The sequence below is a fragment of the Legionella maceachernii genome (genome assembly GCF_900167045.1).
Taxonomy (GTDB): Bacteria; Pseudomonadota; Gammaproteobacteria; order Legionellales; family Legionellaceae; genus Tatlockia; species Tatlockia maceachernii.
This window is the reverse complement of the sequence record NZ_FUXJ01000014.1, coordinates 57,672-113,919: the sequence shown is the minus strand read 5'-3', so window position 1 is coordinate 113,919 and position 56,248 is coordinate 57,672. Positions and strand designations below refer to the sequence as shown.

The window sequence follows — 56,248 nt, the reverse complement described above, 5'->3', positions numbered from 1 at the left end:
GCCACTGGAGCGTTGCTGCGGGACTAAACCAAGCCAAGCCGCTACCTCTCTACCATTCCTAAAAACAGTTGGATCACCAATAGTAGCTACTATAGCCGAAGCTGTTATAGGTCCAATACCTTCTATACTTTGAATTGCTACACAGCGAGGGTCGGTCTTTGCTTGTTCACGTATTTCTTTATCGTAGTACTTTGCCTGCTCATCATAAATTTTGAGTTGTTCGTATAGCTGTAAAAATATCCTTTTTGAACAAGAACTTATTTTATCTTCATTAGAATCTAATATTTCAGGTAGTTTCCAAAGGCGGTGGATACCCTGAGCAACGATAATTCCGTATTCTGCTAAAAAACCACGAATTTGATTTGCTTGAGCTGTTCTTTGTTTGACTGCAAGCTCTTTGGCTCGGTGGAGTAATAATACATCCTGTTGGGCCATTTTTTTTATAGCTACAAAGCGCATCGTTGGTCTTGTTACTGCTTCAGCTATCGCTTCGGCATCATTAGCGTCATTTTTATTCGATTTTACATAAGGTTTCACAAATTGTGGTGACATCATCTTTACCGTATGCCCCATTTCTTCAAATAATCGAGCCCAGTAATGTGCTCCTCCGCATGCTTCTATTCCGACAAGACATGATGATAAATTAGACATAAATTCAACTAGCTTTTCGCGGCTTAATCGTTTACGTAAAACACCTTCTCCATTGCTATCTGTACCATGAAGTTGAAAAACATTTTTTGCTAGATCTATCCCTAATACCTTAATATTATCCATTATGGATCCTCCACTTTTTGAATGAATCTAAACAATCTCATTCTGGCTCATTACGAAGCCTCGTTAAAGTGGCAGGGTCCATACTATTACGTCACTTGATGGTTGAAGCAGAAGTATTTAAATATTTGGCAAATACAGCTTGGCTCACTTGTTCTTTTAAGCGAATCAATTTAATTTCTTTTGCTGTAAATTCCTTTACTTGCGGTAAAGCATAACTCATCAAACTTATGCATTGTTGTCGCATCAACAAGTCCTACATTATATAGGTCTTGATGTATTTTTTGTATAATTTGAATTTTTTTGGTACAATTCGAATTTAAATAAATTACCTTGTTTCCAAATGCGCTACTTTGCTGTTCGTGATAGTGAGAAAAAATACCCTTTAATGTTGGAATTAAGGGATTTCACTCAACCTTGGTTTTTCCAATTTTGTCTGCGCTGGTTTAACCTTTCTTTACCAATGCTTGCTAGCCTACAATCAAAATTACCAGAAGAATCATCCATAGAAACAGTGCTCCCTGTATTAGCTAACGCTAAAAAAGAGATCGAATTATTACCTCAATCACTTCATTTTCTCCCTGATTGGCTATTATTTCGACCTCTAAATAATTGGATTAGTCAGTTTTTTAGAGTTCAGAAAAGCGAACTTGAACGTTCATTAGCAACCAAAATTACAGAAGCAACGCTTAAAAGTCCCCAGGTATTGCAGCGAGATAATAAAGCAGACGAGACTATCTCCCAATGTATCGAGCGCCACAAAAAAGAAATAGCCGCACAACCTTCGGTGCGATATGGCAAAACCTATCAACAGCTTAAAGAAGAAAGAAATGAATCTTTAGGCAAATCGAAGCATTTACGCGAACATCGTGCATGGGTAGTTGAAAAAGAAGGTCCCAAAGGAGAACCCATTGTCATTCAATTTGCAGAACACACCCACGTTATTTATGGGACTCCTAGCCATCAAGCACAAAGGGATTTTGAACGGTCTCGTTTGGCTCGTATTGATGCCGATATTGAAAGAGAAGAAAGAAACTTAAGTCGAATTAACGTGGAGCGTGAGCGGTTCTTTCTGCCAGCAAAGTATGACAATCCTGCTGAATACAAGGAACTGCTTGATCAGCGCACACAAGCAACACTTGCACCAATAAAGCTGTACCCTAATAGTTGAGAACGATAAGGGATTCCTACTGGGCGAATTCTTCTAAAAAGGTATCCACTTTAGCAAAATGCTCTTCCCAAGTAGGATTTTTAAAATGTTGAATGCGCATGAGTTGATTAGCTCTGCTTGCACTGCTGGGTTGTGTGTACTCCACAATTAGTTCTTCCCATCGTTTTCCGTCCAAAGAATCCACATAGTCAGGAACATCCCCTGCAATTTCCCGAAAGACAGGCAAGTCACTGGCAATAACAGGAACACCTAATGTTAGTGCTTCGATCAAGGGCAAGCCATACCCTTCTATAAAAGAGGGGGTAAGTAACGCTTGACTATGATGAATATAATTTAATAAATCAGCGTCAGTACAATAAGAAATCTCAGTAACAACTCCTTTTAAGAATTGGCAACGCTCTAGCATATCCAATACGTTCTCGCATTCCCACCCTCGATGACCAATCAAGAAGAGATGTGGGGTTCGTTCACCTAAACGCTGAGATAAACTGCGCCATATTTGTAGCATTAATAAATGATTTTTTCGTGGCTCTATGGTGCTCAAAATGACAAAATAAGGCTTATCAATAGGACGCTTTTGAGGAGATCCTTCTGTAATACCTGATGCTAATAAAGCCGTCTTCGCCCGAGGCATGGCTTGTCCAGTGAGCTGGGAATACTGAATTAAATCTTGAAGCGTTGCTTCAGAGTTAGTTATTACACCACTAGCAATCTTTAAAATATAATTCATCTTTTCTTTGTGCCTTGCATCCTCCCCAGGATCACAAAATTCAGGATAAGTAATTGCGATAAGATCATGAACAAAAAAAATGGGTTTAACATTTAGCTTGCGAATCATCCGTAAATAGTCTGTCTGGCCAAGACCAATATGTCCTGTATTGACCAAGAACGTATTCCCTTCACTTCCACTCGTTGAAAATGACAAGATTCCTCTAGCAATAATTATCCTCACTGCAAGCTTTGATCGAGGCGCTATTAACCATTCAAATAATGCCTTTGATGCAGCCTGGGATAACACCCAGCTACGCCCACTCCAACGCACAAGAGCCCGGCCAGTATGGCGATAATGCTGAATATAAGCCATTGCAACACGATCAATACCAGTGAGAGTTTTTCCTTTTAGTGAACGGCGAACCACACGAGTCACATCGATAATAATGTTCATAAAGTCCTTTATGTACTAATTAAACTAGACCACTATTCATTATGCTGCGATTGCAATTGGGAATACTTTTTTATCAGCAGCACAATCAGCAGATTAAACACATTTGAACTCAGAGTAGATGATATTTGCTGCATAAGGCTAGTCATTAGGAAATATAAAGTCAATCCATTATTGCCGCCCTTTTTCCCGCAACTTATAACATTTTGACTACCCATGGTGTAAACACCGAGGTGATAGTTTACCTCTGTGAATATTGTAAGAGCGCCCAAATAAGGTTATAATTTGCACAATTTAATTATTTGTAAAGCTTTATGGGCAATATTAAAGAACACATAAAGAAATTAAGTCAATTTTCCGAATTCAAAAATATTTCTGAGCTCGTAAAAATATTGGAAACCCTCTCCAAAGAGACGCCTATTGCAGTCATTGAATCACTGAGATCCGATCTTAAAAAGCATCTAACAGAGGAAATGAGAATAAAAGACAATGTTTCATTGGCGGATGCTGCCATGGGTTGCTTATTGGCTTTGGCCAAATTAAAACCAATTAATGAAGAGGATCCTATTCTGCAAGAAAAAATAAAGAAAAAGAATCGTCTATTTACTGCTGCCGACTACCAATTTTCGTTACCAGCCTTATTGGAATTTCACAACAAACGCCTTTGTAGAGCTGGAGAGACACCCACCAGTAAAAAGTTAATCAATCCTTCAACTAATCTTCCCTTTGACAAATGGGATATAAAACACATTGTTAACACTGCCAAAGCCAAAGGCATTCAAATCGATAATTTAGATACAGAAGAACCCATTGCCATAATCCGTACTCCTTCCTGGAGAAGAGTAGATGATCATGGAATGCTCGAGTTTCAAAATCTTAATGCAGCGCATGTGAGCACCCTCCATTTAAATCAAAACCTAGACGGCTCTTTCAGCATCACAATGAATGCAGGTACTTGGAACTCAACCTCTTTTCCTTGGTCTTATTTTTGGCCTAATGAACAGTCAGCTAGGCTGACTTCCACTCCTACGCTGAATCAAAATTTAGCTGATGCGCTGCGCGCCCGCGGTTTTACCGTAGACACAATCAATGTTGAATTTTTCCCGAATCCTTTTAACTGCCGCTTCTCCTTTCGCGGAAATCATGAAGAGATTAGGTTTGCCCTGAATAACTTGTTGCAAGTGATAAAAGATCTGGAAGGAGAGCATTGTCTTGACGCTGTTGAAACTGAAATTCGTAATGCCTTTGAACAAAGACTTGCAATGGAATCACAAGAGCTGACAGCAAGCGATACCTCAAGCCTATCTTCTTTAGAAGAACAATCTGAATCCACCTTATCGGATATGGATTCTTCTTCCGGTGACGCTGAATTTAATGAACAGTCTCAAGAGATTTCTGCATGGGGAAAGGGGTATTTTAACAATTGGCAAATCCATGATCATGGGGACAACATTAATCGGGTGCTTGATTTTCAAAACTTCAATGCAAAAGCGATTTGCACTATCAGCTTATATGGGTATGTTGATGATACTTTCGGGGTAGATATTACGGCAGGTACCTCTCAATCTTTACCTGGTTTTTGGGGGAAAATGCCGGACTATCGAATTGCTGAGTTGAATCAAAAATTTGCCGAGGCTTTACAAGCAAAAGGCTTTACCGACCAGTTACCCGGGGTCGCTCTTTTTCCTCAATCTCATTTTTCTGTTTTTTCCTTCCGCTCTAATTTATTAGAGGTTAAGAAAGCACTGGAGCTCATTTTGCAAGTGATAAAAGAGCTTGAAGGAGAACACAGCCTTGATTCAATTGAGGCCGAAATTCGTAATGCGTTTACTGAAGTATCACTTGCCGTGGAAGTACCTCGTTTAACTCGCGTATAAGCCTAGGATAATCGATTATTTGTGTCCAAAAAAATATCTTATTGCAATATTAAAACCCTTTTTCCTATAGGAACTCCTCTATGTTTGAATCTCTTGTTGTGTTGCATTGTGAATTAGATAGTAAAAAGAAACTTTCTGGTATTTTTCAAAATATTGAAGAAAGAATATTCTGTTTCAGACCTGTAACTTGTACTCGTCAAGTTTTTATTTTTGATAGTTTATCAGAAGCAGAAAAAGAAATTTTCGATAAAAATTGCGCTACCTTAGCGACGATAGGTCAACACTATGAGCTTTATACCGGCTTTGATGCCTTCGAATTTCTCTTAAAATGGGCTGTAGGATTATTAAATCCCAGATACAACTACAATGATCGATTTGTCTTGGGGAAATGTCGGGAACTTTGGACTTCTTTTTGTGAGTCAAAAGGAACTGTGCTTAAAGATAGGCCAATGGCAAAATTAATTCCTATGCTCTTAGAGGATGCAAGCCTTATTCGCAGCACTATCGAAAACCGAATGGAGGAGGAAAAAATTTCTGCTTCAGCAAGAATTAAAATAATGACGGATATGTGTCATGCGCGACGGGTGCGCAGAGAACGGCAAGAAACGCTCGGGGCCTTGCGATTCTTTGATTCCTATTGGAATGAAGAGGCTGCCAAGGCGACAAAAGAGGAAATGGGTAAGAGCATTGATGTATTAGGCAAAAAAATTCAGAATTTACAAAAAAGGGCTGAGATAAAAGAGGAAACGGTCACATTAACATGTGGTAGCAAAGAAGCAAGGGCAAGGCTGACCATTACTCAATCCGCCATTGTATCCTGTTGGATAAAAAGACAACTTGAACACGCAAATCAAGCTATAGAAGACTCAGAGCAGTCCCCATTTTCTTCCCTAGCTTAAAATGCTGAGATCACTTGCAAGCCACCTAAATAAGGCTGCAACACAGGTGGGATATGGATATTCCCTTCTTTATCTTGGTAATTCTCTAAAATGGCAACTAAGGTTCGCCCCACAGCGAGTCCAGAGCCATTTAAAGTATGAACTAATTCCGTCTCTTGCCTTTCTGGATTTCTGTAGCGCGCTTTCATTCGTCGAGCTTGATAAGCTTCGGTATTAGAACAGGAGGAAATTTCCCTGTATCTGTTCTGACTGGGCAACCATACTTCGATGTCATAAGTTTTTGCAGCACCCGCTCCTATATCACCGGTGCATAATGTGACCACACGATACGCTAAATTTAAGCGTTGCAAGATAACTTCGGCATGTCGTACCAATTGTTCAAGCGCTTCATAGGACGTTTCTGGAGTAGTAATCCATATGAGTTCGACTTTCTCAAATTGATGCTGTCTAATCATTCCCTTTGTGTCTTTGCCATATGAACCCGCTTCACTACGAAAGCAAGGGGAATGACATGCATAGCGTAACGGCAATAGTTCAGCAGCCAAAATGGTATCGCGAACAGTGTTGGTGACTGAAATTTCAGAAGTTGAAATCAGGTAATAATCTTGCTCACCCCTGAGCTTAAATAAATCATCTTCAAATTTAGGTAACTGACCTGTCCCGATCAAACTGTCAGCGTTCACAATATAAGGGACATAAATTTCTTGATACCCATGTTCCTGAGTATGGGTATCCAACATAAATTGAATTAAGGCTCGATGAAGCCTTGCTAACTGATTTTTCATCACTACAAAACGTGAACCCGTGATTTTTGCAGCTAACCCGAAATCCATTTGCCCTAAAGCTTCTCCTAATTCATCATGCGATTTAACTGGAAAATCAAAATAAGGTATTGTTCCCCAACGCCTAACCTCGAGATTTTCGTTCTCATCTTTGCCTGTCGGAACTGACTCATGGGGTAAATTCGGCAAGCTTAATGATATAGCCTCTATTTGTTGTAACACATGCTCAAGTTCTGCTTTATTTTTATCTAATTCTTGACCAAGCCGATTGACTTCTTGGCGCATAGACTCAATATCTTCACCACGAGCCTTAGCTTGGCCAATAGCTTTCGAACGCTGATTTCGTTCGTTTTGCAGTGCTTGCGTTGCAACCTGAAGTGTTTTTCTTTTTTCTTCCAGATAAGTAAATGCTCCAACATCAAAAAGAAAACCGCGTCGTTTCAATTGCTCAGCAACGTACTTGGGATTATCACGCAATAATTGAGCATCTAACATGCTTACCTCACAATACCTCGAGTTGATTGGTTTAAGGCATCAATCATAGGAATCACTTCAGGACAATCATTCTGCATCAGCTCTAATTCCGCAACCGCTTGTTGCACAGTCAAGCCTTTACGGAAAATGATTTTATAGGCGCGCCGTAAATGCTCTATAGCTGATGGCGAGAATCCTCGACGCCGCAAACCCACCGTATTGAGACCACAAGCCGCAGTCGTATGCCCGGCAATCATGACGTACGGAAGCACATCCTTAGTGATATAAGTTGCTCGAGCGATAAAGGCATACGCACCGATATGACAAAACTGGTGTATAGCAGCATAGGCTCCTATAATCGCATAATCATGAACAATAACATGCCCGGAAAGTGCTGCATAATTTATCATGGTTACATTATTGCCCACTACGCAGTCATGGCCAATATGAGAATAAGCCATCAAATAATTCTGGTTGCCTATACGGGTAATCCCTCCGCCTTTCACAGTACCACGGCTGATCATGCAGTACTCACGAATGACATTGTTATCCCCAATTTCCAAACGAGTAGCCTCACCTTTATAGGTAATATCTTGTGGCTCGTCACCAATTGAGGCAAACTGGAAAATTTTATTGTTTTTACCGATAACAGTTGGGCCTTGAATTACCACATGAGGGCCAATCCAGGTGCCTTCACCAATTTCAACCCCAGCACCAATCACGCTGCCAGGACCTATTGATACCCCTGCTGCCAGTTTGGCTGTGGGATGGATCATTGCACGTTCATCTATCACTTTTTATTTCCTTTGCTGCACTCATTAAGTCTGCGGAGCAGGCAAGCTTGTCACCCACAAATGCTTCACCATGCATTCGCCAAAAATCTCGTTTTTGACCAATTAGTTTAACCTCTAAACGCAACTGGTCACCAGGAGTCACTACATGCTTAAATTTAGCATTATCGATCCCTGCAAAAAAATACAGGAATTCATGACCCTCTTTGGGGCTACGCGATAAGTTAGATAATATCGCACTTGCCTGTGCTAAAGCCTCGAGCATCAACACACCTGGCATAATGGGATTTCCAGGAAAGTGCCCCATAAAAAAAGGCTCATTAATTGTCACATTCTTCGTCGCAATTAAATAGTCGAATGCGGTATATTCCAAAACTCGATCAACCAAAATAAATGGATATCGGTGCGGCAATAAATCAAGAATTCGGATTATATCAACAGGTTCACTCATAAGTTAGCTCTCATTTAATTCATCATTTAATCACTTTGGTCTATTCTAACAGCTCCCTTTTCTTTCTTACCTCCCGCTTCCCCGGTTTGACCGCGGGAGCGGGGCGTAGAGATGAGCTATATCAAAGATTACAAAGCAGTTAATTCTGGGAGATGTGCTCCTTGTTCTTTTTGTTATGCTCTTTCTCCAATTTTGTGAGCCGAATAATATAGTCATCAAGACGGCGAAAACGTGCAGCATTGCGGCGCCATTGGTCATGCTTACTGACCACAGTTCCTGAAGAATAAATACCCGCTTTGGACAGCGACTTGGTTACGGTTGACATTCCCGTAATAACGATGTCATCGACCAGATGGGTATGTGCAGCTATACAACTAGCCCCCCCGATAATACAGTGGGAACCAATTCGAGTATAGGCGCCAATTGCTGCACAACCGGCGATTGCCGTGTTTTTCCCGATAACTACATCGTGCGCAATTTGGACCAAATTATCAATATGTACCCCTTCATCGATATAGGTATCCCCTAAGGAACCTCTAGTTACAACCGTATTTGCGCCAAGCCGTACATAATCTGCAATTACTACGCCTCCCACTGCGATGCCACTATGCCATCGCCCTTGTGCCTTTAAACTATTGAATGGAATAGCGCCTAGAACCACTCCACTTTCGACCAAAACATATGCGCCCATTTTTGATCCACGATGAACGCTGACGCCACTACGAATCACCGTGTGCGGTCCTATACTCACGCCTTCTTCAATAACACAGTTCGCTGCAATGCTCACCCCATCGCCTATGATTACTGAATCCCCGATTACAGTATTAGCTCCTATCGCAATCCGTTTCCCCAAAATTGCTGAGGAAGCAATACGTGCCGTAGGGTGGATACCTTCTTGACGTTCGATTTCCTGTGGCAGCATTTCTGCAGCAATTGTCATACTGAGCAAGGGATTAGTCACAACGATGGAATTAACTGGACAATATTTTGCATGTCCAGTAGCTAATAACACAGCACCTGCCTGAGTTTTCTCTAACAACTGCAACATCATTGTATTGTCAAAGTAAGCTAGATCAGTGTTGGTGGCACAACTCAGAGATGCAACACCGCTTATTGGTTGCTCGGCATTACCATGCAAGCAACCATTAAGACGGTGTGCCAATTCGGCAAGGGTGTACACAGAGCGCCTAATTAGCCAATTTGCTTGATTACATTATCAGTAATATCTAGCTTATCAGAACTAAAAGGTGCTGCATCCTTTTGTAGGACAACATCGTATTTATCAGTTTCAGCGACTTTAGCAATGGCTTTTCGAATTTTGCTATAAAGATCTTCCATTGCTTCATTGTGAGCCGTGCTCAATTCTTGTTGGTATTGTTGACCTTCTCTTTCGAAAGTTTGCTGAGTAGCAAGTATCTTTTTCTCAAGATCTTTCTTTTGTGACTCGCTCATTACTGAACTATCACGCTTAAATTTTTCCATATCTTGTTTTAAACCTTCTTCCATAGCAACTAATTTGTCACGGCGAGGTTTAAAATCTTTTTCTAGCTTTTGCTGAATGGATTTCATTTGATTAGAGGTTTGCATGATTTTCTGCAAGTCCACCACACCAATTTTTACGTCAGCAAAGGCATTAAACCCAACAACGCTTAACATCAACGAGATTAGAATCCCAGTCACACGCTTCATTTTTATTGCTCTCCTAATTAAAAGACCCTGATGCTATCATAGATCATCAAAGGTTGCGATAATTGTAAACCCGCCAATTGTAAATTTTCTTTAGCAAATCGCTAAAAGCCAGAAGACAAGGTAAATTGGAATACTTGTCCATCATCAAAACGCTGTTTGTTTAAAGCTTTAGCCAAACTGAATGCTAATGGTCCAAAAGGCGAACGCCATTCAACCGATACCCCTGCAGAGTAGCGCAAAGGCCCTGAATCGGTACCTGTCAGGAAAGTAGGTATTCTGCTCGCATAAACGTTACCTACGTCGGCGAATATTGTCGTTCTGACCGTGTCACGACTGAGTGGGTAAGGTAAAATTAGCCCTGCACTTCCATTTACCAAGAAGTTACCTCCCAGCGCATTGAAGTTATTGTCTCTAGGTCCCAAAGAGTAACTGTCATAACCCCGTACCTGACCAGGATATGCAATACCTCCCGCATAATAGTTTTCAAAGAAGGGTAAACCGTCTCTGTTGAAAGTATTTCCATAGCCCACATTACCTAATGCGGTAAAGATAAATCCGCGAATAAGAGGCTGATAAAAACGGGTCATGTAGGATGCTTTATAATAAGCCAGTGATCTTGAAGAGGCAGGTAAAGCGACTAACCCATTAATTTGCTGATTCCACCCTTTGGTTGGATACGGCATTTGATCATAAGTGTTACGGCTCCAGCCGCTGGTTAAACGGATTTGATGGAAATTACGCCCATGCAAAAGCACAAAATTCTGAATTTGCTGAACGATACCGACTGACTTAATGCGCAAATCTTGATACCCATAACCTAATTGCAAGCTGCTGTATTCACTTAGAAGAATATTATAGCTTACGTCACCTCCGAAACGGTCGGCGGAGTAAACACTAATATCCCTTAAGCGCTTAGGATCAATGGTATTGTAATAAAGGTTAATTCCTCGTCCTACACCCGTTTTAGTGTAAAAAGGATTGTAGTAGTTAAATGAATAATCCTTACCCCAATAACTCGCATTAAAACCGACACCCACCGAACGACCTGTACCCATGAAGTTATGCTGGTTAAAAGCTGCATTAAATTGAGGGCCGTTTGTACCATAACCTAATGAAGCAGTTGCCTCTGCGGATGGCGCTTCTTCGATTTCAACATCTAAATCCACTTGATTATTTGCTCCAGGAACTGGAGTAGTCTTCACATTCACATTTTTTAGATAGCCCAAAAGGCGCATTTGTCTTTCAGATTCTTTGATATTATGCAATGAGAGAAGTGATCCCTCATTTTGACGAATGACGTTTCGCAGCACATAATCAGCCGTCTTAGTGTTGCCATGGAAATTAATGCGTCGTACGTAAACATGGCGTCCGGGTTCAACCACAAAGGCGATGAATACTGTTTTATTTGTTTCATCAATACGTGGTTCGGCATTGATCGCCGGAAAACCGTAACCAATGTCCCCCAGCGCTAAACCAATAGCAGAAATCGTTTCCGTCACTTTCTTCCGTGAGAAGATATCCCCTTTCCTCACTTGAACGAGTGCATCTATTTTTTCTTTAGGTAAAATGGTTTTACCAATCACTGAGTAACCGGCAAATCGATATTGAGGTCCTTCCTCAATATGGATATTAATAAATACGTCTTTTTTATCAGGTGATAACAACACTTGTGAAGAAACAATTCTAAATTTCAAATAACCACGATCAAGATAAAATGAGCGTAATGCTTCCAATGAAGTATCCATTGCCGCTTTAGAGTACTGATCTTTTTTAGTAAGATAAGTAAAAATACTCGAGGTGGACAAAGACATTTGGGGCATCAGCTCGTTGCTGGAAAAATCATGATTGCCAATAAACTTAATTTCTTTAATACGTGAAACCCGTCCTTCAGAAATGGTCGCATTGATGGCTACACGATTTTCAGTTAATGTTTTTACATTGGTTTCAATACGAGCATTATATTTTCCACGCGCATTATAAGCTTGTTTTAACTCTTTTTCTAAACGCTCAAGGGAAGCTCGTTGATACACTCGTCCCTTCACTAAACCCAGTTCTTTTAACAATTCTTTCATCTTATCGCTGGGAATTTCTTTATTCCCCGCAACCGTCACCGAGCCAATGGTTGCTCTTTCAACCACATTCACAATCAAGGTGCTTCCTTGCCTCTCAAGCTCTACGGACTGAAAAAAACCGGTATCATATAAGGCTCGAATAATTTGCGCTGTGGAGCTAGGCCCTATTTCTTCACCCACTTGAACAGGTAAATAATTTAATACTGTACCTGCACTTATCCGATGTAATCCGGTAATTTTGATGTTACGTACAATGAATTCATCTGCTGCACTTACTTGCACTGACCAGGTCAACGCTGCCGAACAACAAATACCTAATAAAATTTTTCTACTGACTTTTCTCATTATTATTTACGTCCAGTACTACTACCCATGTTCTTAGGATCAAAAGCATGCTTTTAAGCCCAAGAGAATAAATTGCAACCCTTTTATAGGAACTGGTCGACCCTGTCAAGAAATTGAAGAAAACCTTACCTGACTGTATCGTTTACCTATTTCTTTTTATTTATTATTTTCAATTGGTTAAACGAGTAATATCATTGCTTAATGCCAATAACATTAATCCCATGAGTACCATTAATCCTAAATAGATACCCACTGATTTTACGTTATCAGAGAGTGGCTTACCTCGAATTACTTCGATGACGCAATATAGCAAATGTCCCCCATCAAGCATAGGAATAGGCAATAAATTCAATACCCCCAAACTAATACTCACTAATGCTAAAAACGACAGGTAATACGCTAATCCACTACGCCCCGATTCACCCGCTCCTTGAGCAATACCTACTGGTCCACTAATGCTCTGCAAAGCTAATTTACCCGTAATAAAGCGCCCAATCAGAGAAAAAGTAGCACCTGTTAACTCCGTGGTTTGGGCAAATGCGGTACCGATTGCTTGCAAGGGGCCTTGGCGTTGAGTACGTAGCCACTGCTTAGGCCAGTCGACTTTTTCTGAGCGAAGACCGAGAAATCCTTCTTGTTGACCCTCATTTAATTTAGTCCCAATGAGCAAACTAACCACTTGCTCATGTCCCTGTCTTTTTATTATCAGAGATAACTCTTCGCCGGGGTGGAGTTTGACATACTCTACCAAATCCAGCCAATCATCCATGGGATTACCATTCATTTTAGTGATCACATCGCCTTGTTGTAGCCCGGCTGTTTTTGCAGGTGAACCTTCCACTACTTCACCAATAACAGGAGGAATCTTGGGAATAAATGGTTTTATTCCTAGACTATTTAAAGGGTCAGGTTTTTTAGTATCCAATTCCCAATGGGTAAGCGGTAAGGACACATTTTTCAGTTGCCCATTCGTTAACGACTTGACTGTCAAAGAGATCGTTGCATCACTACCAAGTAAGGGCATTAAAGCAAATTGAAAATCTCGCCAACTGCTTATTTTTTTATCGTCTAAAGCCACAATCTCTTGCTTAGGCTCTAAACCAGCAGTGGCGGCGATACTACCTGGCTTCACCCCGTCAATCATGGGTGCGAGTGATTGTATACCTATAACAAGCACAAGCCATAACGCTACAAAAGCAAAAATGAAATTAAATAATGGACCCGCAACGATGATGGCAATACGAGCCCAAACCGATTTGTTATTAAACGCTAAATGACGCTCATGTGCAGGAACTTCTCCCTCGGCTTCATCCAGCATTTTCACATAGCCACCTAAAGGAAAGAGAGACCAAGCGTATTCTGTCCCTTGTTTATCACGCCAACGGGCTAATACTTTGCCAAAACCAAAAGAAAAACGGAGAACCTTTACCCCGCAGAGGCGAGCGACTAAAAAATGGCCATATTCGTGCACTGTGATGAGCAGTAATAAAGCGAGAAAAAAATAAAGCAAGGTTGTAACCATAGTTATAATCCCGGGTTTAGAAAAGCCAACCCACTGTAAAATAAAGATGAAGCGGCAATTAAACTATCTAATCGATCGAGAATTCCGCCATGCCCCGGCAATAAATGGCCAGTATCTTTAATATTAGTTCGTCTTTTGAGCATAGAGATAGATAAATCGCCAATCATTGAAATTAATGTGGTGATCACTGCAATTAAAAACCAATTCACTAACCATTTGGGCTGGAAATAAAAATAGCCTCCCAATGCGATTAACATGGACAATGTAAAACCACCTAACGCGCCCTCTACCGTTTTTCCTGGGCTAACTAAAGGTATTAATTTGTGCTTTCCCCATTGTTTACCTACTAAATAGGCACCAATATCAGCGGCCCAAATTAAAAAGAGTAGATAAACGATTAAATCTTTTCCTTGAGGTGCATCATAAATCTTCACTATGCTCTGTGCAAATAAGGGGAGTAAAAATAATCCTGCTAGAAAAACAATCCACGAACGACCCCAAACACGCTGAGACTTAGGGAAATGAAGTATGGCAATAAAGATTGCTACCCACAGTACAATGCTGGCCACTAACTCATAATAAAAAATAAAATGACTTACCCAAGCAGCTCCTAGTAAAAGGACAATAAATATTATCTTTAACCAAAGTTGGTTCACAGGAATTAATACCAACCACTCTAAACCGCAAGCCACCAGTAATAAGGCCACTAAACTTATGAAAACCCAACTTTTCGCGTAGTAAATGATAAACAATACGAGAGGGGCAAGGATTAATACTGTTAATAACCGTTGTCTAAACATGATTCGGCTCTTTCAATTGCTGAGAAGTTTTACCATAACGTCGTTCTCTTCGACTAAAACTAGCGAGTGCTTTTTGAAACTCATCAGCGTTAAAATCAGGCCAATGCACTTCCGTAAAATAGAGTTCGGTATAAGCCAGTTGCCAGAGAAAAAAGTTAGAAATTCGTTGCTCTCCGCTGGTACGAATGAATAGATCGGGATCTTGCAAACCTTGCGTGCTTAACTCTTCTGCTAAAGCCATTTCATCAATGGCATCGAGCATTAATTCGCCGGCACAAACTTTTTTGGCAATTGCTTTTGTTGCCTGAACTATATCCCATTTACCCCCGTAATTCACGACAATATTTAAGGTCAATCGTTCATTGTTTTCAGTCAATTTTTCCGCAGCGTGCATCTGTTCACACAACGCTGCGGATAATGCGCCTCTATCACCGGTGAACTTAAGTTGAATGCCATGTTGGTGTAGCTCTTGTACCTCATGATTAAGCGCCTCTATAAAAAGCTGCATAAGGAATTCAACCTCATTTTCCGGCCTTGACCAATTTTCACTGCTAAAAGCAAACAGACTGAGAATGGGTATCTGACTTTCCAAGCAACAACGAATTACTGTCTTGACCGCCTCAACCCCGGCACGATGGCCTTCGACGCGAAGCAAACCACGGCTTTCTGCCCAACGACCATTCCCATCCATTACGATGGCAATATGTTGAGGTAAAATATCATTCAAACTATTCATCCAATAATACAAAAGCCAATAGTCTAACTGCTTTAGAGTAAAATATTAAGTACTGTATTATTTTGATTAAGTAGATATACCAAAAAAATCAAGTCGTCTAAAACTAGCACTTTGAAGTATCTTGGGTATAATCAAGTTTTTCTTAAAGAGATTAGTATGCGTAAAAATGTACCGCTTGTCTTAATGGTTCTCGACGGCTGGGGGTACCGTAAAGAAAAAGAGCATAATGCAATTTTCGCAGCCAATACACCGCAATGGGATGAATGGTGGGCGACTCGACCGCATATTTTACTCGATGCATCAGGACACCAAGTTGGATTGCCTGATGAACAAATGGGGAACTCCGAAGTAGGTCACATGCATATCGGAGCAGGTCGAGTGATCTTTCAAGACTTCACTCGCATTAACGAAACCATTACCAACGGAGAATTTAACCAGAATTCAGTGCTCGTTAAGCTGATTGAAGACGCGAAAGGAGAAGGTAAAACAGTCCATGTGATGGGATTGCTTTCTCCAGGTGGAGTTCACAGCCATGAAAATCACTTGTTTGCTTTTCTTGCATTGTGCGCAAAGCATGCTTTTAATCGAGTTTGTCTGCATTTATTTCTTGATGGTCGTGATACTCCGCCGCAAAGTGCTTTAGAAAGCTTAGCTAATCTAAAAAAGGCACTTGAAATCTATCCTGTAGCCTCAATCAAATCAATTACCGGGCGTTATTTTGCGATGGATCGTGATAAACGCTGGGAACGTATCGCTCCTGTGTATCACCTACTCACGGAAAGTAAAGCCAGCTATCATTTTGAATCCGCAGAAGAAGCAGTAAATGCATTTTATGCCGAAAAAAAATCAGATGAATTTATTCCTCCAACGTTAATTGGCGAAAGTCAGCCTATCGAAGATGGCGATGCTGTCTTTTTCTTTAACTTTCGCGCTGATCGTGCACGTCAATTAACTAAAGCGTTTATTGATGAGAGTTTTGATGGGTTTATTCGCCCATCAAAGCCCGCTCTTACCCATTTTGTGAGCATGACTCAATATGCCAAAAATTTAGCCACAGAATGCGCCTTCCCCCCCCTAAACTTACACAATACACTGGGAGAGGTCCTTGCAGCGAATGGATTAAGCCAACTACGCATTGCTGAAACAGAAAAATATGCGCACGTGACTTTTTTCTTCAACGGCGGATCAGAGCAGGTTTTTCCCAACGAAGACCGAATTCTTATTCCCTCTCCTTTGGTGGCTACTTACGACTTACTTCCAGAAATGAGCGCTCCAGAGCTGACGCATGCGTTAGTAGACGCTATTCGCAGTGAAGCCTATGATGTCATCATTTGTAACTACGCCAATGCAGACATGGTTGGCCATAGTGGCGATTTCGAAGCGACTAAAAAAGCCATTGAATGTTTAGATCAATGCATGCATAACGTTTGGCAAGCCTTAGCAAGTGTCGGAGGATCTTTATTAATCACAGCGGATCATGGCAATGCTGAGGCGATGTATGATGAAGTCACACATCAAGCGCATACCGCTCATACATGTCAACCAGTGCCTTTACTTTATGTAGGAGGGGATTGGCAATTCAGTAAAACTAAAGGAAGCTTAATTGATATTGCCCCCACCGTCTTAGCTTTACTCGGAATTAAGCAACCCCCTGAAATGACAGGTAGCGCATTATTGGCAGAAACCCATGAGCTCTCAAATTAAACGACTCTTAAGCATTTGCATGTTAATTTCAGTCAGCGTTTGGGCTGAAAACACCTCGCTTACTCAAACCAAGAGTAAGCTGAAGCAACTTGATCAACAAATCAATAAACTCAAACAAACCTTGGTTTCAGCTAATGATAAACGCGGTGTATTAGATCATGCCCTTGCGAATACGGAAAGGCAAATTGGTGAAGGGATCCGCTCGTTGCGTAATATTCAACAAGATATTAACGCTAAGCAGCAAAAAATTACCAATTTGCAACAAAAGGTAAACGATTTAAATAAGCAGCTTATTGCTCAACAACAGTTGCTTGCCGAACATGTTCGCGCTCGTTATAAGATGGGCGAATATCAGCCTCTAAAGTGGCTACTCAATCAAGATGATCCTTATGCGATTAGTCGATTGCTCACCTTTCATCAGTACTTAGTCCGCTCACGTCAAAATATCATTGATCAGATTGGTATGACCAAGCGAAATCTGACACTTAATCAAGAAACACTGAAAATTGAACTCGAGGCCCAACAGCAATTGCAGCAGCAATTGAATAAGCACCAACAAGAGCTGAAGCAAAATAAGCATTATCATGAAGCCGTCATTCAGTCGCTTAGTCATGAAATTCAAACCAAGCAATTGGCCCTTTCTGAATACGAACGCAATAAGAAAAATTTATCTCAGCTCTTAAAAAGCTTGGCACAGCAAAGCGTGATGCAACTCAAGCAGCCTTTTACTCAAATGCGTAAAAAACTGCCAAAGCCTGTTCGCATCTCACATCAAACATTACAACAAATGAATCAGGGGGTGACATTTTTTGCCGGTGAAGGCACACCGGTAACCGCCGTTTATCCAGGCAAAGTCGTTTTTAGTGATTGGCTAAATGGTTATGGACTTTTACTCATTCTCGATCATGGACAAGGCTTCATGACCTTGTATGCTCATAATCAATCCCTGTTTAAACAAAAGGGTGAAACTGTTCTTCAAGGGGAACAAATTGCTGCAGTCGGCCATAGCGGCGGATTAAAACAAAACGGACTATACTTCGAAGTAAGACATCGTGGTAAAGCAATCCCACCGCTAGATTGGTTGTCTTAAGGTTGCCCCTGGCATTTATATTGCAATAGATAAAATGATACCGGAAGGTGGTTCGCTTAAGCTCGCGAGCCTAACTTACCAAGGAGAACAGTATGCACAAGAGACGGTTTTATTTTGGCGCCATGGCGACGCTTGTTACCACAGCCTTAATTTTTCCGGCGCAAGTATTTTCAGAAGGCGAACAAACCAGCGGGACAAAACAAATTCCTATGGAAGACGTGCAGCGTTTTTCTAATGCGATTGGTGAAATTAAAAAATATTATGTTAAGCCTGTGGATGATAAAGAATTATTTGATAATGCAATTCGCGGAATGCTCAATGGATTAGACCCCCATTCTACCTATCTTGATGAAGATGCCTTTAAGGAGTTGCAAACTTCAACCAGTGGTGAATTTGGCGGGCTTGGTATTGAAGTGACGATGGAAGATGGTGTCGTCAAAGTCGTTACTCCCCTCGTCGATACTCCTGCGTTCAAAGCAGGTATCAAAGCAGGCGATTACATCATCAAATTGGGCTCTAAATCGGTACAAGGCATTAGTTTAAAAGAAGCCGTTGATTTGATGCGAGGAAAAGAGGGAACCACACTTGATTTAACTATTTTACGTAAAGGCGAAAATAAACCACTTACATTTTCCTTAATCCGTGAAAAAATCATGATCAAAAGTGTTAAGAGTAAGCTTCTTGATGATGGCTATGGCTATGTCCGTCTGACTCAATTCCAAGCAATGACTGGTCAAGACATGGAGAAGGCGATTGCGCAATTGAAACAGCAATCGGGTGGCCAATTAAAAGGGCTCATTCTTGATTTACGTAATAACCCCGGTGGACTTTTGGATTCAGCCATTCAAGTTTCCGATGCGTTTCTTGCAAGTGATAAAAACGGCAAACCTGAAATGATTGTTTATACTCAAGGACGTCTACCTGGATCTAAATTTACTGCGCTATCAACAAATACCAAGGATATTTTAAATAATGCACCCATGGTAGTGTTGATTAATAATGGCTCCGCCTCTGCGTCTGAAATCGTGGCAGGTGCGCTGAAAGATAACAAACGAGCCGTTATTTTAGGCACTCAAAGTTTTGGCAAAGGTTCAGTGCAAACGGTTCTACCCCTTGATGATAAACGTGGAATTAAACTTACAACTGCCCTGTATTATACGCCCTCCGGCACTTCAATCCAGGCAAAAGGAATTACTCCGGATATCGTCGTGGAGGAAATCGAGGTACCCAAAGTTGATCCTAAAAAAGACAGTTTTGCAGGTTTTAGCGAGGCCGATTTGAATGGTCATCTAATGAACAGCGCTGAACAAGCAGCAACCAAAAATTCCAATAAAGATGATCAAGATTTATTGCATGAAGATTATCAATTGTATGCTGCTCTGACTATCCTAAAAGGCTTAGCAGTTGCTGCTAACCATTAATCCACTTGTGCATACTGTTTCACCATATGGCTTTAAGCCATATGGTGATTTTTTTCCTACAAATATAATCACGACTTATTTAAACTTATTATTTAAATAATAAATTTTTAATTCCGCTTGGATAAGTCTGGTTATTATTGATGAAGGATCAAGTACTCTGCAGTTCCTATGTATCTTGACTCCCTCGTACTATTATTTCTATAAAACGGATTCCGTTAATATTAACAAAACATGACTGGATATGGGTGATCCCACTGCATTCATCATCCATGCATCTGGCGTCAATTTTCCAATACCACACATTCTTGGCATTTCCTGCCCAAGTACTTTATCTTTCAAGTAATGAGTCAGTTGTGTTTGAATGAATATTGCCATCGCGTACTCTGGCATGTATAACGGATTAATAAACATCGGGCTATAACCTGCCAGAATAACACTGTCTTTCTCACTAAAAATCGGGGCGTAATACTGATTCCATGTGTCGCGAGCAATCTTAATAACGGCTGCTTTTAATTCGTTAACTGAAAATCCAGGATGAGCATACATCCAACGCCAACATTCCATATCGACCAAAGCCAGGCCGCAATTGAGATAAGCCGTCCAAAATAAATTTAAAATTTTAGTTCGATCGTGTTCATCACTTTTTCCTTCAATATCGAGTAATTCGAGACATTTTTCATCAAATAAGAAAGCAAATGCTTCGGTAAATGCATCGCCAGGTACTTCTCCCAAGGTGTAATAGTCAATGAATTCTGAAGAAAGATAACGCTCAACACAGTGCCCCAACTCATGCATGGCGGTTACAAATGCCATGTAATCCATTTTTTCATCATGCGCTGAAACCGTAAGAATATATTCTCCGCCTCTCATTTTAGGAAAAGAGGCAAATCCACCAGAACGGCATTGTACAACATGAATTTGTTTCGCAATGGATTGCGCGAGCGTTTGCTCAAATCCTAAACGGACTAAGATATCAGGAATCGCGTGTTGAAAATTAGATAATTCAGGATATTTTTGAGCAACGATCGCATCATACTCTCCCACGTGATCTTGATTCAATAGTCCAAATTGGTTAAATATCACGTCAAATGCACACAGGTCGCGATTTAATATTTTTTTTAATTTTTCGGCACACTGTGGTAATAGTGGATTCTCCAAAAAAGCGATCACTTGTTTCCGACAATCTTGTTCGCTGAATTCGCGACTCATTTCAAAGGTACGTTGAATAAAATTGGGTAATTCTGGACTATAAACATCTTCAGCATTTTTCGCTTCAAATAATCGTTTCAAAAGATCATAACGGCCTTGATGAAATAATTCGCTGCTTATGGGCTTATTCTTATCATGCTCAAAGAGTTGGTTTGTCTCAGGCTCCCAACGCATTTCTTTATTTTCATAATAACCCACAGGAACCTCTTCGAGTATTGCTCGTTCCCATATTTTCGCTAACGTCTTTTGCGAAGATAGACTATTTTTATGGTGATACTGAAGATTGATTTGGTCGCGAAGCCCCCAATGACAATCAACCTGCATCGTATGCGGGATGAATGGTTCCTTATCTGAAGTGAATACTCGATTCAAATCAAACTTAACGTAGCTTAAATATTGGTATGTTTCACTAACAGCACTTGATAGTTTTTTACTGACATTAAATGGGATTCTAAACTGATATAATTCAGCAAGACGACTCATTGCCAATTGCAACCGATCGCTTGGATGTACAGTTAATTTTTGCTTTTCATGATACGTTAGTAATGGAAAGTTCAATAAAATAAAAAATGCGAGTTTACTTTTATAAAAATCATCCAATAAGTGCGCACTCGGGTCAATTTCTGCAAAAAGGCTGTCAACCGGTTCAATATCCCCTGTTTGCATCATAACTGACCAGGCATTAGACCAGTAAATCGATAAGGACAATCCATTCATCTTTTCTATCTTCTCTAATACCTTGTGCAGCAACACCTCTTTCAATGCCGTATCGGCAACATAATGCTTTAAGCAAAACGCTTCAAATTCAGATTCAAGGCCATCAGCTTTATTCCATCGAGATGCAACCACTCTCACACAGCGTTCCAAAAATGGAGCTTTTTGTTCATTGCCGAGTTCTATTATTATTCGTTCAATGGTTTTTTCAGCAATAATCATTTTTACATCCTTTTGTCTAATAGGAGTTCAATATCTTAATCTTGTAATAGAGTGCCTTAATGAAAAACTAACGCTCATTTATTGTTGATGAGTTTCCAAATAGAGAAACATTTTATTATCAGCTCTGTTCGGATAATGTATATGCCACAATGTATATGCCACAAGAATTAAGTTGTTTCTCAAGCTTAGCATCAAACTGAGACATGACGTAATGATTGGTTTCTTCATTCGGTAGTCCATTAAATATCATCCTTATGTAAATATTCATGGGAAATATCAACAGATTGACTCATTTTTCTAAGAAAATGTTCTCTGGGGAATTAATGAATTTAATGGGCTATAACTATCATTATTTTCTTGGGATCTTTTTAATTTGTTGCTCTGTTTTATTTATGAGATAATTGCTATCAAAGAAATCTTATTGTATTTTTATGAATCTATTTAAAATAAGCTGTTTGCTTGCACCACTCATTTATTGTTCATTTGCAAATGCATCAGCTAATGATTATTTCAATGGTATTAAAACAAATCCCAATGCCTTATACGCATTCCTAAAAAACATGCCTAAAGGTGGCGAATTACATTATCATTTGGCAGGCGGTGCTTACCCGGAAACGATGCTTGCACTCGCCGCACAAGGGGACTATTGTCTCGACAAGGAAACATTATCTATGAGTAAAACCGTTGAACGTTGTTTAGGAATTAGCGGAAAAGAACTAATCAAACATCCTGCCCTTTATGCACAAACCATTCGCGCCTGGTCTTTAAAAGATTTTAGGCCTAGCCGAGATGAAACCAGCCATGATCATTTTTTTGCTAGTTTCTATAAGTTCCTGCCCATTGTCGCCGACTATAGACCCCAACTGCTCGCGGAAATAATGCAACGTGCGGCGAGTCAACATGAACTTTATCTGGAAATTATAGTGCTACCCGATAACGCGAAATCAACCACATTTGCACCGCCCCATATTGCTTTCAATCAATTTGCGCACGTGCAACAGCAATTACTACAACAGGCTGATTTTGTTGAAAATATTCGATACACCATTGATGAAGCTGCTCGGATTTTAAAACAAGCTCGACAACATTTAGGTTGCGATGAAAAATCTAATCAAGACGTTTGTCAACTGACGGTTAAATTTCAATATTATGTTTTACGGGAGCAACCTCTGGAAAAAGTTTTTGCTCAAGCCTTAAATGGATTCGCAGCGGCAGCCCGCTCGCAAGATATTGTAGCGGTGAATTTGGTGCAAGCAGAAGATGGCATTATCTCGCTTCGTGATTACCGTCAACAAATGCAAGTGTTCGGCTTTTTGCATAAGGCTTACCCGCAAGTCCATATCACTTTGCATGCTGGAGAGTTATCACCTACCGATGTCGTTCCTGAAAATTTACGTTTTCACATTCATGAGGCCATCATGACAGGGCACGCTGAGCGAATAGGCCATGGGGTTGATATCGCGTTCGAGGATGAAGCAGAAAAATTATTCCGAATCATGGCTCAAAGGAAAACAGCCGTTGAAATTAATTTAATCAGTAATAAAAAATTGCTTCATGTCTCAGGAATTCATCATCCCTTAAACGATTATCTTAAACATCAAGTGCCTGTTGTCTTGTCCACTGATGATGAAGGGATCCTGCGTACCGATCTTACCCAGCAATACGTGGAAGCCGTCCTACACCACAATTTAGATTATCCCACTTTGAAAACAATCAGTCGCAATGCAATAACCTACAGCTTTTTACCTGGTCAAAGTTTATGGGCTGAAGCCTCACAGGCCATTCCAGTCCAGGCGTGTCGAGACTTGAATAGCCAGAGTTGTTTAAACTTTATAAAACACAGTGAAAAAGCACGTTTGCAACGCAACCTTGAGAAAAAACTGATGGACTTTGAAAAAAATTATGCATAACTTGGGGTTAGGCTTATCAAAAATTTCTCTTCATCGTCCATTGTCATCGTGAGCTGTGCCCTTAATTTTTAACGAGCAAAAAAGCCAACATTAGTATTCCCATCCTTCCCCCGTGAAGACGGGGATCTTAGGATAACTAGTTACTCATCACAGTGGTCATCAAACAGCGAATGGATCGCGCAGAACGATAGTCGAATCACGCTCAGGTCCTGTCGATAACATATCAATTGGGACCTCTAATAAAGCCTCTATACGTTTAATGTAAGCCAATGCATTAGCAGGTAATTGCTTGAGGTCAGTGATATCGGCTGTGGATTCCGACCAGCCTGGCATTTCCTCATAAACCGGTTCCAGACTTGTAAAATCTTCCGCGGCCTGTGGTGGGCGAGTTAACAATTGTCCATCCGCATCTCGATAAGCAACCGCAATTTTTATGGTTTCTATGCCATCCAATACATCCAGCTTAGTCATACATAATCCGGTGATGCTGTTCAGTTCGATGGAGCGTCGCAATAATACCGCATCAAACCACCCACAACGACGCGGACGACCAGTCACTGCTCCAAACTCATTGCCCCGCGTAGCTAATCCTTGGCCAATGTCGTCATGAAGTTCGGTCGGAAAAGGCCCTCCACCTACACGAGTGGTATAAGCTTTAGTAATTCCCAAGATATAATCAAGGTATTTAGGGCCAAAGCCCGCACCGTTAATCACACTACCCACACAGGTGTTTGATGAAGTAACAAAAGGATAAGTGCCGTGATCAATATCGAGATGTACTCCTTGGGCTCCTTCAAATAATAGCGCATCTCCTTTTTCTCGATGCTCATGCAGTCGGGTTGTTACATCACAAACCATATCACGCAAAGCATCTGCCCAAACTTGCGCTTCATCCAATAAGGGTTGAAGGGCGATTTCTGGCTGATTGTAGTAATTTTTCAGTACAAAATTATGATAGTCCAGCAAATCGGTTAATTTTGCTTCAAAGCGTTGCGGATGGAAGAGATCCCCCGCTTTAAGCGCTCTTCTAGCCACTTTATCTTCATAAGCAGGACCAATTCCCCGACCTGTAGTTCCAATTGCGACGCTTCCTTTATGATTTTCACGTGCCTTATCCAGAGCTACATGACAAGACAAGATTAGAGGGCAAGCCTGACTAATGTGCAAGCGGCTACGCACATTAATCCCTTTATTTTCCAACTCATTAATTTCCTCAAGCAATGCTTGCGGCGAAAGAACAACGCCATTGCCAATATAGCATTGGACATGAGGACGCAACATTCCGGAAGGGATAAGACGTAACACTGTTTTTTCGCCTTTAATTTTCAGAGTATGCCCTGCATTATGTCCACCTTGGTAGCGTACAACAACTTGGGCATCCTGCATTAAAAGATCGACAATTTTACCTTTGCCCTCATCACCCCACTGTGTACCAATTACAACAACATTTTTACCCATAATAATCGACTCTTACTCTGCAAATTGATGAACAACGGCGAGTAAAATTACTCCCGCTAGCATGCTGAAAAAACCGCTTATACGCATTACCTTCTCATCCTGCTCAATAATTTTGCGTAATAACCTTTTCGCGCTTTTAGGAGAGCTAAAAGGCATTAATCCCTCGAACACGAATACTAATGCAATTGCTGAGAGAAAATTAACGATCATAGACTCAAGAAACTCCAATAAAAAAGGGTTAAGCATGCTTAACCCGATTTCAGCAAAATCAGTAATTATAATGAGGGTCTATTAATATTTCTACTGTTTTTAGGAGAAAACGCAAATTTGGTAACACGAGAAAACCCACTCTCTCCAATAGAAGACTCACCATCTCATTTCTGCTTGATTAACTTTTCGCCCCAGACGACGTCGAAGTTTTAACATTCATAGCCGAACCACTCAAAGCCCCTTTAAAATAATTAAAAAAGGCAGAGCTTTGATCGAGCACAAATAAATCTTGTTTATCATTGAAACTATTTTCATAAGCTTTCAGGCTACGGTAAAAACCAAAGAAATCTTTATTTTTATTAAAGGATTCAGAATAAACAGCTGCAGCTTCTGCTTGGCCACGGGCGCGCAACATTTGTCCTTCACTTTGTGCTTTAGCTAAAATAATAGTGACTTGTGCATCAGCAGCCGCTTTAATCGCTTCTGCTGCAGCATTACCATCGGCTCGATGACGATTAGCAATTTTCTGCATATCAGCCCGCATCCGTTGGTAAATCGCATTGCTCGTATTTTCTGGTAACTCGATTCCTTTAATGCGCACATCCACCACGTCAATACCCAATCCCGCAGCCCGTTTTTCCGCCTTGGGACGCAAGGATTCCATCACATCATCTCGTCCGCCCGAAACCATTTCAGAGATGGTGCGCTTACCAAATTCAGCCCGTAAAGAGGTGTTTAATTGCTGTTCGAGCAATGTTTCCGCTTTAAGCTCATTTCCCCCTGTGGCTTTGTAATAACGTGCTAAATTTTCAATGCGCCATTTCACATAGTAATCCACGATGACATCTTTTTTCTCTTTGGTCACGATACGAGAAGATTTAATATCCATCGTCAGAATGCGGGTATCAAAAACACGAACATTTTCGATAAAAGGGGTTTTGATGTGTAACCCCGGCCCCAATATTAAAGGATTACCGTCCTTATCATTTACCAAACGACCTAAACGCAGCAAGATACCGTGCTGCCCTTGAGTGATAGTAAATACACTGGCTAAAACTACCATGAGAATGATAAATACCAGGATCCCTAAAATTGTTTTTGTCGCCTTCATGTACTAATTTCCCCCTGGGCCACTGCTATAGGTTCGTCGAGCAATATCCCGACTACTCACTGCCAAACTCTCGCTTTCAGAATTTTCGATAGGCTTAGGACTAGCTGTTGCTGTCCCCGCCAAAGCTGCTTTAGGTAATAAATGATCAGTATTTGCCAGCTTATCCAGTGGTAAGTACAAAAGATTATTAGCTTTATTGTCAACAATGACTTTAGACGTCTTACTTAAGACCTGTTGCATCATCTCTAAATACATCCGTTGCGAGGTGACAGCGGGAGATTGCACATATTGTGGCAATAAGGCTAAGAATTCCGCGACCTCCCCTTTGGCGCGAAGTACCACTTGTTGAGCAAAAGCCTGCGCCTCTTCGATAATTCGTTTTGCATTTCCTTCTGCGATAGGAACCACGCGCGCCTGGTAGGCAAACGCTTGTTCCTTAAATCGCTTTTCATCCTCTTGAGCCTTAATTGCATCATCAAAAGCATCTTGAACATTTTCTGGTGCACGAGCCGGCTGAGGTGACACGTTGACGATGATAATTCCGGTTTTATAGGTCTCAAGAATTCGGGTTAGTGAATCTTGAACATTGGAACCCCATGCTTCACGCCCTTCAGTAATGATCTGATCAAGTGTGGTCGTCCCCACCACTTGGCGTAAAGCACTTGAAGTGGCTTGTTGCAAACTTTCTTGAGGGTCAGCCACATTAAATAAATAAGCTTGCAAATCACCAATGCGATATTGTACCGCTAAAGAGACTGAAACAAGATTCTCATCCTTGGTTAACATTTGCGCTGAATAAGAGTAATCAGAAACGCGTTCTACATTCTGAACAATTTTTGAGGAGATAATTCGCGGAATCCAATGAGGTCCCGGTCCAACTGTACCTACATATTTACCAAAACGCAGGATTGCAGCTTGTTCCCCTTCATCAACAATAAAGATTCCAGACAAAGCCCATAAAATAAAAATAATTAGCGCAGCCATAACCGCCAATAAGCCGGTGCTTTTATTCCTTGGAGGAGTTTCATCCGATTGGTCTGAACCACCAAAAAAAGTTTTCTTAAGTTTTTCCTGAAACCGTTTTAACGCTTCATCTAAATCAGGTGGCTGATTTTTTCCACTCCATGGATCTTTGCCTTTATCTGGCTCATTCCAACCCATTTATCTCTCCCGCCTTAAACACCGAAAACTAGAATTCTAGGGGGTATGCTTGGTTTAAGCAAGTCAATGTCAATTACTGTATGCCGAATAAATCTCATAAATTCATGCCGGTAAGTAAATTCTCATGCACTGAAGGGCCTTTTTTATCCATCCCATTAATTATCGTTCGTGTTGTTGTGGTAGCGTTTACCGTTTTATCTGAATACTCACGGACTTCTTCAATATCGGTGCATTCCCCTAAAGTTAATTTTCGGTACATGGTACTCCAAGGTGCTTTAGAATATCTGCAGGTCAGATAATAACGCCAAACAAATTCAGAAAATTTTCGTTCTTCCTGTGTAAAGACAGGACGCTCTTCAGCTAAGCGGATTTCCGCAGGTTTTTCGCTGGTTGCACAAGAGCTCTTGTGAGTCTGGTTTGTTCGGTTCGTTTTAATTGAATCAAGCGGGGTAAACTCTGATGTGCTCAGAGGATCTATTGCATCAGGCCCTCCGTACACTAACTTTTCAATACGAAACGCCTCATCACAAGGGAAACCCAATAGGTGCCATATCCACTGCAGGCAAGAATAACGCCAGATGGTATGAAGCCAGGTATTCGCGTAAATGATGTCATGTAATGGATTATTTTTATTATGACAAGCCCTGACAAACTTAGCTATCGAATGTCCTGTCTGATTCTTGTATCTTTCTACTTCATCAATCAAAGCAAAGCGATGCTTTATCAATAGGTTCCTGAACCGCTCTTCGCGTGGCACTTTAGCCCCATGACAAAGCAGCATGGCTATTCCATATAATGCTTCTTCAGGATTTTTTTTCTCTTCCAAGCGTTTACAAAGTAAATCAATGGGTCTGTCCGATTGATTGTTCGTTGCTTCTAAATTCAAACAATTCTTACTCATAGTAGCGGTAAGCAAAACCTCTAATGACTTAATTTTCCCTAATCGAGCTGCTAACAAGAGCGGAGTTTCGTCAAATGCACCGCAAGGGCTATCGATGATGGCACCCTTTTCCAGTAAGTAGTAAATTGCCTGCGGAAAATCATTGATCGCTGCTTGATGCAATGGCTGAATTTCTGCAGTTTGTCCTCCCATAGGAATACGATTTGGTTTATTTATATCAATTCGGAAATTGTTTCTAAGGAGGACACTCAAAATCTTAGGGTCCCCGGTATCAATCGCTCGAGATAGCAGTGTGCGGCCTTCAATATCCGTGCCATCAAAATCAATGCATTGGACAGGTAAACTCTCCGCTTCCACGTGTTCACTGTCTGGCCTTAAAAAAAGTGAAAATAATTCCAGCTTCTTAAGACGCAATAATAAATGAATGGAACAATCCGAGTTAAAGTCGGCTCCCTTATTCAGAAGCATCTCGATATGCTTTCGCATTTTAGGTTTGCCAAACCCGGTCTGATGCTTATAAATAAGATAATTTAAAACAGTAATCTGCTTATTTTTTTTGAAAGAGAATCGACGTCTTAAGAAATGCTCATCTGCTGACATTTCCTCGGAAATAAAAGAATTAAATCCTTCCAGTCCAGCAGTTATAGCTTCTTCGAGTTCTGAGAATGATCGCATCGCTTGGATTCCTCTAATTTACAGTAGGGGCAATTCGAGTGAACCCCCTGCAAGATAGTAATTGATTCTGCAGATTCATTCACTTTTTAATGTAGATTAAATCCCATACCCCATGGCCTAATCGCTGCCCTCGCTGTTCAAATTTAGTTAATGGTCGAGTAATAGGTCGTGGTGAAAAATCACCATCCGTTTGTTGATTGATTAGCCGCTGTTGCTGAGATAAAACCAGCTTCATGTGCTCAGCATAATCTTGCCAATCGGTAGCACAATGAATAAAACCACCCATTTCAAGCCGCCGCACCAGTAACTCAACAAATTCGGCTTGGATCAACCGCCGTTTATGATGCCGTTTCTTAGGCCAAGGATCAGGAAAAAAAATTTGAACGCCAGCCAACGACTCATCGGGTACATGATGCTTTAATACTTCCACGGCATCTTTAGAGACCACTCGCACATTCGTTATCGCCTGCTCATATAGATCAGCGACCAAACTACCAATGCCTGCTTTATGAACCTCGATTCCGATGAAATTGCATTCGGGTTGCTGCTGTGCCATTGCTACTAAAGAAGCCCCCATACCAAAACCCACCTCCACAATAGTCTTAGCTTTTCTACCAAAAATCGATTGGAGGTCCCAGAAACCCTGTTCTACGGATAGCTCGTACGTGGGTAACAAGTGCTCCAAGGCAAGCTGCTGTCGATGACTCACCCGCCCACCTCGTAGCACATAACTTTTAATTGTTCGTTGCATGCATCAGCTCTTTGTTTTATTTGGGCAGATTATACTCATTTATAGTTATTTTGCGATCATTAAAATGCTATTTGTCGAAAATATATCCAATCGATATCGTATTCCTCTTACTTTCCCTATTTCTTTTCCACTTTCATGTATTTTTAAAAATGAGAGAAAATCTTGCATAATTCGACGTTTTTTGCTATAAAACCGCTCTTGTATTTTACACCCGGCTGATTTGTCTGGCTTGTGTTGGAAATTTTCGCATAACACAAGACGCGATGTCCCGATTTATACAAAGCTGACTTAAATCTACGAATACTTTGGAGTAACAACATGTCAAGAGTATGTCAGGTTACTGGCAAGCGACCAACTACAGGCAATAATGTTTCGCACGCCAATAACAAAACAAAACGCCGCTTTCTGCCCAATATCAAACAGCACCGCTTTTGGGTTGAAGAAGAAAAACGATTTGTATGTCTAAAAGTAAGCACTAAAGGCATGCGTATTATTGATAAATTAGGAATTAAAGCCGTTCTCGACATGCTCCGAGCTAAAGGCGAAAAGGTTTAATTCAAGGGGAAAATTATGGCAGGTGTTACTATTAAAGTTAAAATGGAATCAACCGCGGATACTGGTTATTTCTATACCACAACTAAAAATCCTCGGAATAATCCTGAAAAATTAGAGTTAAAGAAATACGATCCTATCGCTCGTAAACACGTTATATTTAAAGAGAAGAAAATTAAATAGCTCTGAAAATTAAGCAATACAATGCAGGTTGGGCCTTGGCCCAACAGAAGTTAGTGTTTTAAGCAGAGTCCAATGTTGGGCCAAAGGCCAAGGCCCAACCTAGGTATGAAGAGCGAAATGGCTCTGCAAACGTCCAAATTTTTTTCACATCTATCGGTTGGTGCACTTAGAAGCCAACATTACTCCATTCTGTTTGCAAATTGCTTTAAATTCCTACTGGATAATCGCCTCGGATCGGTTAAACTTAAGAAAAGCGAGGAAAAACAATAAAGAGGATTTGCATGAAACCGTCGTTGCAATTGAGCATTAGTCAACAACTAACTCTTACTCCACAATTACAACAAGCTATCCGCCTGCTTCAATTATCCACTATAGACTTGCAACAAGAGATTCAGCAAGTTGTTGAATCCAATCCCATGCTTGAAATAATCCCTAATGAAGAAAAAGAAGAACCCCGCGCGGAAAACAAACAAAATCTTGATGAATTTACTGATTTTCAATGGTCACAGCTTTATAACACAAGTAAAAAAGCAAGTTTTGAAGATATTGATATTAATTATGAGAACTTGTATTCCACAACGACCAATTTACAGGATCATTTGCGCTGGCAACTTGATTTAACGCCAATGAGCGATGTGGATCGGGTTATCGCTACCTCAATCATTGACGCAATTGACGATGACGGCTTTCTTACTTTGTCTTTAGCTGAGCTGCATGCCAGTTTAGACAGTGAAACTCATCCTTTAGATCTAGAGGAAATTGAAGTTGTTCGCCATCGTTTACAACATTTTGATCCTGTTGGCTGTGCTTCGTACAATCTTGCTGAAACTTTATTAATACAGCTAGACCAGTTACCTACTAATGCAGATGTTGATTTAGCCAAACAAATTATTCGTAATGACATTGAATTGCTTGGTCAGCATAATTATCGGCAATTGATGAAAAACCATCAAATCGATGAAGCCCATCTGGATAAAGCCCTGCAAATTATTCAGCGCTTAAATCCAAAACCCGGAAATTTAATTCAGCAAGAAGTCACAGAGTACATTATTCCCGATATTACGGTGAAAAAGATTGATGGTCTCTGGCAAGCCTCTTTGAATCCTAGCACATTGCCTCGTTTGAGCATCAATAATCATTATGCTTCGCTTATTCAACGCGCTGATAATAGTGCAGACAATCAGTTTCTAAAAAATAATTTGCAAGAAGCGCGCTGGTTTTTGAAAAGCATCCAGAGCCGTCAAGAAACCCTCCTCAAGGTTGCTCGATGTATTGTTGAATATCAACAGGATTTTTTGGAGCATGGTGAGGAAGCCATGAAGCCTCTTATTCTAAATGACGTCGCCCAAGCCTTAGATATGCATGAATCCACTATTTCTCGCGTGACGACACAGAAATTTATGCATACCCCTCGCGGCGTCTTTGAGTTAAAATATTTTTTCTCAAGTCACGTAGGGACCATAAGTGGCGGAGAATGTTCATCAACGGCTATTCGGGCTGTCATTAAAAAATTGATTGCAGCAGAAAATCGGAAAAAACCACTGAGCGACAGTAAAATTGCTCAGCTTATTGGTGAGCAAGGTATTCAAGTCGCACGCCGGACCGTTGCCAAATACCGCGAAGCAATGGGCATCGCCCCATCCAATGAACGCAAAACCATTCGTAGTTAGATTTTAATCGAAGGAGAACGTTATGCAGATCCACTTCACTGGCCATAATATCGAAATCACCCCTGCTTTGCGATCTTATGCTGAAGATAAGCTGAATAAATTAGAAAAACACTTTGACAAAATTACTTCTATTCACGTCATTTTCGATGTACAAAAATTGAATCAGATTGTTGAAGCATCCATTAATGTCGCAAGAGGTGAATTGCATGCACGCTCCGAGTCGGAAGATATGTATGCGTCAATTGATGGTTTAATCGACAAATTAGATAGGCAACTTATCAAGCATAAGGAAAAAATTCAAAACCACCGTGAATAAGGAGTTTTATTCACAGTGTTGCCTGAAAGAATGTGACCCGATTGGCGCGCAGCGACAACCGGGTTACGAAGTGATCTTCTAGCCCTTTATCCTTGGTTCACAACCGATTCTTACTTGCCAGCCAGCTGAAGCAGCGTTAAAATAATTCAGTCTTTATTTTGCTCAGAAATTGCTATGCCCCTTCGTCAGCTTATCAATATAAACACTGTTTATATTGATGCCGTATCACAAAGCAAAATGGCCGTATTACTCAAATTGAGCCAGCTGCTATGTCAAAATCATCCTCATCTTAATCCAGAGGAATTATTCGAAGCTTATTGGAAAAGAGAATCTCTGGGAAGCACCGCCATTGGGCAAGGCATTACTATTCCTCATGTACGTACCACGTGCCTTGAGAAACCGATCGCGTGTGTCATTCGATTATTGAATCCCGTTGATTTTGGTGCTGCGGATAAGCAACCCGTTGATTTAGTGATTGGTCTTTTAGTTCCTCAAGATCAAACCGAGCAGCATTTAAAAATACTAGGAGAAATTGTTAAGCAATTCAGCACCCCTTCCTTCCGTGAAGCATGCCGACAAGTGAATAACCAAGAAGAATTTTATCATCTGCTGGTTTCTCAAGAAAAATTAGGCGCACCCGCATAAACATACGACTATCTGCTCTCTATTAATGGAGAATAGCCAATACCGCATAAAAAACAGTATGGACCATTCTTGCTGCTTCTCCTCCACGACATCATGAAACCCCTACTGAAATACATTAGAAGCCTGCGTGAAACGAATTATCTTGCAGAAAACCTAAAAAACATTAAGGATGTAAAATAAATTTAAAAAAACTTTTGTGAGTAGAATTAATAACTTTTAAATAAATCATGACTAATTGTGACGATTTATTACTTTTTCCATTGTATAAAATTACAGCACATGATAGATTGCACACTATGAGAGAAACTAAAATTAAAATCATTAATAAATTAGGATTGCACGCTCGAGCTTCTGCAAAATTCGTTTCGACGACATCACGATTTCAAAGTCATATTGAGGTCAAAAAAGATTCTCAAACTGTGAATGGCAAAAGCATTATGGGGGTAATGATGCTTGCTGCCAATAAAGGTTGTGAATTGACTTTATGCATAGAAGGGCCTGATGAGACTGAAATGGAACAAGCGATTGTGGAATTAGTGAATAATCGCTTTGGCGAACCCGAGTAGTCAACATAAACGAAAACACAACGCGCTTAACCACGTCCTGACCGCGGGATTGTCCGTGGACTTCAAAAAAAGCTTGGCTATCGCGCGTAAAGCGCTATACATCGTGATAGCGCCGATTTCTTATCTAATCAGCGTGCTCCAAATAGCTTTCCTTATTTTACCTTTAAGGTTTTTCCTCTGGATGTTGCTTCCGTTGCTTTCGCATGCGATGCAAACCATATAACGTTTGCAAAGGTCCTGATGAAGCGTAAATTATCGCACCTAAAAATAAAATCAATGACGGATTCACCGCAACGGCTACAAATAAAATAATCATCAGTAAAAGATAGAGAAAAGGTACTTTTCCTTTAAAATCGATTTCTTTAAAACTGTAATACCGAATGTTGCTCACCATCAGCACTGCCGCAATAAAAGTAAGAACGGCTGTCACTATGGAAAAAACAAAATGTTCCAGTTGGTTTTGATAACAAACCCAGGTGAAGGAAGAGACAATGGCAGCGGCAGTTGGGCAAGCAAGCCCTTGAAAGTAGCGTTTATCTGCAGTAGCAAGTTGCGTGTTAAACCGTGCCAATCGCAAGGCCACCGCAGCAGTATACATGAAGGCCACAAGCCAGCCAATTTTACCCAATTTATGTAAATTCCAACTGTAAGTCAGCAGGGCAGGAGCCACACCAAAAGTGACCATATCGGATAGGCTGTCGTATTCGCCGCCAAAAGCAGTTTGCGTGTTAGTTAAACGTGCAATACGCCCATCCAATCCATCCGCAATCATCCCAATAAAAATGGCGATAGCAGCCGTTTCGTATTGTGATTTCAGCGAAGCCACAATTGAATAAAATGCAGCAAATAAACTGGCTGTCGTAAACAGATTCGGTAATAAGTAAATGCCTGAATGGCTCTCTTTATGATTCACAACTAATACCCGATCATCAAAAAATGATACATGCTAACATACTCGTCCAGAGACCTGCTATGTTTCGTTGTCTCAGTATGTGGCTATACAGAAAAAATTCACGTCAATGATTCATTGTTTTCATACAAACACGATTTGTCGCAGGAGAGTTTCTGTTGTTTCTGTAATTGATGCTATAATAGGCATACTGTTTTTAAATTGCATCCATCATGGTCGACTCTAAAGATAAAAAAATTATTATCGAGGGCATCACTCCCCAAGGGAAGCCATTTCGCCCTAGCGACTGGGCTGAACGGATGAGTGGCTCTTTAGCAAGCTTTGAAAATAGACGAATCCATTATTCACCTCTTCTTCAACCAAGCGTTAATACCGAAGGATATAAATGCGTCTTGCTTGACCCCAAATTGAAAGAATCAAGTCCACAAGTTTATAAAGCGATTTTGGATTTTGCAAAAGCAAATAATCTTAAAATTTGTGGTGAAGAAGAATAGCTAAAAATTCGTTGCGATGGTCATTGTGAGCGACTCTAGTCCTCCCATGACCGTATTTAAGAAAGCAGCCGTACTCTGAAAATTCATGGCTAATATTCCTGCAAAAAGAAAAGCTAACCCCTTTGATCCATGCTTTACATTGGGATGACTAGCCCCTACGAGCAAAACACAACCGCGAATAAACCAAATTAATCCAGCAGTTTGAATAATTAAGCCCATGGAACTATAAATGTTATAGGGATTGTAATTCGTGTAGGCAAGAATATTACCCGTGCCAAACGTGGTGTTTGCTAAAGAAGTAACACCTGAGGGCAAAAAAATGAGGATTGCACCTCCGATAATGTATGCAAGAGGTACCATAATTTTTTCTTGTGAGCCTCGACCAGCAGATTGGCCGATTTTTTTAAGTTTTGCCAATGCTACCATAAAACACAAAATACCCATGACATAAGCAAAACCTGAAAGTAGGTGTTGAACGGGGAACAGCGATCGGCTTAAATTGCCGAGCATTTGGACAATATCAATACTATTCATAGTCTAATTATATACTCAATTATCTTTATACTCTTGCAATGCATAATTTTTCCCCTATATTAGTAATCTTTCTTAAATATATTGTAATTTAATTATGCAAGTCAGTACCTTTCCCATCATTTTGGAAGAAGCATTTATGATTTCTTCTTACGTAAAGCACTTTATTTTCAAGGTGCCAGAGTCCCCTCCTTTTACCTATATTCCTGGCCAGTTTATTACCATTCATTTTGAACGTGATGGTAAAATGCTTAAGCGTAGTTACAGCATTGCCAATATACCGACACAAAACGGTCGTATTGAATTTGCAGCAGGCTATGTAAAGGGAGGCCCGGGGACTGAATTATTATTTAATCTAAAATCAGGGGATCAAATCAATATTACCGGCCCGTTTGGCCGTTTGATTCTTAAAGACGAGAGGCCTAAACGCTATATTTTGGTCGCAACCAGCACCGGTGTAACCCCCTATCGTGCCATGATTGAAGAATTAAAACGTCGCCTGCAAACTAACCCTGACTTACGGGTAGTGATACTACAGGGCGTACAAAAACAGAGTGACATTCTTTATGGTGAGGACTTTAAGCGATTTGCAGCCGAGTTTCCACAAGTCAGTTTTCGCGCTCACTTAAGCCGTGCCGATAAGGCATTAGGTGAGTGCGAATACTCAGGATATGTGCAAAGTGCTTTTCCTGACCTCGCTCTTAACCCACAAGAAGACATCGTTTATTTATGCGGAAATCCAGGTATGATTGATGAGGCGTTTAATTATTTAAAAGAGCATGGCTTTGGTATGCAACAAATTATTCGTGAGAAATACATTTCTTCGCCAGCAAAATAGACACGTACAACCGTTATGTAAATCATGAGGAGATTAATACTATGCATTATGATGAATTGTCAGCAACGATGGAGCTCTTGCTGCAAGATGGCAAGGGCATTTTGGCTGCTGATGAAAGCGGGGGCACCATTGGCAAACGATTTGAATCCATTGGTCTAGAAAATAGCGAAGAAAATCGTCGCGATTATCGCATTTTACTGGCTACTACACCCGATTTAGAACAATACATCAATGGCGTCATTTTATTTGAAGAAACGTTTAGCCATAAGGATGAACATGGTACTCCTGTTGCTGATCTTTTTGCCAAAAAAGGTATTGTTCCTGGTATTAAAGTGGATAAAGGTTTAGTTAACTTAGTGAACACCGAAAATGAAAAAGTAACTCAAGGTTTAGATGGGTTAACTGAACGCTTGCAACAGTTTAAAAAATTAGGCGCAAAATTTGCAAAATGGCGAAATGTTTATTCCATTTCAAATTACACACCTAGCTTAACGGCGATTAAAGCAGGCGCTGAAATGCTGGCCCGTTATGCTGCAACTTGTCAGTCAGAAGGCATTGTTCCTATTGTTGAGCCTGAAGTATTAATGGATGGCGATCACTCCATTGAGCATTGCGCTGAAGCAACCGAAATGGTTTTGCACGAACTCTTTCATGCCTTATTTATTCATCAAGTCGAACTCGAACACATGGTTCTAAAGCCCAGCATGATTACTTCTGGTAAAAATGCAACTCCTTTCAGCTCACCAGAAGAAATTGCTGAATACACCATTAGTGTGTTCCGAAACCATGTTCCTGCAGCAGTCCCTACAATCAATTTCCTTTCAGGTGGACAAACTCCAGAACAAGCTACCATCAACTTAAATGCCATTAATAGTTTAGGCTATCAACCATGGAATTTAAGTTTTTCTTATGGACGTGCACTGCAAGAAGATTGTCTAAAAGCTTGGAAAGGTCAAAAGGCTAATATTAAGGCTGCACAAGACGCTTTATTCAAACGAGCCCGCTTAAACAGCATCGCTTGTTTTGGCGAGTATAAGAGCGATATGGAGTAATTGCATACCCTTCATTGTCATTCCGAGCAAAGCGAGAGCCCTCCTGATTTTTGGCAATAGCCTTATTCAAGGAACTCTCTCCACGCTCGGCTCATCGCTCTGGAAACAATTCAAATCGAGCTAGCAAAGGCACATGATCCGACAACATACGCCAAGGTTTTCCCTGTAGACACTGTACATCAACCACCTCCATTCCGCGATAATAGATTCGATCCACACAAAGAGCAGGTTTTATGGCAGGAAAGGAACGAGCATGACGCCCTTTCAACATAAAAAAAGCTTCGTTTATCCCTAATTCATCTGCCAAAAGATCGGATAAATGATGGCGCCAATCATTAAAATCACCAGCCATGAGTAAAGGTTCATGCTCAGGCACAACCGCGGAAATGCGCTGCATTAAGGCTTGACACTGAGAAATTCGCTCTGCTTTAAATAAACCTAAATGAACACAAAGCAAATGCACAGTGATTTGTGGATTCTCCCCTATCTTTATTTGGCCATGCAAGATACTCCGCGAAGCACGATTCATGGAAGACAAATTAATGTTTTCAAATCGATCAAAAACATATTTGCTCAAAATAGCATTGCCATGGTGACCTGATTGATAAATTGCATTTTTTGCATAAAGAAAATGAGGCCAAATTTCTTCCGCAATGTACTCGAATTGAGGAAGATCAGGCCAAGCATTGATTCGCTTTTCCCGGCGTCGGTGCTCGCCTTGCACTTCTTGCAGAAAGACAAAATCAGGATTTAGTGCCGATAAAGCCTCACGCATCTCTGGTAATAAAAAGCGAACCTTACCTAATCCAAATCCTTTATGAATGTTGTAGGTTATTAGAGACAGACTCCTGGATTGCTGCATATTGATAAATAATTAATTGAGTTTCTATTTTTAGCATATCATTTTTTACGCATCCATGTCGTCAAAGAAAATTATTAGACATACTGATTATTTTGTTCGCAAAACCAGAGCAAATGGCTCTCTATCACTGCCGTCTATTGTTGAACTAAGTAATTTCACACGGACTAATGCATGAATAGGTTTCGTTGATGAGGAACAATTTCTTTCCCCCGCCAACCGCTCACAATTGGCGACCTGATGCACTGTATCAATTGGACTATCATCTTTCGCAATAACTTCTTCAGTATCACGGTCAATTATTTCCACAGAAAGATGACTTAGCTTCCACGCAGCGCCATCTGCCGAAAACCCTACGCGACGCTCATGGACCAAAGTGACTTTTTCCCCTACTTGCAAATCAGTTCGATATTCTAGCACTGGTTTTTTTAGCGTTAACTCATCCTCGATGAGATCATTTCTTTGCTCAAAAGCAGCCTGCATATTGATATAACCCCAACCATAAGTCCTATTCCACTCAGAACCCATCACTGAAAAATGCGCTTGTTTCTCATGATCGGATTTCCCGCTATCTGTCCAGGCATCAGCGCTATTGATTAATAACGCTTTGATGGCCATAGGATTTTTAATACCGGCATCTTGAAGCAACAAAGCGGCTCCTCCGACATGCGGCGCAGCAGAACTTGTTCCACCCATTAAACGATGTCCATCGCGGTAATCCATATCCTTGATATAGTTAAAGCGATAGATTTGGACATCGGGAGCGCACGTTCTCGTATCATGACCAGGCGCGGTTAAGTCTGGTTTACGTCTTCCATAGGGGGTGGGCCCTCGGCTGCTTGTGGAGCGAATGATGTGCTGGTTTCGATCAGCAGTCTTCATCGTACTATTGTTTTCGATCACGTTAAGGCTCATATTGGCCACGGTTAGTGCATTATAATTATCGCCAGGCACCGTTAAAGTGGATGCGTAATGAAGATTTTTTGTTGGTTCTATATATCCTCCGTTACCTGCTGATTTCACCCACAGAATTTTTTTCTCATTCACCACATAGTCAATTAACCGGGCAAGTCCGCTCCATTCAGGGCAGCCCTGACAAGATACCCTGCCATTCCCCATACTGTAGTTGATCAATGTGGGTTTAATTTCAGAGCGCTCCAGCATCCAGTCTAAGGTTGACATGGTCATCATAATGCTTTGTGCATCCGAGTTTTCGGGACCAGACAAACCTGTAATAATGGTGGGGAGCTCATAAGCAACCCCTTTGTATTTTTCATTATTACTGCCATAAATACAGGCAATACCTGTTCCGTGAGGTGCTCTTACTCCATTTATAAAATCCTCATAGTGCGAGCCATTCTCTGTGCGCACTATCAATTGCTTGTTGGCTAAATCAGGATGGGTGGGGTCAACGCCGTCATCAATTAATCCGAGCACCCCTTTTTTCCCTGTATATCCATGTGCCCACCAGTTATTTACATCAAGATAGGACGAAGAAGGAGCCAATTTTATTGCTTGAACACTAACGTCCAACTCTTGCGTGCTTGGATTGTTGAACGAAATTTGGGCAACCGCTTTATGGTTAGCAATCCTATTCAAATCGTACAAATTCGCAGGCAACGTCACCGCTACAGCGGGCATGAAACCCAAATCCTGAAAGCTAGTATTAGGAAAATGCCTAATATCCTCTAAAAATTCCTTTTTCTTCTCATTAGAGTACAAAAAAACAAGGACTGATAAAGTAGAAGAGTCAGTCGCACTTTTTAGCTTTCCAGTTCTCAGGTTATTAAGCACATCCTGATCAATATTAGCGCCTGCGAACACAGTGACTGAAAAGCAAAGGAGGAAAATTAAATGTAATTTTTTCATTGCTGTCGTAATAGGAAAAAGATATTTATTCTAACAATTTGCTTTTGTCTCAACAATGCACTACGACAAATGTTGTTAACATAGGTTATTATTAATAAAAATATATTAATAAAAATAATCGTAATGACTCAAGACATGAATGCATCCACTCTCACTATCCCAGGATTTGTTATTGCCTATAAAACCTGGGGAGAACCTTACTTGCCTCCCCTTATTGCGATTCATGGTTGGCTCGATAACGCCAATTCTTTTGAATTGCTAGCCCCTTACTTATCAAAGCAATTCCATGTTATCGCGATTGATCTGCCCGGACATGGACATTCATCTCATCTACCTGAAGGCTGTTATTATCATTTTGTGGATGGTATTTTCTATGTCTTGCAAATTGCCAAAGCGCTTGGTTTTGACCAATATCATCTCTTAGGCCATTCCATGGGTGCTTGTTTAGGAAGTCTTGTTGCTGGTGTTGTCCCTGATCAAATTTTATCTCTGGTTTTAATAGAAGGGCTTGGCCCCTTTTCTGACTTAGAAGAACATTGTTGCGCGCAACTGGCAAAATACGCCAAGCTCGCTTGTGAAGACGCAGCTCACGAAGTAAAAGCTTATCCTTCATTGGAATTGGCAGTCCATGCGCGAGCTAAACACGGGTTTTTAGCTCCCAAATACATCAAAATTATTAGCCAACGTGGACTGCAGAGAAGAAAAGAGACTTTTTACTGGCGACATGACAGGCGTCTGCTGCTTGCGACACCTTTACGGCTGACTGAAAATCAAATTTTGTCGTGTTTAAATAATATTCAAGCAAAAAGTTGTCTCATTTGGGCTAGTCATGGTTTTGAATTCGATAAAGGACAAAGAAGAACGCGTGAGGAAGCAATAAAAAACTTACAAATTCACTACCTTGAAGGTGGACATCATGTTCATATGGAGCACCCAGACACCGTAGCAGAGTGTCTGGGACAATTTTACAAAACCCTTTAACCATTATTTCCAATGACGCAGGAATCAAAATTAACAGCGACAGCTGCCAGAGATTTTTTCACATCATCCACTGAAAAACCGAAATCATGGGTGGCGTTAAGTACACCACAACCTGCTTCATCAAAGGTTGCGGTAGGAGTCCAATAATCCATATTCGCTTTCACCATGACTTCGAAGGCTTTTCGTGGATTCCAGCCTGATAGTGTTGACATCAAGTAAAACAAACGATTGTAGACACCACTGGAATAATGCACATCCAATGCCTCATAATACTGCTCAGCCGAATCGATCGATTGTCCATCTCGGCTGGGCTTATCCATATAGCGCAATGCTTCAATACCACTGCCCTTTTTCATAATTTCGGCACCAATTAACCAAGTGTTTTTGCCAGTGGAATAAAACTCCGCAGCCTGCGCTGCCATGTCTGAGAACGACTCATTGAGACCACCCGAATGCCCCGTGTATTGGAGATTAGAATGTTGCTCAGTAAAACCGTGGCTGATTTCATGAGCACCAATGCCCAAGGATACTAAGGGATACATACTCGTTAAATCACCATCACCAAACGTCATTTGTCTACCATCCCAATACGCATTATCATAACCCTCCCCGTAATGCACGCGCATGACTATCTGCATTGAATTTCCTTTTTTCGATAAAACCTCAATATCGTACCAGTCACGATACATGTGCTTTATGGCATAACCGAAATACAATGCATCATTAGTGGGTGAGAATCCTCCATTTATTTTGTCATAACCATCATTTCGGTAACCGGTCCAAAAAGTAAGTGGATTATTGTCTTGAGAATTTCTGCATCTAAATTTCATCGGAAGATTTAACGAATGATACTTGTGCTCCATATCCACTACTCTCACTGCAGCGTTTTCCATATAGCACGTTTTTAATAGGTTATCGTAAGTCAAATCCAATAGAGGAAACGTTTTCCCAAAAAGATATTGACCCGTTTTACTATTGCCCCCATAACCAGTTCCTTTTACTGCCATACGAGCCGTTTTAATATCATTCCACTGAATGAAAGACTTGTGGGTTTTTGCATCAAGAATCGCTGTGGATCTTTCGGGAATTTGGTGCTCATGACGTATGTACATACTCACACGATAAGCCCAATGCGCTTGGTGTTGGTTATCAATATAGACCATAGGAGTGACCTGCTCTTCACTTACATCCTTGCCTTGATAGTGTGCTTTAAATTGTTGCAGAGCGACGATGGTATTCTTAATAAAATCGGCTGAGGGTTGACCCAATTCATCAGGCAAACCCCGATATAAGACCCCGTTCATCCACACATTATTCTGAGTATTCAGCAAATGCATAGCTGTTGCCTTGCTGTGCATAATGGCATAACCGCCGTACACTTCGAAACCTAAATATTGCTGTTGCATGCGAACATGGGTTACGTGATTTTTGTCCGTGCGTTGCTGGATAAACTGCAAAGTATCTGGAGCTCCTCCAGCGTTTGCAACACCGGGTAGAACCAATTGGAATTGCTGTTGTATCCTCTTAAAAGATGCTTGCTGCAGAGGCATTGGTTCGACGGCTTGTGCTGAAGTGATTGCGGCTAATCCTAAACAAGTTGCTGGAACGGACAAGCGAAAATTTAATTGCATTTTAGACTTTCTCCTTAAAGTAAGCATGAGGCAAACTCGTCCTGGGTCTGTCGCTGTTGTTAACATTTCCCTGCTAGTCTAGTGAGCAACCAATTGCAATAATCCATCCACAAATGTCTATTTTTTGCACAATAAGGCCCTATAGCCGCTATGCGCTATCAAATCGAACAAATGGGATATTTTCTTATTGAATTGACAATCAGCCCACAACATCCTGTTTGTTAAGCCTGATAACAACTAAGTTTGAACTTACCCGTTGAGTTTGATTTACGAATTTTGGGTAAGCGGTTTTATCCTGAGGTTGGGCTTCCTAAAATCCGAATTATCATTTTATCAGGGATTTTAGAGCCAAGATACCTGTCTTTTGCTGAGAACCTACTAAAATTTTTTATCATTAATGTTTGCCTCAGCGGAATTTTGAGTAATAATTCAACACTCACATTTTCGCTATCTGAAGACATTTATCGCCTATGAGCACTATCACGACCGACATTGAATTAGCTATTTCTCATTTACAGCAAGGTGAGGTGGTAGCAATACCCACTGAAACAGTTTACGGCCTCGCAGGCAATGCTGAAGATGACTGTGCGATAAAAAAAATTTACGCCATAAAAAATAGGCCCTTGAATCATCCGTTGATTATGCATGTTGCCGAAGGTTGGGAATTATCGCGATGGGTCTCTTATATCCCTGATTATGTTCCTATTTTGATGAAACATTTCTGGCCCGGTCCCCTTACTTTGGTGATGAAGAGCAAATCGGGCTGCATTAGTCCATTCATTACAGGCGGTCAAAATACGGTTGCCATACGTTGCCCCAAACACCCCGTTACCCAAGCACTCTTGCACCGACTTAATTTTCCTTTAGTCGCCCCGTCTGCTAATCCATTTGGTAAAATTAGTCCCACAACCGCTAACCATGTTCAAGATAGTTTTAAGCAGGATAAACTTTTAATCCTCGACGGTGGACGCTGTGAGGTAGGAATTGAATCGACTATTCTTGCAGCCACTAGCCCTGAAGGGTATGAGATTTTACGTCATGGTTCAATTAATGAGCTGCAAATTAATGCTGTTTTAACTGGAAAACAGGTAAAAAAACCCAGCGCAATAAGAGCTCCCGGGCGATTAGCAAGCCATTATCAACCCGAAAAGCCGCTGTATTGTTTTTCCGATAGTGCAGCCATACAACGCTTTTGTCAGGAGTCCCAATCTGCTGTCTATGTCATTGCCTTTGCTCCTATGCCCGACGCAAACGCGAAACTTTACTATCAACTCCCCAATACACCTGAAAAAGTAGCTTTCGAACTTTATTATCAGTTACGGCGGGCAGATCAATCAGAGGCTGCTTTTATTGCTATTGAATTGCCCCCCAAACAAGGGGAATGGCTAGCCATTAGAGAGCGTATTTTAAAAGCCGGGCATCGCTAACGATGGAGGTCAATGCTTCTCAATAGAAAGTAGAACCTGGGCGGGTGTTACTTTATCTCTTTTCTTGCAGAAAACATCCACTACAATGCCATTGAAAAGCGCATGAATTTCCGTTTCCATTTTCATTGCTTCAAGAACTAACAAAGTCTGACCTCAATGACATGATGACCCACAGCAACATGCACACTGACTAACACACCTGGCATGGCAACCGTGATATCTCCTGGACTTAAGGGCCGTTTAGTTCCAGTTGTCTGTTATAGGAGTGGTCGCCATAATCATCATTCCATTTCATTATATAAATAGCATAACTCAAATCAGGAAATAACATCATTCACAGCGAATAGCCCCCTTAATCATGGCAGCAAACTTCCGGTTATCGTGTAGAGATCATGCCGATATCATCGGACATCTGGACATTATCAGAAAGTTCAGGCAGAATCCGATGAATTTTGGTAAACCAGCTTATGATGAAAAAAATACTTGTCCTAAATGGGCCCAATTTGAATCGACTTGGTCTACGAGAGCCTTCAGTGTATGGTTCTACGACACTTGAAGAAGTGAATGCCAGACTGAGTAAACAAGCTAAAGCATCTGGGTTTGAGCTTAATAGTAAGCAAAGCAATTCCGAGGCTGAGTTAATTGATTGGATCCATCAAGCGGGCGACAGTAAAGTCGGTTATCTTATAATTAATCCGGCTGCGTTTACTCATACTAGCATTGCTATGCGTGATGCTTTAGCTGCGGTGTCAATTCCCTTCATTGAGGTTCACATCAGCAATATTTATGCGCGCGAACCCTTTCGCCATTATTCCTATTTTTCTGACTTAGCCCGCGGCGTGATTAGTGGGCTTGGTGTTAAGGGTTACTCCTTAGCATTACAAGCCATAATAGAAGAATTTAATTAATTTAGAGAGTTATTATCGATGGATATTCGCAAAATCAAAAAATTGATCGAATTGCTAGAAGAAACGGGGATTTCAGAAATCGAAATCAAAGAAGGCGAAGAGTCAGTTCGCTTGAGCCGTCATAGTTATGCTGTGGAAGCACCAGCCCCTATGCGTTATGCAGCACCGCTCCCACCCCAATCTGTGCCTCAACCGGCAACCATTCCGCCAGTTTCTCCTGCTGAAAGCAAAACGGTAGTCACTAAGCCGGGGCACAAAGTTCGTTCGCCTATGGTAGGTACCCTTTATACTTCACCTTCTCCTGATGCACCTCCTTTTGTTACCCTTGGTCAGTCGGTGAAAGTGGGCGATACACTTTGCATTGTTGAAGCAATGAAAATGTTTAACGAAATTGAAGCTGATCGTGCGGGCAAAATCATTGAAATTCTTGCCACCAATGGTGATCCGATTGAATATGACCAACCCCTGTTTATTATCGAAGAATAAAAGGTATATTTAATGCTCAGTAAAATTGTTATTGCCAATCGTGGTGAAATTGCACTTCGCATATTGCGAGCTTGTAAAGAGTTAGGCATTCAAACCGTAGCCGTGCATTCGGATGTGGATAAAGACTTATTGCATGTACGCCTTGCTGACGAAACGGTTTGTATAGGACCTGCAAGCTCGCAAAAAAGCTATTTAAATATCCCAGCTATTATCTCTGCGGCTGAGATTACTGACGCCGTTGCTATTCATCCTGGTTACGGCTTTCTATCAGAAAATGCTGATTTTGCCGATATTGTTGAGCAAAGTGGATTTCGCTTTATCGGTCCTAAAGGAGATACCATTCGCTTAATGGGAGATAAGGTATCTGCCATCGCTGCGATGAAAAAAGCAGGCGTCCCCTGCGTTCCAGGCTCTGATGGTCCTTTAACTGACGATGATAATCACAATATTAAATTAGCACGTCAAATTGGCTTTCCCGTTATTATCAAAGCCGCGGGTGGTGGAGGTGGCCGTGGGATGCGAGTAGTTCATAACGAAGCCAACTTGCTTAATGCCATTGCCCTTACCCGAAGCGAAGCAAAGGCTGCTTTTAATAACCCCACTGTGTACATGGAAAAATTCTTAGAAAATCCACGCCATATTGAATTTCAAGTTTTAGGCGATGGAAAAGGAAATGCTATACACCTCGGTGAACGTGATTGCTCAATGCAACGACGCCACCAAAAAGTATTGGAAGAAGCTCCTGCCCCAGGCATTACGCCTGAATTACGTCAAAAAATAGGACAATCCGTAGTGAATGCTTGCCGGGAACTCAAATACCGCGGTGCGGGAACCTTTGAATTCTTGTATCAAGAAGGTTGTTTTTATTTCATTGAGATGAATACGCGTATCCAGGTTGAACACCCTGTGACTGAAATGATCACTGGCATTGATTTAATTAAAGAACAAATCAAAGTGGCTAGTGATATGCCTTTCACCTTAAAACAAGAAGATATCCAATTAAAAGGCCATGCCATCGAGTGCCGGATTAATGCAGAAGACGCCAAAACGTTCATGCCTTCACCGGGAACAATCCGCCTTCTGCATCAACCTGGTGGGCCTGGTATTCGTTTTGACTCGCATATCTACAGTAGTTATACCGTGCCGCCCAATTATGATTCCATGATAGGGAAATTAATTAGTTATGGCGAAACACGAGAAGTAGCTCTTGCGAGAATGCGTAATGCATTAGATGAAATTATTATTGATGGTATTAAAACCAATATCGAATTGCATCAGCGTATTCTCAGAGATAAAGCGTTTGTGCAAGGCGGCACAAACATCCATTACCTCGAAAAAATGCTCAAGGAATAAGTTGTGTGGTATCAGTTACAAATTGAACAATGCCATCGTGATGAGGTGGACTCAATCAGTGAAGCCCTCGAAGAAATGGGGGCTTTATCGATCACCTTGACCGATAAATACGATGACCCCGTCCTCGAGCCAGAACCTGGAACAACCCCCCTTTGGCCTGATGTCATCGTGAATGCACTTTATACAGATATCAAAGAAGCAGCGTTGGCAAAACAACACCTGGCTGCTCAATTCCATCATCTGTCTTTTGCTATTAGCGAATTACCTGATCAAGATTGGGAACGTGCCTGGATGGATGATTTCAAGCCGCAATGCTTTGGTCAACGATTGTGGATTTGCCCTACGTGGCTCGAGCCGCCCGAACCTGAGGCAGTTAATCTAATTCTTGATCCAGGGCTAGCATTCGGCACGGGGACTCATCCAACCACCTCACTGTGCTTGCGTTGGCTCGATCAAGCTGAACTGGCCAACAAAACAGTCATTGACTACGGTTGTGGCTCAGGTATTCTTGCTTTAGCAGCGCTAAAACTAGGTGCAGCACGAGTACAAGCTGTTGACATCGATGAGCAAGCACTGCAAGCAACTCAAAGCAACGCTTTAATGAATGCAATTGATTCACAACAGTTGGATATTGGTTTTCCGGAAATATTGCGAGAACCTGCTGATGTCCTGATTGCCAATATCTTATTAGCTCCTTTGTTGACTTTGCGCACTCAATTTAAAAAATTACTCAACAATGAGGGCGTATTAATTGTTTCGGGCATTCTCAACGAACAAGCCGCTTCGCTTATTGAGGCTTACCAAGCTGATTTTGCTCATCAATCATCAACGGATTTAGAAGGTTGGTCGCTGCTGACTTTTACCCGTCGCTAATCACTAATAAAGAGCTAACATAATGAATAAACAACAATTCCGCCCTTTTACCCCCAAAAGGGCTTTGCTGAGTGTTTCTGATAAACGCGGCTTAGTTGAATTAGCAAAAACCCTGCATGAGCAAGGGGTAGAGCTCGTCGCTACCGGCAATACGGCGGCTTTACTCACTAAACACCAGCTTCCAGTGATTGATGTCAGTGAGTGTACAAAATTTCCTGAAATGCTGGATGGACGCGTTAAAACGCTTCATCCTGCTATTCATGCAGGGCTATTAGCACGCGATCTCCCCGAAGATGAGAAAGTGTTACAAGCGCATCAGATCAAACGAATTGATTTACTTATTGTTAATTTATACCCTTTTGAACAAGTTATTAGTCATCATGACTGCGATTTTCAAAAAGCAATTGAGAACATCGATATTGGTGGGCCAACAATGGTTCGTGCCGCTGCGAAAAATCATGCTCGTGTTTTTGTTGTCGTCACCCCTGATGATTACGGATTATTGATCAAGTATATTCAGGCCCAGAAGGCTCCTGTTAATTGGGGGTTTGAATTAGCTAAGAAAGCCTTTGCTCATACCGCTGCTTACGATGCAGCCATTGCCAATTATTTGGGAACATTGAATGAAGAAAGAGAGCCTTCTGGTTTTCCATCCACGCTCACTTGTCAGTTTCACAAACGCTATGAATTACGTTACGGAGAAAATCCTCATCAGCAAGCAATATTTTATACGGATAAAAATCCACCCACTGGCTCTTTAGCCACTGCCAAAACGCTTCAAGGCAAACAACTCTCCTATAACAATCTTCTCGATGCAGATGCCGCTTTCGATTGTGTTAAATCCTTTCCACTTGAGATACCCACTTGTGTAATTGTCAAGCATGGAAATCCCTGTGGGATCGCCCTCGGCGATACTCAATTACATGCTTACTTACGCGCTTTTCAAACCGATCCGACCTCTAGTTTCGGTGGCATCTTGGCATTTAATCAGCTTTTAACGGGTGAAACAGCACAAGCCATTCTCGACAAGCAATTTGCCGAGGTTATTATTGCACCCGCTATTAGCGAGGAAGCGCAAGCTGTTTTAACAACAAAACCCAACATCCGTGTGCTGAGTACCGGTAAATGGCAAACCAATGCTGAATTCAAGTTAGATCTGCGCCACGTTGATGGCGGTTTACTTGTCCAAGAGCATGATGATTTTTTAGTCAGTAGTGAAGAATTTCAAACGGTTACTCATCAAAAGCCCTCTGATCAACTCATGCAAGATTTATTATTTGCTTGGACTGCGGTCAAACACGTGAAATCCAATGCCATTGTTTTTGCAAAAGAAGGCGCAACAATAGGTATCGGTGCAGGGCAAACCAGTCGAGTCATGAGTACTCGCATTGGTTTATGGCAAGCAGAACAGGCTAATTTTGCGACCCAAGGTGCCGTGATGGCATCAGATGCCTTTATTCCCTTTGCAGATAATATTGAATTGGCAGCACAAGCAGGGATTAGCGCCATTATTCAACCTGGCGGCTCCGTGCGCGATAAAGAGGTCATCGATGCAGCTAATCAAGCGGGAATAATTATGGTGTTTACTGGGTATAGGCATTTTAAGCATTAACCCTCACCCCCTTCGATTGTCATTTAATGATTCAACGCCTTATAAATATCAACAAATGTAGAGGCTCTATCGATATTAATTGGCACATGCAATCGTCGAGCAATATCTGAAGCAGAAAAAATCCCCCGGATATGATGCTCTGCTCCATCAATGACAAGAAAATGCTGTTTTCCTTCATTCTTGAGCGTTTCAACGATGTCCCTAATTCTTGCTCGTTTTACATCGCTAAATGCGATTGCCTTTAAACACGTTTTGGGTGTCATCACCTCAGCGACAAGAATGTTCGCTCGATGAACGTGATTCGTACGAAACATTACCTTTTCACCAATCAAATCTTCATAAGCTAGCGTACCAACAAACTCACCCTTATCTAACACCAACTTTAATTTGACATGTGTTTTTTTCATTAAATCTTCAGCTGTAACAACATCCAATGATTGGTCAATAACTAAAGGCGGTGTCTTTTTGAAATCCGTAAAAATATCAATGGCAGGTGAATCAAGCGTTATTTCATAATTTTCATCGGGGGTAATTACGTGGTTTACATTGGTCATATCGCAGGTTTTTATAATCATGATTGGTCCCTTCACATCAAAATTCCCAATAGACAAGGAATTCATTCTATTTAATTTTTGGTCACTGCTTCTGCTAAATGTAGAACAGAATAAGTTACAACACAAATATCTCATAGTGTTGTCTGCTTACCATTGCTAGAATGAATGTATTCCGCTTCAACAGAGGATTGTCCATTGTGGAAAATAACCAACACCCTTCTGCAGAAAAACACAGCTGCTGCCATTCGATGAATCATTCAAAAATACCTAAAGCTCCCTTGGTAGAGGGTGAGTCGGTTTACACTTGCCCAATGCATCCCGAAATTCGCCAAGAAAAGCCTGGAAATTGCCCAATTTGCGGTATGGCATTAGAGCCTGAGACGATGGGCGTCGAAGACACAGGTAATCCAGAATATGCTGATATGCAAAGAAGATTTTGGATTGCCTTAATTCTCAGTATCCCTGTGTTCGTATTCGCCATGGGCGAACACGCTTTTGCAAGCTGGCTTCCAATCCGTTTGTCCAGCTGGATCCAATTGGTATTGGCGACGCCAGTGGTTTTATGGTGTGGCTGGCCGTTTTTTCAACGGGGTTGGCAATCGTTAACAACCCATCGCTTAAACATGTTCACTTTGATTGCAATGAGTACCGCTGTCGCTTGGGGGTACAGTGTGATAGCCACTTTATTCCCTGGCCTTTTTCCTCAGAGTTTGCTCAGTGAAAAAGGCATGGTTAACGTTTATTTTGAAGCCGCTGCAGTAATAACCACGTTGGTTTTATTGGGTCAAGTCCTTGAATTAAAAGCACGCGAAAAAACAGGAGGGGCTATTCGCGCGTTGTTAAAACTAGCACCCGAAACAGCGTATCGGCTCGATCAAAACCATCAAGAAACAGAAATACCGCTCGATCACATTTTAACAGGGGATTTATTGCGCGTGCGTCCTGGAGAGAAAATTCCTGTGGACGGGGAACTTATAGAAGGCCAATCGAATGTCGATGAGTCAATGGTCACTGGCGAATCATTACCTGTGAGCAAAAGAGTTGGTGACAAACTGATTGGTGCGACCATTAATCTAAGCGGCAGCTTTGTGATGAAAGCAATTCATGTAGGCAGTGATACAATGCTCTCACGAATTGTGCAAATGGTTAGTGAGGCACAACGTAGCCGAGCGCCTATCCAACGTTTAGCCGATGCTGTTTCTGGCTGGTTTGTGCCTATCGTCATTTTTATTGCCCTATTGGCCTTCATTTTATGGCTCGGCTTTGGCCCTGCCCCCTCGTTTAGCTATGGGCTCATTGCTGCGGTTTCGGTATTAATCATTGCTTGTCCCTGTGCTTTAGGACTTGCTACTCCTGTGTCAATCATGGTTGGCGTAGGAAAGGGAGCAGGAAATGGGGTACTCATCAAGAACGCTGAAGCACTCGAACACATGGAAAAAATCGATACCTTAGTGGTGGATAAAACGGGAACTCTGACTGAAGGCCGTCCCAAATTAACGCAACTTATAACGACACAACAATTTACTGAAGACGAAGTTCTTCCTCTTGCCGCCTCAGTGGAGCATTATAGCGAACATCCTTTAGCTCATGCGATTGTAACAGCCGCGAAAGAGAAAAATTTACCTTTTGTTCCAGTAAGCGACTTTGAAGCGATAACGGGTAAAGGGGTACGTGGTACAGTTAACAATCAAGTCATCGTGGTGGGTACCGCAGCCTTAATGCAAGAATTGAAAATCGATTTTCAGGCCCTTTCCAATCAAGCAGATGAACTCAGGGCAACAGGCGCTTCAGTGATGTTCATGGCCATGGAAAATCAAATTGCAGCCCTCTTAGCAGTCGAAGATCCAATTAAATCCAGTACGGTTGACGCAATACACACCTTACAAGACAAAGGGATCGATATTGTCATGCTCACTGGCGACAACCAGAAAACGGCTAAAGCCGTCGCTGAAAAACTGAGCATTAAAACGGTGATTGCTGAAGTTTTACCTGCAGACAAGAGCCGCATTGTGACTGAGTTACAAGAAAAAGGCCGAATTGTTGCCATGGCGGGAGATGGAGTTAACGATGCACCTGCACTGGCTAAAGCGGATATTGGCATCGCAATGGGAACAGGAACGGATGTTGCCATAGAAAGTGCTGGCATTACCTTGCTTCATGGCGATTTACATGGCATCGTTAAAGCTCGCCATCTCTCTGAAGCCACCATGCGAAATATACGTCAAAATCTTTTTTTTGCCTTTATTTATAACGCATTGGGTATACCTATCGCCGCAGGGGTACTTTATCCTTTTATTGGATTACTCTTAAACCCAATGATCGCTGCTGCGGCAATGTCACTCAGCTCGGTCTCTGTCATTACTAATGCACTTCGCTTACGCTGGATAACCTTATGACAAAGAAAGCGTTAGCTCCGGTCCCTTTCTCATGCCTAGATCCCGCATTCTCATGTCGCGGGGCATTGAAAGGTAGTGGACTATTGTCTCAAATCGTCACCTGGTTCTTTATTTTCAGTCTGACAGGTAAGGCGTCTATCATCAACGCGTCGCAAAGTTTAACAATTAATCAATTAACCCACATAGCCATTGAAAATAACAATGACTTAAAAGCCGCCCGGTACAATATTGCTGTCGCTCAAGCCCGCTTGGTGCAAGCAGGATTATGGCCCAATCCCAGTTTAAATTTGAATAACACGGACGATCAATTCTTTAGCAAAGAAGGAGAGTACACACGCAGCGCAGGATTTACCCAAAATTTTCCCATTTCCGGTCGAATTGGCCGTCAAAAAAATGTTGCTCGGGTTGATATCGCCATTGCAATGACTGAAATTAAAGAGGCTAAACGAAAACTTAAGGGCGCGGTCGCGGACAATTATTATGCCATTCTGATTACCGATTATCGTTTAAAACAACTTAAAAATCTTTTGTCCATTAATAAAAAATTAGTGCAAGTCACCGAAAATCGCTTTCATGCCGCTGAGGTCTCTGAATTGGATACCAACTCAGCAAGCTTAGAATACCAGCGTATTTTTCAAGAAAAACAAATTCTAGAAAGCTTGCGCATTAGCCAAATAGCGCAACTCAATCAACTATTAGGACGCGATGCCACCTCCCCTTTAGTGCTCGATAAATCACTACCCAAACAAGGGCAGCTCACCATCAGCGTCGCCGATGCGCAAGCCTTAGCACTGAAACAGCGTCCAGATATGCAAATACTTCAACTCAGCTTAAATCGCGCCCAAGCGACACAACAGCTCGCCCGTGCTGAGCGATGGGCTGATTGGACCGTGGGAGTCGCTTTTCAACAAAGTAAAATTTTTGTGGAAGGTGGTGATCCACAAAAACCTGATCGCGCTTTAAGTGTAGGCCTGGCAGTCCCTTTTCCTTTATTTAATGCAAATAAGGGCAAAATAATGGAAGCCGGTGCAGTCGGCACGCAAACAATTGGTAAAATGCAAGCCTTGAAATTAACGATTCAAACTGAAGTTGCAAGTAATTATGCGCAATTAAAAGCCTTAGAAAGGGCACTTGAACAATCTCGTCAAAAAACAGTAAAACTTACTTTTCGTAACGTTAAATTAGCAAGGGATGCTTACAAAAATGGTCAAGTATCTCTCCTTGAAGTATTACAAATACAGCGCCAACAAAATGATCTTCAAGTCGCCTATCTCAATATGCTCGAAAAGTACTTACAAGCTTTAGTGAAATTTTGTACAGCCCTGGGTAATGGTGGTCATACTTCATTGTGCTCCTATCTGACTGATAAAAGGGATTTACATGACTTTACAAAATAATCTTATGCGCAACACACTCGTTTTCCTCTCCTTTTTATTCACAATCTCTTTGGTATTTGCTCATGGAGAACGTTTCGAAATATCAGGACCACCGCAAAACTCCTTTTCGCTCAATCCAGAACAAACAAAACTTATTGATTTAAAAACAACCCAGGTGTTCACTAAACCGCTTGAAGAGACATTGGGACTCAACGGAGAAATTCAGCTATTACCGAATGCCCAAGCGGATGTCAGCGTGAGAATCTCAGGCAATGTAACTCAACTTTATGCGAATTTAGGAGATAAGGTAAAAGTGGGCCAACCCTTGTTAAAAGTACAATCCTTGCTTATCGGTGATCCGCCACCAAGTGTCGTGATGAATTCCCCGATGAGCGGAGTGATTGATGCTCGTAATGTCAATCTTGGTCAGGCAGTAGCTCCTAATACCGTGCTTTTTCATATTTCTGATCGCTCAAAACTCATTGTGATTGCTAAAGCTTACGAAGAAGATTTAGGAAAAGTTAAGGTAGGACAAGAAGCCAGATTGCATGTTTTAAGCTATCCCCAACAAATCTTTAAAGGAAAAGTGAGCCTTATTGAGCCCAATCTTGATCCACTCACGCGCACCGTAAACGTTCAAATTCTTCTCGATAATCCAAAAGATTTATTAAAACCAGGTATGTTTACCCGCGCCAACCTTGTTTTACAAGAAAATAAAGACGCGCTAGTTATCCCTAATTCAGCAATCATAGAAGCAAACAATGAAAAATTTGTTTTTAGAAAACAAGGGAATGTTTATCAGCATGTTGTCGTTAAAACGGGTATCAGTGATGATAACTATACCGAAATTCTAAGCGGTTTGGCGGCTGGCGATGAGGTCGTCAACCAAGGTAATCGTCAGCTTTACACCTACTGGCTAACAGGCGGTAAACCTCAACCAGTAGAAGAAAGAAGTGATTAATAAAAAATACAGAGGCTCTCAATAAAAAATGGCCCCACGGGGACCCTCTCGGAAAGGATCGATTAAGATGTTTCAATACTTAATTAGTTGGTCGTTAAAAAACCGTCTCCTCATCTTGGCGATCACCATTGCCGTATGTCTTTATGGCGGCTATACCCTAACGAAAATGCCTGTGGATGTATTTCCTGAATTCGCCCCCCCACAAGTCACTATACAAACTCAAGCGTCTGGGTTAGCTCCGCAGGAAGTGGAAGCCCTCATTACCTACCCTTTAGAGAGCGCGATTAATGGTACTCCTGGTGTCACGCGGGTGCGCTCTAAAACTGCAGTGGGGCTGTCCACGATTACAGTGGTTTTTGCGGATAAAACAGACATCTATCGCGATAGGCAGTTAATTAACGAGCGTATCCAACAAGTGATGGGACAATTACCTTCGGGTGCAAACCCAGTAATGCTGCCGGTTATTTCGGTCGTGGGTTGGCTTATGAAATATGCGCTGGTCAGTAACACTGTATCTCCGGAAGAACTGCGCACCATCTCCGACTGGGTTATTCGCCCACGAATTCTTGCGTTGGGGGGTGTTGCTTCTGTGGTTTCACTAGGAGGTGAAGTAAAGCAATATCAAGTGCGCTTGGATCCCGCTCGCATGCTTGCTTATCGAATCAGCGTAGAAGAAGTGAACCAAGCCTTAGCCAATTCAAATCGCAATGTCCCCGGCGCTTTTTTACAAAAATCGGGAACAGAACTCATCGTGGGTGCAATTGGCCGAGTAAAAACACTAGGAGACATCAGGCAAACGATTATTACCACACGCAAAGGCATTCCTATTACCATCGACAATGTTGCTACTGTGGCTTTCGGTGGTGAAATAAAACGCGGTGATGCTGCTTATAATCTTGACCATGCGGTTATTGGTACCATTTCTAAAACGTACGGTGCGGATACCTTAGCCACCACGTCTAAGGTTCAAGAAGCATTAGATGAAATCAAAGCTTCACTTCCATCTGGTGTAAAATTGTACACAAATGTGTTTCGCCAAGCTAACTTCATTGAATCAGCCATAAAAAATCTAAGTTGGGCGCTGTTGGAAGGTGCGCTCATTGTGATCTTAGTGCTATTTATTTTT

At 41.4% G+C, this 56,248-nt stretch carries 53 protein-coding genes (1 of these 53 running past the window's edge); 27 read left to right on the top strand and 26 right to left on the bottom strand.

The genetic code is table 11. From position 1 onward, the window contains the following. Together B5D33_RS12480 and B5D33_RS16380 are read right to left on the bottom strand one after the other, a co-directional pair. On the bottom strand, nt 1-774 hold a 774-nt coding region (locus B5D33_RS12480; protein ID WP_078767381.1), incomplete at its 3' end, for an IS110 family RNA-guided transposase. Nucleotides 775-865: 91 nt separating this feature from the next. Next, the gene (locus tag B5D33_RS16380) at nt 866-1,018 is read right to left on the bottom strand and encodes a helix-turn-helix domain-containing protein (RefSeq protein WP_176119742.1); all 153 of its coding nucleotides are present in this window, start codon (nt 1,016-1,018) and stop codon (nt 866-868) included. 96 nt (nt 1,019-1,114) lie between these two features. Here B5D33_RS16380 and B5D33_RS12475 point away from each other — a divergent pair, with 96 nt between their 5' ends. After that, complete coding sequence (locus tag B5D33_RS12475; RefSeq protein WP_058453567.1) at nt 1,115-1,942, top strand: hypothetical protein; 828 nt, start codon at nt 1,115-1,117, stop codon at nt 1,940-1,942. Between the two features lie 16 nt (nt 1,943-1,958). Here B5D33_RS12475 and B5D33_RS12470 read toward each other — a convergent pair whose 3' ends face one another. Beyond that, a complete protein-coding gene (locus tag B5D33_RS12470; RefSeq protein ID WP_058453566.1) occupies nt 1,959-3,107 on the bottom strand; it encodes a glycosyltransferase family 4 protein in 1,149 nt (382 codons plus the stop codon). Nucleotides 3,108-3,418: 311 nt separating this feature from the next. Here B5D33_RS12470 and B5D33_RS12465 point away from each other — a divergent pair, with 311 nt between their 5' ends. Together B5D33_RS12465 and B5D33_RS12460 are read left to right on the top strand one after the other, a co-directional pair. Next, the gene (locus B5D33_RS12465; protein ID WP_058453565.1) at nt 3,419-4,981 is read left to right on the top strand and encodes a hypothetical protein; all 1,563 of its coding nucleotides are present in this window, start codon (nt 3,419-3,421) and stop codon (nt 4,979-4,981) included. 80 nt (nt 4,982-5,061) lie between these two features. Continuing rightward, on the top strand, nt 5,062-5,880 hold the full coding sequence (locus B5D33_RS12460) for a hypothetical protein (protein WP_058453564.1): 819 nt from the start codon (nt 5,062-5,064) through the stop codon (nt 5,878-5,880). Here B5D33_RS12460 and serS read toward each other — a convergent pair. The 9 genes from serS to B5D33_RS12415 form a co-directional block, all read right to left on the bottom strand. Then, on the bottom strand, nt 5,877-7,157 hold the full coding sequence (gene serS / locus B5D33_RS12455) for a serine--tRNA ligase (RefSeq protein WP_058453563.1): 1,281 nt from the start codon (nt 7,155-7,157) through the stop codon (nt 5,877-5,879). The two genes, B5D33_RS12460 and serS, sit on opposite strands and share 4 nt — an antisense overlap. Before the next feature lie 2 nt (nt 7,158-7,159). Next, nucleotides 7,160-7,930 carry an acyl-ACP--UDP-N-acetylglucosamine O-acyltransferase gene (lpxA, locus tag B5D33_RS12450; RefSeq protein ID WP_058453562.1) on the bottom strand — a complete coding sequence of 257 codons (771 nt, stop codon included), beginning with the start codon at nt 7,928-7,930 and terminating at the stop codon, nt 7,160-7,162. Then, nucleotides 7,920-8,378 carry a 3-hydroxyacyl-ACP dehydratase FabZ gene (gene fabZ, locus B5D33_RS12445; protein ID WP_058453561.1) on the bottom strand — a complete coding sequence of 153 codons (459 nt, stop codon included), beginning with the start codon at nt 8,376-8,378 and terminating at the stop codon, nt 7,920-7,922. The genes lpxA and fabZ overlap by 11 nt, the downstream gene beginning before the upstream one ends. A 139-nt stretch (nt 8,379-8,517) precedes the next feature. After that, on the bottom strand, nt 8,518-9,558 hold the full coding sequence (gene lpxD, locus B5D33_RS12440; protein WP_058453560.1) for a UDP-3-O-(3-hydroxymyristoyl)glucosamine N-acyltransferase: 1,041 nt from the start codon (nt 9,556-9,558) through the stop codon (nt 8,518-8,520). 11 nt (nt 9,559-9,569) lie between these two features. After that, complete coding sequence (locus B5D33_RS12435; protein ID WP_058453559.1) at nt 9,570-10,067, bottom strand: OmpH/Skp family outer membrane protein; 498 nt, start codon at nt 10,065-10,067, stop codon at nt 9,570-9,572. Nucleotides 10,068-10,168: 101 nt separating this feature from the next. Then, nucleotides 10,169-12,484 carry an outer membrane protein assembly factor BamA gene (gene bamA, locus B5D33_RS12430; protein WP_058453558.1) on the bottom strand — a complete coding sequence of 772 codons (2,316 nt, stop codon included), beginning with the start codon at nt 12,482-12,484 and terminating at the stop codon, nt 10,169-10,171. 169 nt (nt 12,485-12,653) lie between these two features. After that, nucleotides 12,654-14,006 (bottom strand): RIP metalloprotease RseP, encoded by a 1,353-nt coding sequence (gene rseP / locus B5D33_RS12425; RefSeq protein WP_058453557.1) that lies wholly within the window; start codon nt 14,004-14,006, stop codon nt 12,654-12,656. Between the two features lie 2 nt (nt 14,007-14,008). Continuing rightward, nucleotides 14,009-14,806 (bottom strand): phosphatidate cytidylyltransferase, encoded by a 798-nt coding sequence (locus tag B5D33_RS12420; RefSeq protein WP_058453556.1) that lies wholly within the window; start codon nt 14,804-14,806, stop codon nt 14,009-14,011. Further along, nucleotides 14,799-15,533 carry an undecaprenyl pyrophosphate synthase gene (locus tag B5D33_RS12415; protein ID WP_115304981.1) on the bottom strand — a complete coding sequence of 245 codons (735 nt, stop codon included), beginning with the start codon at nt 15,531-15,533 and terminating at the stop codon, nt 14,799-14,801. The genes B5D33_RS12420 and B5D33_RS12415 overlap by 8 nt, the downstream gene beginning before the upstream one ends. A 165-nt stretch (nt 15,534-15,698) precedes the next feature. Here B5D33_RS12415 and gpmI point away from each other — a divergent pair, with 165 nt between their 5' ends. The 3 genes from gpmI to B5D33_RS12400 all read left to right on the top strand — a co-directional run bounded on the left by gpmI (nt 15,699) and on the right by B5D33_RS12400 (nt 19,757). Next, nucleotides 15,699-17,246 carry a 2,3-bisphosphoglycerate-independent phosphoglycerate mutase gene (gpmI, locus tag B5D33_RS12410; RefSeq protein WP_058453554.1) on the top strand — a complete coding sequence of 516 codons (1,548 nt, stop codon included), beginning with the start codon at nt 15,699-15,701 and terminating at the stop codon, nt 17,244-17,246. Next, nucleotides 17,230-18,336: a murein hydrolase activator EnvC family protein gene (locus tag B5D33_RS12405; protein WP_411550306.1), complete on the top strand. Its 1,107-nt coding sequence runs from the start codon at nt 17,230-17,232 to the stop codon at nt 18,334-18,336. Before gpmI ends, B5D33_RS12405 begins: the two co-directional genes overlap by 17 nt. Nucleotides 18,337-18,428: 92 nt before the next feature. Then, complete coding sequence (locus B5D33_RS12400) at nt 18,429-19,757, top strand: S41 family peptidase (RefSeq protein ID WP_078767445.1); 1,329 nt, start codon at nt 18,429-18,431, stop codon at nt 19,755-19,757. 198 nt (nt 19,758-19,955) lie between these two features. Here B5D33_RS12400 and B5D33_RS12395 read toward each other — a convergent pair whose 3' ends face one another. Next, on the bottom strand, nt 19,956-21,902 hold the full coding sequence (locus B5D33_RS12395; protein WP_058453553.1) for a hypothetical protein: 1,947 nt from the start codon (nt 21,900-21,902) through the stop codon (nt 19,956-19,958). A gap of 431 nt (nt 21,903-22,333) precedes the next feature. Here B5D33_RS12395 and B5D33_RS12390 point away from each other — a divergent pair, with 431 nt between their 5' ends. After that, nucleotides 22,334-23,812: an adenosine deaminase family protein gene (locus B5D33_RS12390; RefSeq protein ID WP_058453552.1), complete on the top strand. Its 1,479-nt coding sequence runs from the start codon at nt 22,334-22,336 to the stop codon at nt 23,810-23,812. A gap of 159 nt (nt 23,813-23,971) precedes the next feature. Here the strand turns inward: B5D33_RS12390 and B5D33_RS12385 are convergent, their stop codons facing one another. The 6 genes from B5D33_RS12385 to trmB form a co-directional block, all read right to left on the bottom strand. Next, nucleotides 23,972-25,270: an adenylosuccinate synthase gene (locus B5D33_RS12385; protein ID WP_058453551.1), complete on the bottom strand. Its 1,299-nt coding sequence runs from the start codon at nt 25,268-25,270 to the stop codon at nt 23,972-23,974. 12 nt (nt 25,271-25,282) lie between these two features. Beyond that, the gene (locus B5D33_RS12380; protein WP_058453811.1) at nt 25,283-25,480 is read right to left on the bottom strand and encodes a DUF2065 domain-containing protein; all 198 of its coding nucleotides are present in this window, start codon (nt 25,478-25,480) and stop codon (nt 25,283-25,285) included. A 178-nt stretch (nt 25,481-25,658) separates the two neighbouring features. Beyond that, nucleotides 25,659-26,591, bottom strand: a complete 933-nt coding sequence (gene hflC / locus B5D33_RS12375) for a protease modulator HflC (protein WP_058453550.1) — start codon at nt 26,589-26,591, stop codon at nt 25,659-25,661. Nucleotides 26,592-26,594: 3 nt separating this feature from the next. Then, nucleotides 26,595-27,752, bottom strand: a complete 1,158-nt coding sequence (gene hflK / locus B5D33_RS12370) for an FtsH protease activity modulator HflK (RefSeq protein WP_058453549.1) — start codon at nt 27,750-27,752, stop codon at nt 26,595-26,597. A 94-nt stretch (nt 27,753-27,846) separates the two neighbouring features. Then, nucleotides 27,847-29,328 carry a Dot/Icm T4SS effector AnkC/LegA12 gene (gene ankC / locus B5D33_RS12365; protein WP_058453548.1) on the bottom strand — a complete coding sequence of 494 codons (1,482 nt, stop codon included), beginning with the start codon at nt 29,326-29,328 and terminating at the stop codon, nt 27,847-27,849. A gap of 79 nt (nt 29,329-29,407) precedes the next feature. Next, nucleotides 29,408-30,079, bottom strand: coding sequence for a tRNA (guanosine(46)-N7)-methyltransferase TrmB (trmB, locus tag B5D33_RS12360; RefSeq protein ID WP_058453547.1), 672 nt, complete (start codon nt 30,077-30,079; stop codon nt 29,408-29,410). A 318-nt stretch (nt 30,080-30,397) separates the two neighbouring features. Between trmB and rpmB the strand changes: the two genes are divergently transcribed. The 6 genes from rpmB to B5D33_RS12325 all read left to right on the top strand — a co-directional run bounded on the left by rpmB (nt 30,398) and on the right by B5D33_RS12325 (nt 34,011). After that, nucleotides 30,398-30,634 (top strand): 50S ribosomal protein L28, encoded by a 237-nt coding sequence (rpmB, locus tag B5D33_RS12355; protein WP_058453546.1) that lies wholly within the window; start codon nt 30,398-30,400, stop codon nt 30,632-30,634. 15 nt (nt 30,635-30,649) lie between these two features. Further along, nucleotides 30,650-30,814 (top strand): 50S ribosomal protein L33, encoded by a 165-nt coding sequence (rpmG, locus tag B5D33_RS12350; protein ID WP_058453545.1) that lies wholly within the window; start codon nt 30,650-30,652, stop codon nt 30,812-30,814. 281 nt (nt 30,815-31,095) lie between these two features. Next, nucleotides 31,096-32,484: an RNA polymerase factor sigma-54 gene (locus B5D33_RS12340; RefSeq protein WP_058453543.1), complete on the top strand. Its 1,389-nt coding sequence runs from the start codon at nt 31,096-31,098 to the stop codon at nt 32,482-32,484. Nucleotides 32,485-32,506: 22 nt separating this feature from the next. After that, the gene (gene hpf, locus B5D33_RS12335; protein ID WP_058453542.1) at nt 32,507-32,800 is read left to right on the top strand and encodes a ribosome hibernation-promoting factor, HPF/YfiA family; all 294 of its coding nucleotides are present in this window, start codon (nt 32,507-32,509) and stop codon (nt 32,798-32,800) included. A gap of 174 nt (nt 32,801-32,974) precedes the next feature. Continuing rightward, on the top strand, nt 32,975-33,445 hold the full coding sequence (locus B5D33_RS12330; protein WP_058453541.1) for a PTS sugar transporter subunit IIA: 471 nt from the start codon (nt 32,975-32,977) through the stop codon (nt 33,443-33,445). A 296-nt stretch (nt 33,446-33,741) separates the two neighbouring features. Continuing rightward, nucleotides 33,742-34,011 (top strand): HPr family phosphocarrier protein, encoded by a 270-nt coding sequence (locus B5D33_RS12325; protein WP_058453540.1) that lies wholly within the window; start codon nt 33,742-33,744, stop codon nt 34,009-34,011. 163 nt (nt 34,012-34,174) lie between these two features. Here the strand turns inward: B5D33_RS12325 and pssA are convergent, their stop codons facing one another. Continuing rightward, nucleotides 34,175-34,924: a CDP-diacylglycerol--serine O-phosphatidyltransferase gene (gene pssA, locus B5D33_RS12320; protein ID WP_058453539.1), complete on the bottom strand. Its 750-nt coding sequence runs from the start codon at nt 34,922-34,924 to the stop codon at nt 34,175-34,177. 209 nt (nt 34,925-35,133) lie between these two features. Between pssA and B5D33_RS12315 the strand changes: the two genes are divergently transcribed. After that, complete coding sequence (locus B5D33_RS12315; RefSeq protein WP_058453538.1) at nt 35,134-35,415, top strand: DUF3579 domain-containing protein; 282 nt, start codon at nt 35,134-35,136, stop codon at nt 35,413-35,415. Here B5D33_RS12315 and B5D33_RS12310 read toward each other — a convergent pair whose 3' ends face one another. Continuing rightward, nucleotides 35,416-35,949 (bottom strand): hypothetical protein, encoded by a 534-nt coding sequence (locus B5D33_RS12310; protein WP_058453537.1) that lies wholly within the window; start codon nt 35,947-35,949, stop codon nt 35,416-35,418. 94 nt (nt 35,950-36,043) lie between these two features. Between B5D33_RS12310 and B5D33_RS12305 the strand changes: the two genes are divergently transcribed. Further along, nucleotides 36,044-36,784, top strand: coding sequence for a ferredoxin--NADP reductase (locus tag B5D33_RS12305; protein WP_058453536.1), 741 nt, complete (start codon nt 36,044-36,046; stop codon nt 36,782-36,784). Between the two features lie 41 nt (nt 36,785-36,825). Continuing rightward, the gene (locus tag B5D33_RS12300; protein WP_058453535.1) at nt 36,826-37,836 is read left to right on the top strand and encodes a class I fructose-bisphosphate aldolase; all 1,011 of its coding nucleotides are present in this window, start codon (nt 36,826-36,828) and stop codon (nt 37,834-37,836) included. A 91-nt stretch (nt 37,837-37,927) separates the two neighbouring features. On the opposite strand, the gene B5D33_RS12295 is transcribed toward B5D33_RS12300, so the two are convergent. Continuing rightward, the gene (locus tag B5D33_RS12295; RefSeq protein ID WP_058453534.1) at nt 37,928-38,698 is read right to left on the bottom strand and encodes an endonuclease/exonuclease/phosphatase family protein; all 771 of its coding nucleotides are present in this window, start codon (nt 38,696-38,698) and stop codon (nt 37,928-37,930) included. 87 nt (nt 38,699-38,785) lie between these two features. Then, nucleotides 38,786-40,564: a S8 family serine peptidase gene (locus B5D33_RS12290; protein WP_058453533.1), complete on the bottom strand. Its 1,779-nt coding sequence runs from the start codon at nt 40,562-40,564 to the stop codon at nt 38,786-38,788. Nucleotides 40,565-40,699: 135 nt separating this feature from the next. Between B5D33_RS12290 and B5D33_RS12285 the strand changes: the two genes are divergently transcribed. Continuing rightward, nucleotides 40,700-41,545: an alpha/beta fold hydrolase gene (locus tag B5D33_RS12285; RefSeq protein WP_058453532.1), complete on the top strand. Its 846-nt coding sequence runs from the start codon at nt 40,700-40,702 to the stop codon at nt 41,543-41,545. On the opposite strand, the gene proA is transcribed toward B5D33_RS12285, so the two are convergent. Beyond that, entirely contained in the window at nt 41,542-43,176 is a 1,635-nt protein-coding gene (gene proA, locus B5D33_RS12280; protein WP_058453531.1) for a zinc metalloprotease ProA, read from the bottom strand. The genes B5D33_RS12285 and proA overlap by 4 nt on opposite strands. 470 nt (nt 43,177-43,646) lie before the next feature. Here proA and B5D33_RS12275 point away from each other — a divergent pair, with 470 nt between their 5' ends. Continuing rightward, nucleotides 43,647-44,603: an L-threonylcarbamoyladenylate synthase gene (locus B5D33_RS12275; protein WP_058453530.1), complete on the top strand. Its 957-nt coding sequence runs from the start codon at nt 43,647-43,649 to the stop codon at nt 44,601-44,603. Between the two features lie 9 nt (nt 44,604-44,612). On the opposite strand, the gene B5D33_RS12270 is transcribed toward B5D33_RS12275, so the two are convergent. Next, nucleotides 44,613-44,747, bottom strand: coding sequence for a biotin/lipoyl-containing protein (locus B5D33_RS12270; protein WP_058453529.1), 135 nt, complete (start codon nt 44,745-44,747; stop codon nt 44,613-44,615). Nucleotides 44,748-45,073: 326 nt separating this feature from the next. Here B5D33_RS12270 and aroQ point away from each other — a divergent pair, with 326 nt between their 5' ends. Genes aroQ through purH form a run of 5 tightly spaced genes read left to right on the top strand, consistent with a single transcriptional unit; the run spans nt 45,074 to nt 49,835 of the window. Next, the gene (gene aroQ / locus B5D33_RS12265; protein WP_058453528.1) at nt 45,074-45,511 is read left to right on the top strand and encodes a type II 3-dehydroquinate dehydratase; all 438 of its coding nucleotides are present in this window, start codon (nt 45,074-45,076) and stop codon (nt 45,509-45,511) included. Between the two features lie 18 nt (nt 45,512-45,529). Continuing rightward, nucleotides 45,530-45,997 carry an acetyl-CoA carboxylase biotin carboxyl carrier protein gene (accB, locus tag B5D33_RS12260; RefSeq protein WP_058453527.1) on the top strand — a complete coding sequence of 156 codons (468 nt, stop codon included), beginning with the start codon at nt 45,530-45,532 and terminating at the stop codon, nt 45,995-45,997. 12 nt (nt 45,998-46,009) lie between these two features. Beyond that, nucleotides 46,010-47,350 carry an acetyl-CoA carboxylase biotin carboxylase subunit gene (accC, locus tag B5D33_RS12255; protein WP_058453526.1) on the top strand — a complete coding sequence of 447 codons (1,341 nt, stop codon included), beginning with the start codon at nt 46,010-46,012 and terminating at the stop codon, nt 47,348-47,350. 3 nt (nt 47,351-47,353) lie between these two features. Next, nucleotides 47,354-48,223: a 50S ribosomal protein L11 methyltransferase gene (prmA, locus tag B5D33_RS12250; protein ID WP_058453525.1), complete on the top strand. Its 870-nt coding sequence runs from the start codon at nt 47,354-47,356 to the stop codon at nt 48,221-48,223. Between the two features lie 19 nt (nt 48,224-48,242). After that, complete coding sequence (gene purH, locus B5D33_RS12245) at nt 48,243-49,835, top strand: bifunctional phosphoribosylaminoimidazolecarboxamide formyltransferase/IMP cyclohydrolase (RefSeq protein ID WP_162263035.1); 1,593 nt, start codon at nt 48,243-48,245, stop codon at nt 49,833-49,835. 23 nt (nt 49,836-49,858) lie between these two features. On the opposite strand, the gene B5D33_RS12240 is transcribed toward purH, so the two are convergent. Then, nucleotides 49,859-50,410, bottom strand: a complete 552-nt coding sequence (locus B5D33_RS12240; RefSeq protein ID WP_058453523.1) for a CBS domain-containing protein — start codon at nt 50,408-50,410, stop codon at nt 49,859-49,861. A gap of 176 nt (nt 50,411-50,586) precedes the next feature. Here B5D33_RS12240 and B5D33_RS12235 point away from each other — a divergent pair, with 176 nt between their 5' ends. The 4 genes from B5D33_RS12235 to B5D33_RS12220 form a co-directional block, all read left to right on the top strand. After that, nucleotides 50,587-52,785: a copper-transporting P-type ATPase gene (locus tag B5D33_RS12235; RefSeq protein ID WP_058453522.1), complete on the top strand. Its 2,199-nt coding sequence runs from the start codon at nt 50,587-50,589 to the stop codon at nt 52,783-52,785. Continuing rightward, nucleotides 52,782-54,182, top strand: coding sequence for a TolC family protein (locus B5D33_RS12230; protein ID WP_078767444.1), 1,401 nt, complete (start codon nt 52,782-52,784; stop codon nt 54,180-54,182). The genes B5D33_RS12235 and B5D33_RS12230 overlap by 4 nt, the downstream gene beginning before the upstream one ends. Next, nucleotides 54,166-55,122, top strand: coding sequence for an efflux RND transporter periplasmic adaptor subunit (locus B5D33_RS12225; RefSeq protein WP_058453521.1), 957 nt, complete (start codon nt 54,166-54,168; stop codon nt 55,120-55,122). The genes B5D33_RS12230 and B5D33_RS12225 overlap by 17 nt, the downstream gene beginning before the upstream one ends. 67 nt (nt 55,123-55,189) lie before the next feature. Then, nucleotides 55,190-56,248 carry the 5' end (the start) of an efflux RND transporter permease subunit gene (locus B5D33_RS12220; RefSeq protein ID WP_058453520.1) on the top strand. 2,172 nt of this gene lie beyond the right edge of the window, so only the first 1,059 of its 3,231 coding nucleotides appear in the window; the start codon lies at nt 55,190-55,192; the stop codon falls past the right edge of the window.

What these genes read in the sequence shown, in the direction of transcription:
- B5D33_RS12290 (WP_058453533.1), bottom strand. Translation starts at nt 40,564, where the DNA reads ATGAAAAAATTACATTTAATTTTCCTCCTTTGCTTTTCAGTCACTGTG.
- B5D33_RS12420 (WP_058453556.1), bottom strand. Translation starts at nt 14,806, where the DNA reads ATGTTTAGACAACGGTTATTAACAGTATTAATCCTTGCCCCTCTCGTA.
- B5D33_RS12435 (WP_058453559.1), bottom strand. Translation starts at nt 10,067, where the DNA reads ATGAAGCGTGTGACTGGGATTCTAATCTCGTTGATGTTAAGCGTTGTT.
- B5D33_RS12315 (WP_058453538.1), top strand. Translation starts at nt 35,134, where the DNA reads ATGGTCGACTCTAAAGATAAAAAAATTATTATCGAGGGCATCACTCCC.
- B5D33_RS12285 (WP_058453532.1), top strand. Translation starts at nt 40,700, where the DNA reads ATGAATGCATCCACTCTCACTATCCCAGGATTTGTTATTGCCTATAAA.
- rpmG (WP_058453545.1), top strand. Translation starts at nt 30,650, where the DNA reads ATGGCAGGTGTTACTATTAAAGTTAAAATGGAATCAACCGCGGATACT.
- hflK (WP_058453549.1), bottom strand. Translation starts at nt 27,752, where the DNA reads ATGGGTTGGAATGAGCCAGATAAAGGCAAAGATCCATGGAGTGGAAAA.
- accB (WP_058453527.1), top strand. Translation starts at nt 45,530, where the DNA reads ATGGATATTCGCAAAATCAAAAAATTGATCGAATTGCTAGAAGAAACG.
- fabZ (WP_058453561.1), bottom strand. Translation starts at nt 8,378, where the DNA reads ATGAGTGAACCTGTTGATATAATCCGAATTCTTGATTTATTGCCGCAC.
- B5D33_RS12340 (WP_058453543.1), top strand. Translation starts at nt 31,096, where the DNA reads ATGAAACCGTCGTTGCAATTGAGCATTAGTCAACAACTAACTCTTACT.
- B5D33_RS12405 (WP_411550306.1), top strand. Translation starts at nt 17,230, where the DNA reads ATGAGCTCTCAAATTAAACGACTCTTAAGCATTTGCATGTTAATTTCA.
- B5D33_RS12240 (WP_058453523.1), bottom strand. Translation starts at nt 50,410, where the DNA reads ATGATTATAAAAACCTGCGATATGACCAATGTAAACCACGTAATTACC.
- gpmI (WP_058453554.1), top strand. Translation starts at nt 15,699, where the DNA reads ATGCGTAAAAATGTACCGCTTGTCTTAATGGTTCTCGACGGCTGGGGG.
- B5D33_RS12225 (WP_058453521.1), top strand. Translation starts at nt 54,166, where the DNA reads ATGACTTTACAAAATAATCTTATGCGCAACACACTCGTTTTCCTCTCC.
- B5D33_RS12465 (WP_058453565.1), top strand. Translation starts at nt 3,419, where the DNA reads ATGGGCAATATTAAAGAACACATAAAGAAATTAAGTCAATTTTCCGAA.
- B5D33_RS16380 (WP_176119742.1), bottom strand. Translation starts at nt 1,018, where the DNA reads ATGCGACAACAATGCATAAGTTTGATGAGTTATGCTTTACCGCAAGTA.
- B5D33_RS12325 (WP_058453540.1), top strand. Translation starts at nt 33,742, where the DNA reads ATGAGAGAAACTAAAATTAAAATCATTAATAAATTAGGATTGCACGCT.
- rseP (WP_058453557.1), bottom strand. Translation starts at nt 14,006, where the DNA reads ATGGTTACAACCTTGCTTTATTTTTTTCTCGCTTTATTACTGCTCATC.
- B5D33_RS12305 (WP_058453536.1), top strand. Translation starts at nt 36,044, where the DNA reads ATGCAAGTCAGTACCTTTCCCATCATTTTGGAAGAAGCATTTATGATT.
- B5D33_RS12330 (WP_058453541.1), top strand. Translation starts at nt 32,975, where the DNA reads ATGCCCCTTCGTCAGCTTATCAATATAAACACTGTTTATATTGATGCC.
- B5D33_RS12295 (WP_058453534.1), bottom strand. Translation starts at nt 38,698, where the DNA reads ATGCAGCAATCCAGGAGTCTGTCTCTAATAACCTACAACATTCATAAA.
- B5D33_RS12300 (WP_058453535.1), top strand. Translation starts at nt 36,826, where the DNA reads ATGCATTATGATGAATTGTCAGCAACGATGGAGCTCTTGCTGCAAGAT.
- B5D33_RS12275 (WP_058453530.1), top strand. Translation starts at nt 43,647, where the DNA reads ATGAGCACTATCACGACCGACATTGAATTAGCTATTTCTCATTTACAG.
- hflC (WP_058453550.1), bottom strand. Translation starts at nt 26,591, where the DNA reads ATGAAGGCGACAAAAACAATTTTAGGGATCCTGGTATTTATCATTCTC.
- B5D33_RS12380 (WP_058453811.1), bottom strand. Translation starts at nt 25,480, where the DNA reads ATGATCGTTAATTTTCTCTCAGCAATTGCATTAGTATTCGTGTTCGAG.
- accC (WP_058453526.1), top strand. Translation starts at nt 46,010, where the DNA reads ATGCTCAGTAAAATTGTTATTGCCAATCGTGGTGAAATTGCACTTCGC.
- B5D33_RS12470 (WP_058453566.1), bottom strand. Translation starts at nt 3,107, where the DNA reads ATGAACATTATTATCGATGTGACTCGTGTGGTTCGCCGTTCACTAAAA.
- B5D33_RS12385 (WP_058453551.1), bottom strand. Translation starts at nt 25,270, where the DNA reads ATGGGTAAAAATGTTGTTGTAATTGGTACACAGTGGGGTGATGAGGGC.
- B5D33_RS12310 (WP_058453537.1), bottom strand. Translation starts at nt 35,949, where the DNA reads ATGAATAGTATTGATATTGTCCAAATGCTCGGCAATTTAAGCCGATCG.
- B5D33_RS12400 (WP_078767445.1), top strand. Translation starts at nt 18,429, where the DNA reads ATGCACAAGAGACGGTTTTATTTTGGCGCCATGGCGACGCTTGTTACC.
- B5D33_RS12460 (WP_058453564.1), top strand. Translation starts at nt 5,062, where the DNA reads ATGTTTGAATCTCTTGTTGTGTTGCATTGTGAATTAGATAGTAAAAAG.
- rpmB (WP_058453546.1), top strand. Translation starts at nt 30,398, where the DNA reads ATGTCAAGAGTATGTCAGGTTACTGGCAAGCGACCAACTACAGGCAAT.
- proA (WP_058453531.1), bottom strand. Translation starts at nt 43,176, where the DNA reads ATGCAATTAAATTTTCGCTTGTCCGTTCCAGCAACTTGTTTAGGATTA.
- serS (WP_058453563.1), bottom strand. Translation starts at nt 7,157, where the DNA reads ATGTTAGATGCTCAATTATTGCGTGATAATCCCAAGTACGTTGCTGAG.
- trmB (WP_058453547.1), bottom strand. Translation starts at nt 30,079, where the DNA reads ATGCAACGAACAATTAAAAGTTATGTGCTACGAGGTGGGCGGGTGAGT.
- bamA (WP_058453558.1), bottom strand. Translation starts at nt 12,484, where the DNA reads ATGAGAAAAGTCAGTAGAAAAATTTTATTAGGTATTTGTTGTTCGGCA.
- B5D33_RS12395 (WP_058453553.1), bottom strand. Translation starts at nt 21,902, where the DNA reads ATGATTATTGCTGAAAAAACCATTGAACGAATAATAATAGAACTCGGC.
- aroQ (WP_058453528.1), top strand. Translation starts at nt 45,074, where the DNA reads ATGAAAAAAATACTTGTCCTAAATGGGCCCAATTTGAATCGACTTGGT.
- B5D33_RS12390 (WP_058453552.1), top strand. Translation starts at nt 22,334, where the DNA reads ATGAATCTATTTAAAATAAGCTGTTTGCTTGCACCACTCATTTATTGT.
- hpf (WP_058453542.1), top strand. Translation starts at nt 32,507, where the DNA reads ATGCAGATCCACTTCACTGGCCATAATATCGAAATCACCCCTGCTTTG.
- ankC (WP_058453548.1), bottom strand. Translation starts at nt 29,328, where the DNA reads ATGCGATCATTCTCAGAACTCGAAGAAGCTATAACTGCTGGACTGGAA.
- B5D33_RS12230 (WP_078767444.1), top strand. Translation starts at nt 52,782, where the DNA reads ATGACAAAGAAAGCGTTAGCTCCGGTCCCTTTCTCATGCCTAGATCCC.
- B5D33_RS12475 (WP_058453567.1), top strand. Translation starts at nt 1,115, where the DNA reads ATGCGCTACTTTGCTGTTCGTGATAGTGAGAAAAAATACCCTTTAATG.